This window comes from Pseudoalteromonas sp. TAB23, assembly GCF_000498075.1.
GTDB classification, from domain to species: domain Bacteria; phylum Pseudomonadota; class Gammaproteobacteria; order Enterobacterales; family Alteromonadaceae; genus Pseudoalteromonas; species Pseudoalteromonas arctica.
Map to the genome: position 1 here is coordinate 1 of NZ_AUTP01000174.1, position 47,982 is coordinate 47,982.

The following is a 47,982-nucleotide window of genomic DNA, read 5'->3' on the forward strand; positions in this document are numbered from 1 at the left end:
AAGCCGCGCTAACGATATAGTCAAAACAAATAGTGGTTACACTGTTGTAGGTAATATCTCTACAAGTATTCCTGATGACAGACAAGATAATATTGATGATAACTGTGATAATGAAGACGAACCAACGTCAGTGTGTATCAACTTATTAAATTCTAATATTTCACGAGGCTTATTTAATAAGCGTGCTGTTAAATGGGAACTTGATGAATCGTTAAATATTATTTCTGTTGAAGAGCTTGGTATGGCACTGACACCTGATGAAGGTGAAACAGAAGATGACGCATTTACGAGTACTGCTTTAGCAGTGAACAACAACGGTACAATTGTAGGTTCATCAAATACGCGTTATTACAAAAATGATGATACGATTCTTACAATGCCAGTTTATTTTAAAGACGGTGCAGTCACTGACTTTATTAATCAAGAAGACGATTGGCAGGCTGGTAAATCAATCGCTATTAATGATAATGATGTAATTACAGGTTATGCGACAAAGCGTATTGAAGGTACTCTTCGTAATAAATTCTTCTATCATGACATCGAAACAGGTAATACAGTTTTTCCAACTGATTATTTTTCAAGTTCAAGTTCTTATGGCAACGATATAAATAATCAAGGATATATTGTAGGCGAAGGGGAAGTGGGTGTTTCTGATAGTTCACGACTTAAAGAAGCCTTTATTTACAAAATTGGTGAAGACAAAATCACTAATTTGAATGATTTACTGCCTTGTTATGACACTGATGGCGAAACTGATTACGCCTATTCTATGGTTGAAGCAACAGCTATCAATGAAAATAATGAAATATTTGGTACTGCGACTAAGACAGTTGAAAAACTTGATTCTTTAGGCGGTGTTGTAACTGATATCAATGGTGAAATTGAATACGAGAGTATTGCTATTGCAGTTAAGTTAACGCCAATTGCAAATGGTGAAGTAGAAAACTGTGCTCCAGTAGAAGCAGAAGTGTATGAGCGTAACTCTGCTAGCTTTCCTTGGTATACATTATTGCTATTACCATTAGTTGGCTTAAGACGTATATTTCGCTTTTAAAGTTTACTAATATTGATTATAAAAAACCAACTTAATAAAGTTGGTTTTTTTTCGTCTATAATATTTTATAAGATTAGGATTGCCATGAATCTTATAGTTATTATTTAGCTTTAACGCTACTAATTATTTCGCGATAACCATGCTTTTTTAACAGAGCGGCGCCAAATAATATCAATACCAAAATAGCCGATAATTGATGCAATAGAAGCACATACTAACGAACCTAGTAAAAATGCAGGGCCAATAGTTTCTATGCTCTCTAGAAACCAAGACCAACTAGCTTCGAATACAAAGTGTTGCTCAGGCTGATTAAGTATTAATGTACCCACTAAGTATGAGCCATAAAAAATAGGTGGCATAGTTAGAGGGTTTGTAAGCCATACTAATGCTACTGAGATAGGTAAATTAACTCTAAATAATATAGCGCCGGCTGCTGCTAAAACCATTTGAAAAGGAACAGGGATGAAAGCAAAAAATAACCCGACTGCAAATGCACCTCGAGCAGAACGTCTATTTAAATGCCAAAGATTTGCATCTTGTAAAAGGCGTCCAAATATTCTTAGTGATTTATGATGTCTAATTTTATTTGGATCAGGTAAAAATCTTTGGATCGTTTTTTTAGCCATTTAAAGCAACCATTTACATCAGTGTGGATAAGTCTTGGGTTTGTAATTGGCTGTATAGCAACCGTATTTTATTATCAAACTCTCGAATTTACAGTATTCACAATTTTCATTGTTATAGTGAGCGCTTATTTTAAGCCGTTTTTAAATGTATTGTTAGGCTTTATTTGTGCAATTTGCTTCGTTGGTCTGCATTTTTACGTTTTTTATAGTTTTGAAATACCAAAACCGGATGAAAAGTATGCACTTGATTCTACATTAATTGTTGAAGAGGTTATTTCTGACAAAAAACCTCAATATATTAAAGTTAAAATAGTGGCATTAGAAGGGAGTAATTTTTCGGATTTTAGAGCACCCAAAGCAATGCTCAGTGTTAATTCTGCACAGCCTTTAATAGTAGGTGATGAATTTTCTGCTTTAATTCATTTAAAACATTTTCGTAGTAATAAAAATTTTAATGTATTTGATAATGAACGTTATGCTTTTATAAGTAGAATATTATTTAAAGGTAAAGTGCTTAATAAAAATCTTAATATTATAAATAGCGACAAACAAAGCATAATTTTAGATTATCAGCACTTCCTTAAAAACACTTATACGGATACAAAATTACAGTGGCTCTATTATGCATTGCTTAGCGGTGAAAAATCTTTGATGAGCTACGCTGACAAACAATTAATGCAATCTCTTGGGCTAAGTCATTTACTTGCTATATCGGGGTTACATATTGGTTTGATTTTTAGCTTCGGTTATCTATTTACTCGATTCATTTTTGCAAAAATTAATTCTTCGATTGGGCAATCATTCAACCTGACTCTTTATTACAGTTCATGCGGATTTTTAGTAGCCTTGGTTTATGTGTACTTAAGTGACTTTTTAGTATCGGCAACGCGAGCGCTTATCATGCTGGGTTGTTATTTATTATTGTATTTTCTTGCTAAGCAGCCGCTGCGTTGGCGGAGCATTTTATTTGCCTTGGTTATTGTTCTTATTGTTAACCCATTTAATTTACTCAATCCAGGTCTCTACTTTTCATTTTTAGCTGTTGCTATCATTTTTACAGTTATTAATAAATTACCAATATTAAACACTCGCATAAAAAACAAAGTTATTTCACTGTTTGTTATTCAAATAGCGTTATTTATTGGTTTATTGCCACTTTCACTCTATTTTTTTAATGGGGTAAGTATTGCGGGTTTGATAATAAACTTAATTGCTATACCGCTGCTTTCAATCATTATCTTACCTTTTTTAATTGTTTTTACATTACTGAGTATTTTCTTAGATATAAGTATTTTAATAAACCTGTTTGATACAGGCTTATATGCGCTATTTAAATTGCTTAATGAAATACCAGAATCGTTAAGGTGGATAACGACTGGCAGAATTGACTCAATATTTGTCGTTTTTACTTATATTATTATGTTGATGGTTTATTTTCTTCCTTATAAATGGCTCGCTTTTATTCCAGCAATAACGCTTTTATTAAATTATAGGCTAACAGAAAAGTCTAAGTGGCAACTACATGTATTTGATGTTGGGCATGGACTTATGGCATTAATTGAAAAAGATAATCAAGTGCTTATTTATGATTTTGGCCCCAGTTATTTCAATCGCTTTAGCCGTACGCGAAGTATTTTATTGCCTTATATTAAAGCAAATAATTTAACAGTGAAAACGGCGATTCTAAGTCATGAAGATAATGATCACGCTGGAGGATTACAACATTTCATAGATGCTGGCTTTGGTGAAACATTACAACAATTTCATCCTAAAAATACACATAATGTATGTGAAGTCATAAACATTGATTTTGCTGGATTAAAAGTACAAAGCTTTAGTACAAAAGGGTTTGGAAATGAAAATGATGATTCATGCGTTGTTAGGGTATCAGATAATACCCATAGTGTGTTACTTACCGGTGATATATCAAAGGCGCGTGAAGCATCGCTATTAGCGGATAATAAATCATTGAAAAGTACAGTAATGTTAAGCCCGCATCATGGCAGCGATACATCCTCAAGTGTTAATTTTATATATAACGTTGCTCCCCAAGTAGTCATTCATTCAAGTGCCTATAAAGGGCAATGGGAATTCCCCAAGCCTCTTGTCGTCGAACGTTATAACCAAATAAACGCTCAGCAATTTACGACAGGCGTTGAAGGGCAAATTAGTATTAAATTTTATGCAAAGAATTTGGCTATAGAAACAGCAAGAGGGCAGGAAAGTTACTGGTTTATCAAAGATTGACGTTTAGTTTTATCTCATCGGAGGATACAATACAGATTGTTACTGTATTTAGAGAGTGTTATGGATCAAAGTACTACACAAATTTATAAACGTCTTGTCTCGTATGTTGGCACTTACAAAAGCGTCGCATTTGTCGCAATTATTGGGATGATAGGCTATTCAGCAATGGATGCTTTATTTATTCAATTAATGAAGCCGTTTATTGATCAAGGTTTGAACCAGCGTAATACAGAAGTTTTAAAGTACGCACCTTTTGTCGTTATTGCGTTAGTTCTAGGGCGTGGTGTTTTTAACTTTATGTCTTCTTACTGCTTAAGTTATGTAGGCTCCCAAGTTGTACGTTCTTTACGCCAAGAGTTATTTGAGCACATATTGCACTTACCCGTTTCTTTTCATGACAAAAACTCAACGGGAGATTTAATTTCAAAAATCACATTTGATACAGAACAAGTTCAACAAGCAATAACCAAAGCGTTGCTAATCGTGGTTCGAGAAGGTGCATTTGTTGTATTTTTACTTGCGGTAATGTTCTATACCAGTTGGCAACTATCACTGATATTTTTAGTGATCATCCCACTTGTTGCTATTATTGTCGCCGTCGTCTCTAAACGTTTTCGCCACATTTCTAAAAACATTCAATCTGCCATGGGGCAAGTTACACGTAGCTCTGAACAAATGCTTAGCGGACATAAAGTTATTCATGGATTTGGCGGACAAGACCAAGAAATAAACCATTTCTCAAAGATTAATAACCACAACCGCCAACAACGCATCAAAATGGATGCAACAAAAGCATTAAGTGTATCAATTATTCAAATACTAGCTGCCAGTGCCATGGCTGTTATTTTGTGGGTGGTATCAATGCCCTCCATGATTGATACAATAAGCTCTGGTGATTTCATGGTATTAATTGCTTCAATGATGATGCTATTACGCCCACTCAAACAACTCGCCAATGTGAATAGTGATATGCAACGTGGTATCTCTGCCGCGCAAAGTATTTTTTTAGTGTTAGATGAAGAAATGGAAAAAGACACTGGCACCGTTTCAGTCGATAAAGTTAAAGGGTTAATTGAAGTTAAAAATGTAACCTTTAAGTACCCAACAAAAGATGAAGCTGTATTAAATGATTTGTCGCTAACGATTAAAGCGGGTGAAAGTATTGCCTTAGTAGGGCGCTCAGGCTCGGGTAAATCAACAATTTCTAATTTATTACCACGCTACTATGACTTAGAGCTCCCAAGTGAAATTTTGCTTGATGGTATTGCTCTGCAAGATTACAAATTAACAGATTTGCGTCGCCAATTTGCTTTAGTGTCTCAACAAGTCGTGTTATTTAACGATACGATTGCCAACAATATTTGTTATGGCATAAAGCACGATGTGTCTGTTGAAGAGTTAGAACAAGTTGCCAAACAAGCGCACGTGTGGGAATTTGTTAAAGACTTGCCAGAGCAATTAAACACCATGGTAGGCGAAAATGGGGTAATGCTCTCAGGTGGTCAACGCCAGCGAATAGCGATAGCGCGTGCAATATTAAAAGATGCACCTATTTTGATTTTAGATGAGGCAACGTCAGCGCTTGATACCGAATCAGAAAAGCTTATTCAGCAAGCGTTAGAAACGCTAATGAAAGATAAAACCTCTATTGTTATAGCACATCGCTTATCTACTATTGAAAACAGTGACCGAATTTATGTTATTGATAACGGTCGTGTGATAGAAAGTGGCGATCATAGTAGCTTATTAGCAAATGACGGTACTTATTCAGCACTTTGCAAAATGCAGTTTGGTGATCAGGCGTGAGCAAAATAGAGCAAAGCTGGTATAAACCATTTGGTCTAATTACTTTATTGTTATTACCATTAAGTGCTTTGTTTTGGGTTGTATCGGCATTTCGAAAACTCTTGTATAGCGCTAAAATACTTAAACCTTTTGAGTGCAAAACGCCTGTTATTGTAGTCGGCAATATAAGCGTAGGCGGCAATGGTAAAACACCTTTTGTTTTGTGGTTGTATGAGTATCTGACCGAGCAAGGTTTATCAGTGGGTATTATTAGTAGAGGTTATGGTGGGCAATCAGATAATTACCCGCTGTTAGTCACCTCAGTTGTTGACGCCCAACAGGCTGGAGATGAGCCTGTGCTTTTATACCATCGTTTAAAGTGCCCAATAGCTGTTGGCCCTAATAGACAACACAATATCGATTTATTAGAAAAAAATTATACGCTAGATGTCATTATTTCTGATGATGGGATGCAGCATTATAAAATGCCTCGTAGCATTGAGTGTTGTATTGTTGATAGTGAACGCCGCTTTGGTAATGGTTTTGTTATGCCCGCAGGGCCACTACGCGAAACAACTAAACGCTTACAAAGTGTTGATATAGTAATTGAAAATGGCGGTGAGGCTAATAATAGCTACGTGCTGCAAGTAAGTAACCTTCGCTTAGTTAATTCAAGTGATGATGCAAAAAGTAACGTAAGCGAGGCGCATGCAATAAGTGCAATTGGGAACCCAAAACGGTTTGAAAACTCATTAGAAGCACAAAATATTAAGCTATTGTCGACTCATCATTTTAGAGATCATTATGCTTATACAGCAGATGATTTTATTCAGTTTGGTGATGATTGCATTATAATGACCGAAAAAGACGCGGTTAAATGTAAGTCCTTTGCAAAACCTAATTGGTATTATTTACCTGTAGATGCAGAGCCCTCCGATAGCGTAATAAACACATTAAATTCATTATTAAAAGAAAAAGGAATACTCAATGGCCTTTGATACAAAATTACTCGAGATAATTGCCTGCCCAGTTTGTAAGGGTAAATTACGCTTTGATAGAGAAAACAACGAACTAATTAGTACTGCAGCTAAGCTTGCTTACCCCGTTCAAGATGATATTCCAGTATTGCTTGAAAACGAAGCACGTGAGTTATCTTTAGAAGAGGTTGAAAAGTGGAATTCGTAGTTGTAATTCCTGCACGTTTTGCATCAACCCGACTACCTGGTAAGCCGCTTGCTGATATTTGCGGTAAGCCAATGGTTCAACATGTTTACGAAAAAGCATGTTTATCAGGTGCAAGTAAAGTGGTTATAGCAACCGATCATCAAAAAGTGTTTGATGCAGTAAGTTTATTTACTAGTGATGTTGTAATGACTCGCGAAGATCACCAATCGGGTACTGAGCGTTTAGCCGAAGTAGTTGATTTACTTGATCTCGACAGCAATACAATTGTGGTTAATGTACAAGGCGATGAGCCCTTACTTGCGCCAGAAAATGTATCCCAAGTTGCTGCACTATTAAGTGATTCAACAGCACCAATGGCAACGTTAAGTGTTGCTATTGAAGAGCGTGATGAAGTATTTAATCCTAATGCCGTTAAAGTGGTTAGCGATATAAATAAAAATGCGCTGTATTTTTCTCGTGCAAGTATTCCGTTTGATAGAAGCACAATGATGAATGACAGCAGTGCTCTTAATTTAGCGCCATTTCAGCGCCACGTAGGTATTTATGCGTACAGAGCGGGTTTTATTAAACAATATATAGAATTGAGCGTATCGCCACTTGAGCTACTTGAATCGCTTGAGCAGTTACGTGTGTTGTATCATGGTTATAAAATCAAAATAGAACAAGCTCAAATAACCCCTCATGCAGGTGTCGATACGCCCGATGACTTAGCGAAGGTGATAGCGCATATTAAAAGTACAAACGCGTGAGTGAACAAGTAAGTAAAATATTAAAAATCATTTTTACACATAACGATTTTTATATTTTAGAAAAGCCAGCGGGTCTTAATTTTCATTCAGAAGATGGTCCCGGCTTTGTTGTGTTAGCCGAACAACAATTAACGCAAAAGCTTTATGCCGTTCATCGTTTAGATAAAGTGACATCAGGGCTGATCATTTTAGCTAGAAACAAAGCCGCTGCGGCCAGCTTTACTGTTATGTTTACCGAGCATGCTATCGCTAAATTTTATTTAGCGATTAGTGATGCTAAACCAAAAAAGAAGCAAGGTTGGATTAAAGGCGATATGGCTAAATCTCGCCGTGGCTCGTTTAAGTTACTAACGAGTAAGCTTAACCCTGCAATCACCCGATTTTATTCGCTAAGCTATAAGCCTGGGTTTAGAGGGTATATTTTAAAACCTTACTCAGGAAAGACGCATCAATTAAGAGTGGCACTAAAAAGTGTTGGCTCACCTATTTTAGGCGATGCAATGTATGCAGGTACGTCTTCAAATCGTACCTATTTACATGCATATGCGTTGAGCTTTTTATGGCAAGGTGAACAAATACAGCTAACTTTATTACCCGATAATGGTGATGAGTATTTGGCGTTAATTAAACATCAAGATTTTCAAGCATGGCAATCGCCATGGCAACTGGATTGGTAAATGAGCGAAAAAGTTACAGATATACGTTTTGGCGGAATTAAGCGTTTGTATGGTCATCAACAATTTGATTGGCTTCAAGAAGCACACTTTTGTGTAGTAGGTATTGGTGGTGTAGGAAGCTGGGCGGCTGAAGCACTTGCACGTACTGGTGTTGGTAAAATAACATTGATTGATTTGGATGATATTTGCGCGACTAACGTCAATAGACAAATTCATGCGTTAACGGGCACTATTGGTCAAGCTAAAGTAGATGCAATGAAAGCGCGCTGCGAGCTTATTAATCCACAGTGCCAAGTTAATGTAATAGATGACTTTATTACGCTTGATAATATTCAAGAGCATATTCAAGGTTTTGATTATGTGATTGATTGTATTGATGCAGTTAAAGAAAAGGCAGCATTAATAGCGCATTGCAAACGTAATAAACTTCCTATAATTACTACCGGTGGTGCTGGCGGGCAAACAGATCCTAGCCAAATAACTTTTGGTGATGTAGCTAAAACTACGCAAGACCCATTACTTGCAAAAGTACGTTATATTTTGCGTAAGCAGTATAATTTTAGTAATAATCCTAAACGTAAGTTTAATATTGATTGTGTTTACTCAACAGAGCAATTGGTTTACCCAGGAAGCGATGGCAGCGTATGTCATGCTAAGCAAAGTGCTGATGGCTCGATGAATATGGATTGTAATAATGGTTTTGGATCTGTGACTATGATCACAGGAAGCTTCGGCTTTTTTGTTGCGGCAAAAGCGGTGTGTAAATATCTAGATAAAAAACAACGCTCGCAAGCTTAGTTTTTGCTAACTAAGCTTTTGTTGTGCCATGGTTTGTATTTTATCAACCATGGCTTTAATACCATTACCACGTGATGCGCTTAAGTGGCTTATAAGGCCGAGCTTTTCAAATTCTTCATACGCATTTTTATTCACTACTTGCTCTGGTGTGAGGCCATTGTAAAGCGCTAAAATAATGGCTAATAATCCTTTTACTATACGTGTATCTGAGTCACCAATTACAACAAGTGTATTTTCTGTTAAATCAAATTCAACAAACATCCATACTTTGCTTTCACAGCCTGGTACAAGTGCATCATCAGTCTTCAAAACATCAGCTAAAACAGGTAAAGTTTTTCCTAAAAGCATTATCTCACGATATTTTTGCTGCCAAGCGGGCGCATTTTTTATAGATTCTGTGACTTTGTTAAACGTATTTGTCATGAGTTATCCTAATTAATTCTATTAAAGTGACGTTTAGTCCAGTAAAGCGATACATTTTTTAAGTGAATCAATGAATATATCTACATCTTCATAGGTATTATAAAAACAAAAGCTCGCTCTTAGCGTTCCATTAAGCCCTAAATGTGTCATTAATGGCTGTGTACAATGGTGTCCACTCCTTACTGCAACCCCGTACCCGTCAAGTAAAGTTGCCAAATCATAAGGATGTTCATCATTTAAGTTGAAGCAGAGTGTACCAATATTGTCAGATAGGTTGCTGTATATTGTAATACCATCAACCTTTACCAATTTTTGAGCTGCATAACTAAACAATTTTTGCTCATATTGCTGAATTTTTGCGTGATCTAATTCAGTTAAATAGTCTAATGCGGCACCAAAGCCTAAAACTCCAGAGATATTTGGTGTTCCAGTTTCAAATTTTGCAGGCGCAGGACGATAAGTACTGTGAGTTAAGTACACTTTATCGATCATTTCCCCACCTGATTGGTAAATATCAAGGGTATTTAATTGCTCATATCGACCATAAAGCACACCTAATCCTGTTGGGCCGAGCATTTTATGGCTTGAGCAGACATAAAAGTCACAGTTTAATTCACGTAAATCGGGTTTTAAATGCAGTGCACCTTGTGCTCCATCGACTAACACAAGAGAATTGACGTCTTTTGCAGCTCTAATTAGTGGTTTTAAATCGGTGATATTACCCAGTGTGTTAGATGCTTGTGTAATAGCTAATAGGGCTGGTTTTGTTTCTTTTATAAATTCACAGCATTCTTTGGTGTTCAGCATGCCATTTTTATTTAGTGGAAGCGCTATTAATTTAGCACCCGTTTGTTGACTCACTATTTGCCAAGGCACTATGTTTGCATGATGCTCAAGCGGAGATATCATTATGGTATGACTTTCATTTAAGCGCTTTTTTAATCCGTTAGCGACCAAGTTAATGGCTTCTGTAGCGCCTTTAGTCCATACAATCTCTTTACTAAATACATTGAAATACTCTGCAGTTTTATCCCGTACTTGTTCATATGAATAAGTTGCTTGCTCGCTAAGTGTATGGCGTCCACGGTGTACATTAGCGTTTTGAAACGTATAGAATTCAGTAATTGTATCTATAACTGATTGAGGCTTTTGTGAGGTTGCTGCTGAGTCTAAATAAACAAGCGGGCAGCCGTTTATTGTTTGATTTAATGTTGGGAAGTCATTTCTAATTTTATTTATATCAAACTTTAAAGCAAGCATGGCTCATCTACATAGTGTTTTTAAGGCAGGAATTGTAATCGGTTTATGATAATTCTCAAGTGTTGTTAATAAAAAAGGCCGCAAAATGCGGCCTTTTTAAACTAACCAACGTTAATTAACGCTTGTCAGTTGATACGTAGTCACGTTGAGTGTAACCAGTATAAAGTTGACGAGGACGGCTGATCTTATGACCAGGTTGAGATAGCATCTCATCCCAGTGCGTGATCCAACCAACAGTACGTGCCATTGCAAAGATTACAGTGAACATGCTTGTTGGAATACCAATCGCTTTTAAGATAATACCAGAGTAGAAATCTACATTAGGGTATAGTTTTTTCTCTACAAAGTACGGGTCTTCAAGCGCTATTTGCTCAAGCTTCATAGCAATATCAAGAAGTGGATCTTGGATATTCAGCTCAGCTAAAACTTCGTGACACGTTTGACGCATTACTGTAGCGCGTGGGTCAAAGTTTTTGTAAACACGGTGTCCAAAGCCCATAAGGCGGAACGGGTCAGCTTTATCTTTAGCTTTAGCTACGTATTCATCAATACGGTCAACAGAGCCAATCTCTTCTAACATGTTTAAACATGCTTCATTAGCGCCGCCGTGAGCAGGTCCCCATAAAGATGCAATACCAGCTGCAATACATGCATACGGGTTAGCACCAGATGAACCAGCAAGACGAACTGTTGAAGTTGATGCATTTTGTTCATGATCTGCATGAAGCATAAAGATTTTATCCATCGCTTTTGCAGTTACTGGATTAACTTTATATTCTTCAGCAGGTACAGAGAACATCATGTGTAAGAAGTTTTCTGCGTAGCTTAAATCGTTACGTGGGTATACAAACGGTTGGCCGATATTTGTTTTATAAGCCATTGCCGCGATTGTTGGTAACTTAGCAACAAGCTTAACTGCGCTTGTTTTACGTTGTTCAGCATCAGTAATATCAAGGTCTTCATGATAGAAAGATGATAATGCACCTACTACGCCACAAAGCATTGCCATTGGGTGAGCGTCAAAGCGGAAACCTTGGAAAAAGTTAGCAATCTTCTCGTCAAGCATAGTGCTTGTAGTGATTTCATTCTTAAAAACTTCATATTGTTCTTTAGAAGGTAACTCACCATTTAAAAGTAAGTAACAAAGTTCAATGTAATTTGAGTCTTCAGCTAATTGCTCAATTGGGTAACCACGGTGAAGTAGTACACCTTTACCACCATCAATATAGGTGATTGCAGATTCACAAGAACCAGTCGACATGAAACCTGGGTCATAAGTAAAGTGACCGTGTGAACCTAACGTACGTACGTCGATTACATCTTGGCCAGCAGTGCCTTGATAAATTGGAAGTTCGATTGGATCTAGTCCATCAATTTGGACTGTGGCTTTTTTATCTGCCATCGTTATGTATCTCCTATTAAGATATCTATTCTGATTTTTAGATTTTAAAGTTCTGAAATCTGTTTTAAGCACATCTTCTCATTTTAACGTGAAAGAGGGGGTTAAAGTCAATTTTTATAAACATTATGCATATATGTATAATAAATATTCGGTATTAATTAAATATAATACTATTGGCTAATTCGCAAACATCTCTAAATAAACAAGAATTGTAAAAAGCCTTGTGGGTATATATACTAACGGTGGTTTTAAACCGTATTGTATTTGGGTAAACATATTCTTAACAGCTTAAAATTTACAGGTTTGTGAACTTTAATTGTTTTGGTACGTTTATTTTGATAGTTCCATCAGTAATATTTGGTGGGTTTTTAGAAAAACAAGTAGATGAGCTCCACTGTGAGCAAAGATGGGCAAGTAACTGTGAAAAAGCAAAGACCTGTAAATCTAGATCTAACAACTATATCTATGCCGGCAACGGCTAAAGCTTCAATTTTTCACCGCGTCACCGGTGTTGCATTATTTTTTGCTTTAACGTTTGTCATTTGGGCTTGGTCTGAGTCTCTCTCTTCAGCTGAAAGTTTTGAATTCGTCAAGGGTCTGTTTAACGGATTCATTGCCAAATTTATAGCTTGGGGCACTGTTTCTGTATTAGGTTATCACCTTATTGGTGGTATCCGTCATATGATTATGGATATGGGACATTGGGAAGAACTTGAATCAGGTAACCTCAGCGCTAAAGTTTCAATGGCTCTTGGTGTTGTGTTTGCCGTATTGGCAGGGGTGTGGATATGGTTTTAAATCAAGCAACTCTAAAACGTGATGGTGTACAAGATTTCGTATCTTTACGTACCACGGCATTAATAATCAGCGCTTACGCGATTTTTATTATCGGCTATTTTTTAGCGACGCCAGAAGTCACTTTCGAAGCCTGGACAGGCCTCTTCTCTAACCTAGCAATGAAAGGGTTTACGCTAATTACCCTTGTTTGCATTATGGTTCATACCCGCATTGGCCTTTGGCAAGTTCTTACAGACTATGTTAAGTGCGCAAAGCTTCGTGCAGTTTTAGGTTTTGTATTAAACCTAATGGCCGTTGCTTACGTAGCTATTGGTCTAATCGTATTATGGGGTGTTTAAGTGAAATATTCTGTTCGTGAATTTGACGCCGTAGTAATTGGTGCAGGTGGTGCAGGTATGCGCGCTGCTTTAGCAATTACAGAATCTGGCAAAACGTGTGCATTAATATCTAAAGTATTTCCAACGCGCTCACACACTGTATCTGCTCAAGGCGGTATTACGGTTGCGCTTGGTAATTCACACGAAGATAACTGGGAATGGCATATGTACGATACCGTTAAAGGTTCCGATTTTATCGGTGACCAAGACGCTATTGAATACATGTGTCAAACTGGCCCAGAAGCTATTACCGAATTAGAAAACATGGGTTTACCATTTTCTCGTTTTGAAAATGGCCGTGTTTACCAACGTCCTTTCGGTGGTCAATCGAAAAACTTTGGTGGTGAACAAGCCGCACGTACTGCAGCAGCTGCTGACCGTACTGGTCATGCTTTATTACACCTTCTATATCAACAAAACGTTAAAAACAAAACAAATGTATTCTCTGAATGGTATGCACTTGATTTAGTTAAAAACGATAATGGTGATGTAGTAGGGTGTACTGCAATTGAGATTGAGACAGGTGAAGTTACCTTCTTCAAATCTAAAGCTGTTGTATTAGCTACTGGTGGTGCAGGTCGTATATTCGCATCAACCACTAATGCTCACATTAACACTGGTGACGGTGTTGGTATGGCAACACGTGCTGGTATTTCTATGCAAGACATGGAAATGTGGCAGTTCCACCCAACGGGTATCGCAGGTGCTGGTACGCTAGTAACTGAAGGTTGTCGTGGTGAAGGCGGTTATCTTTTAAATAAAGATGGCGAACGCTTCATGGAACGTTACGCACCAAACGCAAAAGACTTAGCGTCTCGCGACGTTGTTGCACGTTCAATGATGACTGAAATCCGTGAAGGTCGTGGTTGTGATGGTCCTTGGGGTCCACATCTTAAGTTAAAACTTGACCATTTGGGTGAAGAAACACTTAATTTACGTCTTCCAGGCGTATGTGACCTTGCTAAAACATTTGCTCATGTTGACCCTGCAAAAGAGCCAATTCCAGTAATTCCAACTTGTCATTATATGATGGGTGGTGTTCCTACTAATGTAAATGGACAAGCGCTACAAATCGATGCTCAAGGCAACGAAACAGTAGTTCAAGGTTTATTTGCAGTAGGTGAGATTGCCTGTGTATCTGTACACGGTGCAAACCGCTTAGGTGGTAACTCATTACTTGATTTAGTTGTGTTTGGTCGTGCTGCGGGTAACTTCTTAGGTAAGTACCTAAATGACGTTGAAATATCTAAAGCTGCTTCAGAATCAGACTTAGAAGCGTCTCTTGCACGTTACAATCGTTGGGAAAATTCAACGGCTGGCCAAGGTGAAGATCCAGTTCAAATCAAAAAAGACCTACAACAATGTATGCAGCTTAACTTCTCGGTATTCCGTGAAGGTGACTCAATGGCTGCAGGTCTTCAAGAACTTAAAGAAATTCGCGAACGTCTGCAACATGCTCGTCTTGATGATAAATCATCAGACTTCAATACGCAGCGTATCGAATGTCTTGAACTAGACAACTTAATGGAAACAGCTTACTCGACTGCAGTAGCTGCAAACTTCCGTACAGAAAGCCGTGGTGCACATTCTCGCTTTGACTACCCAGATCGTGATGACGAAAACTGGTTATGTCACTCAGTATTCAATCCTGTAACGGATGAAATGAGTAAGCGTGATGTAAACTATGCGCCTAAAACGCGTGAAGCTTTCCCACCTAAAGCACGTGTTTACTAGGAGATAGACGATGGCACAAGTACAATTTTCAGTTTATCGTTATAATCCAGATGTTGACAACGCTCCTCGTATGCAAGAATACACCTTGCAAACAGAGGAAGGTCACGACATGATGGTGTTGGATGCACTTATTCTTCTAAAAGAACAAGATCCTACATTATCTTTCCGTCGTTCATGCCGTGAAGGTGTGTGTGGATCTGATGGTGTTAACATGAATGGTAAAAATGGTTTAGCATGTATTACTCCTTTATCTACGCTACAAAAAAATGGCAAAGGTAAAATCGTAGTACGTCCATTACCAGGTTTACCTGTGGTTCGTGACCTTGTTATTGACATGAGTCAGTTCTACACTCAGTACGAAAAAGTTAAACCTTATTTAATTAATGATCAGCCTGCAGCAGGCGAACGTCTTCAAACTATTGAAGAACGTGATAAATTAGATGGGCTTTATGAGTGTATTTTGTGTGCATGTTGTTCAACATCGTGTCCTTCGTTCTGGTGGAATCCAGACAAGTTCATTGGTCCAGCAGGCCTTCTTCATGCTTATCGTTTCTTGGCTGATAGCCGAGATACAGCAACTGAAGAACGTTTAGCGGATTTAGACGATGCGTTCAGTGTGTTCCGTTGTCACAGTATCATGAACTGTGTTAGCGTTTGTCCTAAGGGTCTTAATCCGACCAAAGCAATTGGACAAATCAAATCTATGTTACTAAACCGAGCGGTTTGATAGCTTAGTAAAGGTAAGATGGCTAATATTAAATTATATTAGCCATCTTGTTATAATAACTATTAATTTCTGCGCTAAAAAAAAGGGCTTATAAATGCACGAAGGTGTGATGAAGGCATGGCTAGAATCTTCACATTTAAACGGCGGCAACGTTGCTTATGTAGAAGAGCTTTATGAAGCGTATTTAGACGATGCGACTTCTGTGCCAGACGAATGGCGAGAAGTGTTTGAACAATTACCTAAAGTTGATGGTGTGGATGTTGAAGTAAAACATTCAGAGGTTCGAGCACAGTTTGCACAGCTTGCAAAAAACAAGCATAGAGAAGTAGTGGTAGCAGAGGGTAGTGGCGGTGACCTTAAACAGGTTAAAGTTCTACAACTTATTAATGCTTTCCGTTTTCGTGGGCACCAAAATGCAAACCTAGATCCATTAGGTATTTGGCAACGAGAGCGTGTACGAGATTTAGAGCTAGAGTACCACGACCTATCTTCAAGTGATTTTGACCGCGAGTTTAACGTAGGATCGTTTGCCGTAGGGCGCGATACTATGCCTTTAGGTGAACTATACCAAGCACTAAAAACTACATATTGTGGTTCAATTGGCGCTGAGTATATGCACATCACATCAACAGAGGAAAAACGTTGGTTACAACAACGTCTAGAATCTGTCCAGTCTAGGCCTAAATTCTCAAAAGATGAAAAGCTACGTATCCTTAAAGGGCTTACTGCAGCAGATGGTCTAGAAAAATATTTAGGGTCTAAGTTCCCTGGTGCTAAGCGCTTTTCACTTGAAGGTGGCGATGCGTTAGTTCCAATGCTTAAAGAGCTTATTCACCGCGCTGGTGAAAGCGGCCAACAAGAAGCTGTTATTGGTATGGCTCACCGTGGTCGTTTAAACGTTTTAGTTAATGTACTTGGTAAAAACCCATCAGAATTATTTGATGAATTTGCTGGTATACATAAAGAAACGTTAGGTTCTGGTGATGTTAAATATCACATGGGTTATTCGTCTGACTTTGCTACCAAAGGTGGCAATGTACACATGGCGCTTGCGTTTAACCCATCTCACCTAGAAATCGTAAACCCTGTTGTAATGGGCTCTGTGCGTGGTCGTCTCGACCGTTTAGGTGATAAGTCAGGCATTAAAGCACTTCCTATTACCATCCATGGTGATTCTGCTATTGCTGGACAAGGTGTTGTTCAAGAAACGTTTAACATGTCACAAACTAATGCGTTTAGTTGTGGTGGTAGTATTCGTATTGTTGTCAACAACCAAGTAGGTTTTACAACCTCTAAGCAAGATGACGTTCGCTCAACGCCATACTGTACTGACATTGCTAAAATGGTTCAGTCTCCAATATTCCATGTTAATTCTGATGATCCTGAAGCCGTTGCATTTGTTACTCAACTTGCTCTTGATTTTAGAAATCAGTTTAAGCGTGACGTAGTAATTGATTTAGTTTGTTACCGTCGCCATGGTCACAATGAAGCTGATGAGCCTAATGCAACTCAGCCTGTCATGTACCAAAAAATTAAAAAGCATCCAGTGCCGCGTTTAATCTATGCAGACCAACTTATTGCTGAAGGCTCTTTTTCTGAACAAGAAGTTAAAGCCTTAGCCGATGAGTACCGTGATGCACTAGATGAAGGCAGCTGTGTTGTTTCAGAAATACAGCCAGAGACGTCGCATTCTTCTGAGTGGGCCAAATATATTGGTCATGAATGGAATGTTGACTACGATGCTAGCGTATCTGTAGAGAAGCTTAAAGCTCTTGGTGAGAAAGTAGCTTCTTACCCAGAACAACATAAAGCTCAATCTCGCGTTAAAAAGATTTATGACGATCGTAAGCTAATGGCCACAGGTGAAAAACCACTTGATTGGGGTATGGCAGAGACTCTTGCCTATGCAACAATTGCGTCTGAAGGTACTGACATTCGTTTAACAGGACAAGACACAGGTCGAGGAACATTCTTTCATCGTCATGCTGTTGTTCATGGTCAATCTGATGGTACAACTTACACTCCTTTAGAGCATTTAAGTGAAGATCAAGGCACATTTGAAGTCTTTGATTCTGTTTTATCTGAGGAAGCTGTCGTTGCGTTCGAATATGGATATGCTACCGCTGAACCTAAGTCTCTCGTAATATGGGAAGCGCAATTTGGTGACTTCGCCAATGGTGCACAAGTTGTATTTGACCAGTTCTTAAGTTCTGGTGAGCAAAAGTGGGGCCGTTTATGTGGGCTTACAATTTTGTTACCTCATGGCTACGAAGGTCAAGGTCCTGAACATAGTTCAGCGCGCTTAGAGCGTTTCTTGCAACTATGCGCTGATCACAACATGCAAGTATGTGTTCCTTCAACGCCAGCGCAAGTTTACGCTATGCTTCGTCGTCAATCAGTTCGACCACTTCGTCGTCCTCTGATTGTTATGACGCCTAAGTCGCTACTTCGTCACCCGCTTGCAACTTCATCACTTGAAGAGCTTTCACACGGTGTTTACCATAATATGATCGACGAAGTTGATGATATTAACCCTGAGAAAGTAGAGCGCGTTGTATTTTGTAGCGGTAAAGTTTACTACGAGTTACTACAAGAGCGTCGTAAGCTTGAGCAAGATAATATTGCAATTGTACGTGTTGAACAGTTATACCCGTTCCCACACGATGAAATGCAAACAATTATAGAGCGCTACCAACACGTAACTGATTTTGTATGGTGTCAAGAAGAGCCACAAAACCAAGGTGCATGGTACTGTTCACAACATCACTTTATTGATGCAATCCCACAAGGTGCTAAATTAAAATATGCAGGACGTAAAGCGTCTGCATCACCAGCGTGTGGTTACATGTCAGTACATACTAAAGAACAACAAGCGCTCGTTGCCGACGCGCTTACTATAGAAAATAAAGGATAAGCAATGAGCACAGAAATTAAAGTTCCTGTTCTTCCTGAGTCGGTTGCAGATGCTACCGTTGCTACATGGCATGTAAGTGTTGGCGACAAAGTAACTCGCGATCAAAACTTAGTAGACATTGAAACAGATAAAGTGGTTTTAGAAGTTGTTGCACAGCATGACGGTGTAATAACAGAAATATCACAAGAAGAAGGTGCAACCGTACTTGGCGACCAAGTTATGGGTTTACTTGGTGATGCTGATGCAGCGCCAGCAAGTGAAGATTCAACTAAAGAAGAATCAGCACCAGCTAAATCAGAAGACGCGCCAGTGGCGCAATCAGCACCAGCATCAGAAGGTAAAGAAGTGGATATTAAAGTACCTGTACTTCCAGAATCAGTTGCAGACGCAACAATTGCTACATGGCATGTACAACCAGGTGACGCGGTAACACGCGACCAAAACTTGGTAGATATTGAAACAGATAAAGTTGTTCTTGAAGTAGTAGCTCAAGAAGATGGCATCATGGGTGATATCATTCACGGCGAAGGCGATACTGTACTAGGCGAGCAAGTAATTGGTTCGGTTAAAGCAGGCGGNCCAGCTGCAAAAGCAGACGCAGCGCCAGCAGCAGATTCAAGCGAAAGTTCAGATGTGTTAACACCATCAGTTCGTCGTTTAATTGCTGAGAAAGGCCTAGACGCTTCTAAAATTAAAGGCACGGGTAAAAATGGTCGTGTAACTAAAGAAGACGTTGATACTTTCTTAAAAGCACCAGCGCCAGCGGCTAAAAAAGCAGAAGCTTCTGCTCCTGCAGCACCAATGGGCGATCGTACTCAAAAACGTGTACCTATGACTCGTTTACGTAAAACGATTGCGACACGCCTTCTTGAAGCTAAAAACTCAACTGCAATGTTAACTACATTCAACGAAGTGAACATGGGACCAATCATGAGCCTTCGTAAGCAGTACCAAGAAACGTTTGAAAAGCGTCACGGCATTCGTTTAGGTTTCATGTCTTTCTATGTGAAAGCGGTAACTGAAGCTCTTAAGCGTTTCCCAGATGTAAATGCATCAATTGATGGTGACGATATTGTTTACCATAACTATTTCGATATCAGCATTGCAGTATCTACTCCACGTGGCTTAGTTACTCCAGTACTTAAAGATTGTGACAAACTATCTGTTGCTGAAATCGAAAAAGGTATTCGTGAGCTAGCACTTAAAGGTCGTGATGGTAAGCTTACGCTTGCTGATATGACGGGTGGTAATTTCACTATTACTAATGGTGGCGTATTTGGTTCATTGCTATCTACACCTATCATTAACTTGCCACAGTCTTCAATCTTGGGTATGCATAAAATCCAAGACCGTCCGATGGCTGTAAATGGTAAAGTTGAAATACTACCTATGATGTATTTAGCACTTTCTTATGACCACCGTATCATTGATGGTAAAGAATCTGTTGGTTTCTTAGTGACTATTAAAGAGTTACTTGAAGATCCAACTCGCTTATTGCTAGATGTTTAATCTAGTTGTATGAAATGTAAGCTGTGAATGAACATTCACAGCTTTTTTTTTGCGCCTTTGGTCGTACTGGGGTTTTCATGTTAAGCCTTGGGATCTATACTAGGTGCGCAATTTGGGATAGTTGTTTATTTGAAAAAATATTCAGCTCTTTTAGTATAAAAAATTGGATAAAGCATCATGAATTTGCATGAGTATCAGGCAAAACAACTTTTTGCCGAATATGGTTTACCCGTTTCTACAGGTTACGCTTGCGATACACCTGAAGAAGCTGCTGCAGNCTGAAAAAATTGGCGGCGATATGTGGGTTGTTAAAACTCAGGTTCACGCAGGTGGACGTGGTAAAGCTGGCGGTGTAAAGCTAGTAAAAACTATCGAAGAAGTAAAAGCGTTTGCAGCTAACTGGTTAGGTAAAAACCTAGTTACTTACCAAACAGACGAGAAAGGACAGCCTGTAGCTAAAATTTTAGTAGAAAGCTGTACTGACATTGCTAACGAATTGTACCTAGGTGCAGTAGTTGACCGTGCATCTCGTAAAGTCGTTTTCATGGCGTCTACTGAAGGCGGCGTTGAAATTGAAACTGTTGCTGAAGAAACACCAGAGCTTATCCACAAAGCAGAGATCGACCCGTTAGTAGGTCCTCAAGCTTACCAAGCACGTGAACTAGGTTTCAAATTGGGTCTTAACCCAGTACAAATGAAACAGTTTGTTAAGATCTTTATGGGTCTTGGTAAAATGTTCACTGATTTTGATTTCGCACTACTTGAAATCAACCCGTTAGTAATTACAGATGAAGGCAACCTTCACTGTCTTGACGGCAAAATCGGTATTGATGGTAATGCACTTTACCGTCAACCTAAAATCCGTGAATTCCACGATCCATCTCAAGAAGATGCTCGTGAAGCACACGCAGCAAGCTTCGAGCTTAACTACGTTGCTCTAGACGGTAATGTTGGTTGTATGGTTAACGGTGCAGGCCTAGCAATGGGTACTATGGACATCGTAAACCTACACGGCGGCAAGCCGGCTAACTTCTTGGATGTTGGTGGCGGTGCTACTAAAGAACGTGTTTCTGAAGCATTCAAAATCATTCTTTCTGACGACAATGTTAAAGCTGTTTTAGTAAACATCTTTGGCGGCATCGTTCGTTGTGACATGATTGCTGAAGGCATCATTGGCGCAGTTAAAGAAGTTGGCGTAACCGTACCAGTAGTTGTACGTTTAGAAGGTACTAATGCTGAATTAGGTCGTGAAGTTCTTAAGAACTCAGGTCTAGATATCATTGCTGCTGAATCACTAACAGACGCTGCTGAAAAAGTTGTTGCTGCTGCGGAGGGCAAATAATGTCTGTATTAATCAATAAAGATACAAAAGTTATCTGTCAAGGTTTCACTGGTGGCCAAGGTACTTTCCACTCAGAGCAAGCGCTTGAGTACGGTACACAAATGGTTGGTGGTGTTAGCCCAGGTAAAGGCGGTCAAACGCACCTTGGTCTTCCTGTATTCAACACAGTTCGTGATGCTGTAAAAGAAACTGGCGCAACTGCTTCAGTTATCTACGTACCAGCTCCTTTCTGTAAAGATGCAATCTTAGAAGCTATCGATGCTGGCATCGAGCTAATAGTTTGTATTACTGAAGGTATCCCTACACTTGATATGGTTGATGTTAAAATCAAACTAGATCAAACAGGTACTCGTATGATCGGTCCTAACTGCCCAGGTGTTATTACTCCTGGTCAAACTAAGATTGGTATCATGCCTGGTCATATCCACAAACCTGGTAAAGTAGGTATTGTTTCTCGCTCTGGTACTTTAACGTACGAAGCAGTTAAGCAAACTACTGATGCTGGTTTTGGTCAGTCTACGTGTGTTGGTATTGGTGGTGATCCAATTCCAGGTACTAACTTTATCGACGTTCTAGAAATGTTCGAAAAAGATCCACAAACTGAAGCAATCGTAATGATTGGTGAAATTGGTGGTACTGCAGAAGAAGAAGCTGCAGAGTACATCAAAGCTCACGTAACTAAACCTGTAGTATCTTACATTGCTGGTGTTACTGCACCAGAAGGTAAGCGTATGGGTCACGCTGGCGCAATCATTGCCGGCGGTAAAGGTACTGCTGATGAGAAATTTGCTGCATTAGAAGCTGCGGGCGTAAAAACTGTACGTTCACTTGCTGATATCGGTAAAGCACTTAAAGAGAAAACAGGCTGGTAATCGCTTGTTTCCTTTAAAAAGGCCCGCATATGCGGGCCTTTTTGTTATTAGATGAAAATTTAGAACGGGTAACTAATATGCTGGAAAAAACGTACAGATAAGTCTTGGCGTTGTTTATTTATAGCCAGCTCATTACACAGAGTATAGATTGTTTTTTCTACTTGGTTCATAAATCGACCGTAGCCCATTTCATGTTTATCCTGCTGCGTTGCTACTACTACAAAATGCAGCGTTTCTACTAATTTATTTGCTTCATAAAAGTGCTTAATTTGATTTTCATTAGATTCAATATCAAAACTTAACTTTTGAAGTTCATCATTGCCTTCACTCTTATCTATTTTACTATTGCGTATAATAGGCGTTGCGCCGTTAGCAACCATAGCGCCATGGTTTAAGTTGTTATTTTGACACGCACGTATAAATGCATATGCAAAGTAGTCATAAAATTTAGCATAGTCGTTTGTGTTCATTAGTGTTTGAAACTGCGTTTTAATTGCGCGCGAAACCGGTATAGTAAAAGTGGCGTAAGTCATCTCAGCATAATCATTGGGTATGCTGCATTGTCTTGACTGGTAGCGAGGGTAGAGACTTCTTAATTTGTAACCATAGCTTTCCTTGTTGCCTTTTTCTTTAGCAAATAGGTCATACGTTAAGTGTTGATGGTCGCGTAGTTTAAACTGGGGTTGATTTATTAAGAGTTGTTCTTGTAAAGTGTCTAACACTTTTTGAACTTTATTATGAAATTCTGCAGAGTTGGCTCGTAAATCATCGCCTGTTGCTAAAAATAGAATGCGTATTTTTTTACTCGGTGTACCTTCAGTGTAATAAATCTTATGCGCTTCGTGATAACGAGGATTATAAAAAAAGAGCATTTGTTTATCTGTTTCTAATTGATAAGACTCATCATTAAATCTTACAACGGGTAGTTTATCATTCGCTAATAAGTGCACATTATAAAGCTCATACTCATCACAAGAAGCGAACAGCTGGCGTGCAATACGTTCATAGCAGCAATTTATATCACTAAAGCTTTTATAAAAATCGTGATTAGGGGTTATTTCAGCTAAAAGATAGTGGTTAGCGCGTGCATTAGTTGGAATATATACACGATGTTGATTAAGTGTCGCCATCTTCGAATCCTTATAATGTAGGTTATTTACCTACTATAAACTGTTTAGATGACTTAAATATTGCGTTAAAACAAATTTTATTCATAAACAATGGTTCAGCTGAATTAAAGTTAAGCAATATCAAAAATAAACCTTAATCTAGTGCTGTATGTTAGTGTATGTTTTTGTAATAATGCATTAGTTTTGTTATTACGTAATATTTAGAGGACTGCACTCCTATGGCGGAAATTGAGAATCGCCCAAGTAACTTTATTAGAACCCGAATTGATGAAGACTTAGCAAGTAAAAAGCATGCAACAACGCATACACGTTTTCCACCTGAACCTAATGGCTTTTTGCATATTGGTCATGCCAAATCAATTTGTTTAAATTTTGGCATCGCAAAAGATTATAACGGTTTATGTAACTTACGTTTTGACGATACAAACCCAGAAAAAGAAGACATTAACTACGTTAATTCTATAAAAGAAGACGTACAGTGGTTAGGTTTTAACTGGGATGGCGATATAAAGTATTCTTCTAACTATTTTGATACTTTATATGGTTACGCTGTTGAGCTTATAAATAAAGGCTTAGCGTACGTTTGCTTTTTAACAGCAGACGAAGCACGCCAATACCGTGGTACATTGAAAGAGCCAGGTAAAAATAGCCCGTACAGAGATACATCAGTTGAAGCAAACCTAGCGTTATTTGAAAAAATGCGTGCTGGCGAATTCAAAGAAGGTGAATGTGTCCTACGTGCTAAAATTGATATGGCTAGTTCATTTATGGTGCTTCGCGATCCAATTATTTATCGCGTACGTTTTGCTCATCATCATCAAACAGCAGACAAGTGGTGCATTTACCCAATGTATGACTTCACGCACTGTATTTCTGATGCACTCGAAGGTATTACACATTCATTATGCACACTCGAGTTTCAAGATAACCGTCGTTTGTACGACTGGGTACTTGATAACATTAGTTTAGAGTGTCACCCACAGCAAATTGAGTTTTCACGTTTAAATCTTGAATACACAATTATGTCTAAGCGTAAGCTAAGTGATTTAGTGGTAAATAACCATGTAGAAGGGTGGGATGACCCACGCATGCCTACAATTGCAGGTCTACGTCGCCGTGGTTATACACCAGGTTCAATCCGTGAGTTTTGTTTGCGTATTGGTGTAACAAAACAAGAGAATATGGTTGAAATGGGTATGCTTGAAGCATGTATCCGTGAGGATCTAAACGAAAATGCACCACGTGCAATGGCCGTACTCGATCCTGTTAAAGTTGTTATTGAAAACTACGATGCAGATAAAGTTGAAACTTTATCAGTGGCTAACCACCCAAATAAAGAAGAAATGGGTCGTCGTGATGTACCATTTACTCGTGAAATCTATATTGAACGAGAAGACTTTAAAGAAGAAGCGAATAACAAGTTTAAACGTTTAGTGCTTGATAAAGAAGTACGCTTACGTGGTGCGTATGTTATTAAAGCACAGCGTGTTGAAAAAGACGAAAATGGTGAAATCACAACTATCTTCTGTACATACGACAGCGAAACACTTGGTAAAAACCCAAGTGATGGTCGTAAAGTAAAAGGTGTTATTCACTGGGTTTCAGCACCAGAGTCTATTACGGCAGAAGTTCGTTTATACGATCGTTTGTTTAGTGTTCCAAACCCAGCAGCCGCTGATGAGTTTGAAACAACATTAAATCCTGAGTCACTGGTTGTTTTATCAAACGCTAAATTAGAGCCATCGCTTGCTAATTCACAAGCAGAGCAGGGCTTTCAGTTTGAGCGTACAGGTTATTTCTCTCGTGATTCTAAATCAGAGAACGTTGTATTTAACCAAACAGTGGGTCTTCGTGATTCATGGTCTAAAACTCAATAAGTAATATCTAAAAAACCTGAACTCTGGATAATAAATCTATCTCGAGCAGCTATTTTCAGCGCTAACTGCGTTGAATTTACTTGCAATAGGCCAGCTATTGACGCGTGAATTCGCCTTGTTTTCACTTAAAATCTCTGGCTAGAGAAAATAAATTTAAATATCACCATGATTCAATACGTTGGTAAATCTCTTAACCAGAGTTCAGGTTTAATATCCCCAGTTTTTACTGGGTATATTCATTACAAGCGTATTTTAGACACAAAAAAACCTGCACTTAGCAGGTTTTTTATTGCTTTTTAAAAGCGGTATTAGCTGTTAGCGTCGCTAAATTCTTTACACGCTGCTTTATCATTACACTCACCGTATAAATATAAAGAATGGTTTGTAAGTGTAATACCATTTTCTTCAGAAATTTCAAGTTGACGACGTTCAATCATCTCATCTTCAAACTCTACAACTTTGCCACACTTCAAACATACTAAATGATCGTGGTGTGTGCTTCCTGAAAGTTCAAATACTGATTTGCCACCTTCAAAGTGATGACGGCTTACAATACCCGCATCATCAAATTGGTTAAGTACGCGGTATACAGTTGCAAGACCAATTTCTTCACCTAGATCCAAAAGAATTTTGTAAACATCTTCAGCACTGATGTGTTGGTTATCTGGAGATTGTAAAATCTCTAATATTTTAATACGCGGTAAAGTTACTTTTAAACCGGCTTTTTTAAGTTCCAAGTTATGATCAGTCATTAAATCTGTCTCAATTTTATTTGGTTATACTAGACATCTTGCAAAGATGTACACGACACATTAGCAACAAACAGGATAACGTGCCTAAGCGTTAAGTGCAAAGAACAATTGATTTATATTGCCACTAAAGCTTAAAACGCTAACTGTTTGATAATTATTTAAACAGCTAGCGATATATGCAGTAAATTAGTCAGCTAATTCACTTAAACACATTTCTTCATATACTTGAGCAGACCATGCTTTAACACGTTGTTCTGTAAGCTCTGGTTGACGGTCTTCGTCGATGCCCAAACCTACAAAATGCTTATCATCAGCCATGCCTTTAGATGCTTCAAAGTCATAGCTTTCGCTCGGCCAATGACCAACAACAATAGCGCCACGTTCAGTAACGATATCGTTGATCATGCCCATCGCATCTAAAAAGTACTCAGCGTAATCTTCTTGGTCTCCACAACCAAAAATAGCAACAAGTTTACCTTCAAAGTCAACTTCTTCAAGTTCTGGAAAAAAGTCATCCCAGTCACATTGTGCTTCGCCGTAGTACCAAGTAGGGATACCGAATAAGATCAAATCAAATTCAGCAATCTCTTCTTTAGAGCTTTTTGCAATATCATGAACAGCCACTAGCTTTTTACCCAATTCTTTTTGGATCATTTTTGCTACGTGTTCTGTGTTACCTGTGTCACTTCCGAAAAAAATGCCTACACTTGCCATGGATTTAAAACCTTTTATGTATCAATAGCCAATCTTTCTTGTAAAATCGTTTCAATCAGCGCACTGCGGCTAATATTTTGTGCATCTGCCATATCACTCAATGCTTGATATAACTGCGATGAAACTTTAAATTCAACACGCTTTAAGCCACGTGCTTTATCTCTTTTTATTTGATTACGTTTATTTACCTTTAACTGCATATCCCGTGAAAGGGGATTGGTTTTAGGTCTGCCTGGGCGTTTTTCGTATTCAAATAAATCGAGTGTAGTTCTATCTGTTTCTGACTTCGCCATGCTTAACCTACACCTGCGCCTTGCCAAAATACTTGAATAAGACCTTTAGCAATAAAGCCTGAACAACCTAAAAAGAGCACGCCCCAGACAATGTATTGTCCGAACTTAGGCACATTGCCACTTTTTAGTACGTCTTTAATTGCCATGCCGATGAATATGAAAATACCGGCTAAGCCAAAATACAACCCTAGGGTATCAAATTCGTTAATTAACTGACTGACCATCAACGTATAACCTTTAAATTAAACGGCGCGTACTATAGCATATAATTATTCATATATTTAGTGCGCAAAATCAAAAACACGCGATTAAAATTGCTTTAAACCGCAGTTAAAAAGTCGTTTATCGCTTTATTTACAGCAAGTGGCTTTTGAGCATGAAGCCAATGGCCTGCGCCATGAATTATTTTAGCCTTGGTATTTTTAAAGCGAGCTTTAATTGCAGTACGATGCTCGGGCAAAATATAGTCAGAATCATTACCTTTAATGAAAAGAGTATCGCACAAACAAGAATTATTTTCATTAACATTGGATGTGATAGTAGAATATTTTTCGTCAAGCACATTTAAGTTAAATCGCCATGCAAAATGATCTTCCTCATTTTTAGCGAGGCTTTTAAGTAGAAACTGTCGAACTCCCAGTTCTTCTATGTAAGGCTGCATAATTATATCAGCTTGTTTTCTATCGTCTATTGATTGTGCTGAAACCGCTTTTAATGCCTGTAATATTTTTGTGTGCCGAGCAGGGTAACTAACAGGTGCTATATCAAGTACAACAAGCTTATTTACAAGTTCAGGATGTGTAAGTGCTAATTCCATTGCTACTTTACCACCCATAGAATGCCCAACTAAATGTGCTTTATCTATGTTCAAATGTGCTAATAACTCAACAATATCTTGTGCCATTGCCGGGTAGTTCATTTCGTTGCTATGCGGAGAAAGCCCGTGGTTACGTAAATCGACGTTAATAACATTAAAGTGTTCACTTAATGGTTTTGCTATTACATTTAGGTTTTCTAATGATCCAAAAAGCCCATGTATCAAAATAACATTAGGACCTTGCCCTTGTTGCTTGTAATTTAACTGCATACCCGCCTCCTGAAAATTTCGCCATAGTTTGCCGAGCATTGCTCTAAAAAGCAAAAAATACAGCGACTATTTATTAAATTGTGCTTTTGTTTGTTAAATCAACAACAATGAGGTAAATATTAATATGTTTACCGGAGTGCTTGTTGTAACTCGCATTTCTGATTGGTTTGGGTATAATCACACGGGAGAAAAAAATGTGACCCGTAATGACAGGAAGAACATGAAACAAATCGACATAGACGACGAGTTATATCAATATATTGCAAGCAATACGCAAAGTATTGGTGAAAGTGCATCCACTATTTTACGTCGTTTATTAAATCTGAGCGGCGAAAAAATTCAAACCGCAAACGTAGAACTAACTCAAAATAATCAAACTGCGACTACGTCTACCGCCACATTAAAAAGCTCAGAGCCATCTGCTGCTGAGACTTCAAAAAAACAAACGCCTGTAGCTCACGCACCCGTGAAGCAAAAAAGCGATAATGTTTTTAATGTATTAAATAAAGAAGAGCTGGCAATGCAAAAAGGTGTTGTTGGACGCTTTTTGTTTATTTTAAGTGCATTTTACCGCACACATAAAACTGATTTTTCTGCGGTATTAGACATAAAAGGGCGTGACCGTGTTTACTTTGCTACTAGTAAAGAAGCTTTAGTAAATAGCGGTAGTAGTATGAATCCTAAAAACATAACCGATAGTGAATATTGGGTTATGACTAATTCTAATACAACGCGTAAAAAAATGATGCTTCATGAAGTTGCTCTTTGCCTTGGATATAGTGCAGAGCAAGCTGAAAAAATTCGCGATTACCTGTAAGGAAATATAATGGCTATTCACTCAGGCGCAGGCAAAACTGCTCCACAATCGGCACTGGTTAACGTACCTAAATTAGTATCTGCGTATTACTTAAATGAACCTGATCTTGAACAAAATCCAGAGCATTGTGTTGCCTTTGGTACCTCAGGGCACCGTGGTTGTTCTTACGATGTTAAATTTAACGAGTCACACATTTTAGCTATTACTCAGGCTATTTGTGATTACAGAAAACAAAATGACATATTTGGTCCGTTATTTTTAGGCAAAGACACACACGCATTGAGTGAAGCTGCATTTAACTCGGCTATTGAAGTATTAGTTGCTAACGAAGTGCAAGTGATAACGCAAGAAGACGGTGATTTTACACCAACGCCAGTTATCAGCCATGCCATAGTGAGCCACAATAAGCTACACCCAAATGAATTAGCAGACGGGATTGTTGTTACGCCTTCGCATAACCCTCCTGAAGATGGTGGCTTTAAATACAACCCACCTAATGGCGGGNGGGCCTGCTGATACCGACGTCACTAAATGGATTGAAGACAGAGCAAATCAACTTTTATTAGAAGATTTAGTTGAAGTTGAGTTATTTCCATTCGCTAAAGCTTCGCGTTCTGGCTTTATCCGCTACGAAGATTTAATGACTCCTTATATTGATGACTTAGCAAATATCGTTAATTTAAAAGCAATCAGCGATGCAGGTATTAAAATAGGTATCGATCCACTAGGTGGTTCAGGCATCAACTTTTGGCCAGTCATTGCAAAAAAATATAATTTAGATTTAACCGTAGTTAATGATGTTGTTGATCCACGTTTTGCTTTTATGCCACTTGATAAAGACGGCAAAATTCGTATGGATTGTTCATCACCTTATTCAATGGCAAATCTTATTGCACTAAAAGATGATTTTGATGTGTCTATTGGTAACGACCCTGACTACGATCGTCACGGTATTGTAACGCCAGATGGTTTAATGAATCCAAACCACTTTTTAGCAGTGGCAATCGATTACTTACTTAAACACCGTGATTGGAATGAAACCGTAGAAATTGGTAAAACATTGGTTTCTAGCTCTATGATCGACAAAGTAGCTGCTCGTAACAACCGTAAGGTTAAAGAAGTACCAGTAGGCTTTAAATGGTTTGTTGAAGGCTTAAGCAAAGGCAAGCTTGCCTTTGGTGGTGAAGAAAGCGCAGGTGCTGCATTCTTACGTTTTGATGGCTCTGTATGGTGTACAGATAAAGACGGCTTCATTATGGGTCTACTCGCTGCAGAAATACTAGCTGTGACAGGTAAAACGCCATCAGCGCTTTATAAAGAATTAGAACAAGAGTTTGGTTCTCCAATTTATAAACGCCTAGATGCACCAGCCACAAGCGGTCAAAAATCACGTTTAAAAGCATTGAGTGCTTCTGATGTTAAAGCAGATACACTTGCTGGCGAGCCTATTTTGCAAAAATTGACTCATGCACCCGGTAACGATNTGGCTGGTTTGCAGCGCGTCCATCAGGTACTGAAGATATTTATAAAATATACCTTGAATCATTTAAAGGTGAAGAGCATTTAGCGTTACTTGAAAAAGAAGCTAAAAAGCTTGTAGATTCCGTTATAAGCTAACTTAATCTAATAATTTTAAAACGGCTGATTTATTCAGCCGTTTTCGTTTCTATACCTTGTGTATTTATAAAAATATATGCATAAGAGTCTACTCTCACATTATTTTTAAAGGGCTTATTATATGTCAGCCAATCCATCTTACTTAAATGAATTAAAACAAACTGGCGATTTTTTAACGCTTAGTCGTGACAACGAATGGCATTTAGATGCAGGTGAGTTTGTTTTAGATAATGGGACTCTTGTAAATATACACGATACCGGAGTCATTGAGTTTCAACCTGCTGTTACAACGTCAAAAGATGTAGTTTATTCAAGCGCTGTACACGGTAACGAAACTGCGCCAATTGAAATTTGTGATGCACTTATTAAACAAATTATAAAAGGCGAGCTGATACTTAAGCAGCGCGCTTTGTTTATTTACGGTAATCCACAATCAATTAATATTGGCCTGCGTTTTGTAGAAGAAAACTTAAATAGATTATTTAATGGTCACCATACAGTTGAAGGTGTACCAATGAATAATGAGCGAAACCGCGCTGCAAAGCTTGAGCAATACGTAAGCGATTTTTATACACGTGGCGAGCAAGGCAGTACGCGATGTCATTACGACTTGCACACTGCAATTAGAGGCTCTAAAAACGAAAAATTTGCTGTGTATCCATTTTTACATGGTAAGCCATGGAAAAAGTCGCAGCTACAATTTTTATTGAGTTGTGGTGTAAATACCGTGCTTATGATGAAATCTCCTGCAACAACATTTAGCTATTATTCGTCATTTATACACGGTGCTGACTCTTTTACGGTAGAGCTGGGTCAAGTTAAGCCATTTGGTCAAAACGATATAGCTCGCTTTGAAAAAACAAAGCAAACCTTAACTGCATTAATTAGTCAAAATGAAGTTAAATACCCTGAATTTAATGCAAACGATTTTGAATTGTTTGCTGTCCATCGCACAATTAATAGAACGCAGAACGATTTTAGTTTTCCTTTTTCTGACGATGCCGAGAACTTTACTGGCTTTGCGAAAGGTGAACTACTTGCAACCGATGGTGATACAGCGATTTACGCTGACGTTGAAGGAGAGGCTATTATTTTTCCAAATGCGAGCGTAGCATTAGGGCAAAGAGCACTCCTTACTGTTATTCCAATGGATATTGATAGCAATTTCGTCTAATTTAACTCATCAGACCACTAATAGCTTGAAGTTAACTATATGATTACTATTAATTAAAGTAACCGTATCGTTAACTTGCCACTTATTTAACCAGTATTTGCTTTTGTTTCGTCCCAGATCTGTTGAATAACACTTTACGTTAACGTAAAGTGTTGGCAGCTTTAATTAAAGATAGTGCAGATGTTGCAAAGTTTAACCAGCAACAATCACCCACAATAATAATTTAAAGGGGCACTGTTTTACCGACAACAAAAGAAGGTAGGTTATGAGTAATCCAAATAACGTATCGCTGAATATTAACCACGAGCTTGAATTTATTGATGGTCAAGCGCTTAATATTCCAACCCTTAGTATTTTAACTGAGGACGGCGACATTCATCCTAGTGCAACCGCACCTGACATTTCAAAACATACCGCTATTAAGTTATATGAAACAATGCGTTTTATACGTTTGTTAGATGAACGTATGCAAGGCGCGCAGCGCCAAGGCCGTGTTAGTTTTTATATGCAATGCCTAGGCGAAGAAGCCGCAGTTACNCAGCCTCTGCTGCTGCACTTGATCAAGACGATATGATCATGGCTCAATATCGTGAACAGGCAGCCCTGCATTATCGTGGCTTTACGCTTGATCAATTTATGAACCAAATGTTTTCAAATGAATTGGATTTAGGCAAAGGTCGTCAAATGCCAATCCACTATGGTTCTAAAGCGCTAAACTACATGACGATCTCATCGCCATTGGGTACGCAAATACCACAGGCAACGGGTTATGCATATGGCCAAAAAATAAAGCACATCGACGCTAAAACAGGCGAGCTTGCCAGCACAATTGATAATGTGACTATTTGTTACTTTGGTGAAGGTGCTGCATCTGAAGGTGACTTTCATGCCGGTTTAAATATGGCCGCTGTTCACAGAGCGCCGGTTATATTTTTTGCACGTAATAACGGCTATGCAATATCAACCCCTGCTGATGAGCAATTTAAAGGCGATGGTATTGCCTCGCGTGGTGTGGGTTATGGCATTAAAACAATTCGTGTTGATGGCACAGATGCACTTGCTGTGTATGCGGCGACTAAAAAAGCACGCGAAATAGCCTCAACACAAGGTGAGCCTGTACTCATTGAATCGATTGCTTATCGTTTGGGTGCGCACTCTACGTCAGACGATCCAAGTGGTTATCGCTCTAAAGATGAAGAAGCTAATCATCAAACGTGCCCTATTGATAAATTTAGAAAATGGTTGGTCAAGCAAGACTGGTTAAACGAAGAAGACGATATAAAAGCAAAAGAGTCGATTCGTGAAGAAATTTTAGCAGCGCTTAAACGTGCTGAAGTTGTTGCAAAGCCCGCTTTAGAAGAACTGGTATCTGACGTTTACGATACACCAATTCCATTATTGCAACGCCAGTACGAGCAACTAAAAGAACATATCAAACAGCATCCAGATGCTTACCCAGTAACCGCAGGGAGAATTAAGTAATGGCTAAAATGAACATGCTCCACGCAATTAACTCTGCTCTCGATATTACGATGAATGAACACCCTCAAGCCTGTATTTTTGGTGAAGATGTTGGTTACTTCGGTGGTGTATTTAGAGCAACATCGGGCTTGCAAGAGAAGTACGGTAAACATCGTGTTTTTAATACGCCTTTAACCGAGCAAGGTATTTTAGGTTTTGCTAATGGTTTAGCAGCTTTTGGTGCGCCTGCATTGGCAGAAATTCAATTTGCTGATTATATTTTCCCAGCGTTTGATCAAATAGTAAATGAAGCCGCTAAATTTCGTTATCGCAGTGGTAATGAATTTAATGTGGGTAACTTAACTATTCGTACACCTTATGGTGGCGGTATTGCCGGTGGTTTATATCATTCACAATCACCCGAAGCGTATTTTGCGCACACACCGGGTTTGAAAGTAGTTGTACCGCGTAACCCTTATCAAGCTAAAGGTTTATTACGTGCATCAATTAAAGATGATAACCCGGTCATATTTTTTGAGCCTAAGCGTTTATATCGTGCATCAATTGGCGAAGTGCCAGAAGAAGATTATAGTATTGAATTAGGCACGGCTGAAGTAGTGCAAGAGGGTGCCGATATTACGCTCTTAGCGTGGGGTGCTCAAATGGAGATTATTGAAGATGCAGCAAAGCAAGCAAGTGAGCAAGGTATAAGCTGTGAAGTTATTGATCTTCGTAGTATTTTACCATGGGATGTTGAAACGATTGCTAAATCGGTTATTAAAACCGGCCGTTTAATCGTGAGTCATGAAGCGCCTATAACCAATGGCTTTGGTGCAGAGATAGCCGCAACAATACAACAAGAGTGTTTCTTGCATTTAGAGTCGCCAATTTTACGTGTATGTGGTCTAGATACGCCATACCCGCTGGCACTTGAAAAAGAATACGTACCGGATGCACTAAAAGTGTTGGCTGCAATTAAACAATCAATGGATTTTTAGGGGTTACCATGGCTAAAGATTTTATATTACCCGATATTGGTGAAGGCATTGTTGAATGCGAAGTAGTTGAATGGCTAGTACAAGAAGGCGATACCGTATCTGAGGATCAGCCAATTTGCGATGTTATGACAGACAAAGCATTAGTACAAATTCCGGCAGTGCATGATGGCGTTATTTCAAAGCTATATTATCTAAAAGGTGAGATTGCTAAAGTACATGCCCCTTTATTCGCTATGGATGTAGCAGGTGAAAACACTAACAATGAAGTAGTACAAGAGCCAGTACAAGCTGAAAATAAAACTAATGATGCAGCTGATGTGGTTGAGGACTTTATATTACCGGATATCGGTGAAGGTATTGTTGAGTGTGAGATTGTTGATTGGTTAGTTGCTGAAGGCGACGAAATAGAAGAAGACCAAGCGGTTTGTGACGTAATGACCGACAAAGCATTAGTACAAATTCCGGCAAAATATACAGGCACAGTAAAAAAACTATATTACCAGAAAGGTGAAATAGCAAAAGTACATAGCCCGTTGTTTCAAATGACAATTGCAGGCAGTGCAGCAAAACCAAGTGTTGATATAAACCAAGCGGTCGTAAAGGCTCAAGCTAATGCCGTCGCTGAAAAATTTGCCCCTGTTAAAACGCAGCAAGCTGCTAAAGTTATCAATCAAAAAGCGGTTGCATCTCCTGCGGTTCGTCGTAAAGCACGTGAGCTAGATGTTGATTTAACCTGTGTACCAGGTAGTGGTAAAAATGGACGTATTTACAAGCAAGATATTGAAGAGTTTGTAAAAGGCGAAGTGCCAAATACTATTGATACTTCACCGCTTAATAGCGATGCTTCTCAAAGTGCAGTACAAAACCAAACACAGAATCAAAGCGGTGGCGTACGAGTAGAGCAAATTAAAGGTATTAAAGCGGCCATGGCCAAGCAAATGGTAGCTTCGGTTTCAACTATTCCGCACTTTACGTTTAGTGATGAAATAGACTTAACACAGCTTATAGCTTTGCGTAGCTCTTTAAAAGAGCAGTACAAAGCACAAGGCGTTAAGCTCACCATGATGCCATTTTTTGTAAAAGCACTCTCGCTAGCAATGAAAGAGTACCCTGTACTTAATTCAAAAGTGAACGATGAATGCTCAGAGCTTACCTATTATAACGATCATAATATCGGTATAGCGGTTGATTCTAAAATTGGCTTGTTAGTGCCTAATATTAAATCGTGCCAGAGTAAGAGCATTGTTGATGTGGCAAATGATTTAACCCGTTTAACTCATTCAGCGCGAGAAGGCCGTGTTGCACCCGATGATTTAAAAGGTGGGACAATTAGCATCTCTAACATTGGAGCTATTGGCGGCACTATTGCGACCCCTATAATTAATAAACCAGAAGTGGCTATTGTTGCGCTAGGTAAACTGCAGCATCTACCGCGTTTTGATGAAAGTGGGCAGGTTGTGAGTAAAGCTATTATGCAAGTGAGCTGGTCTGGCGATCATCGTGTTATTGATGGGGGCACTATTGCTCGCTTTAATAACCTATGGAAATCGTACTTAGAAAACCCATCGGCAATGATGATGGCTATGAGTTAATAGCTAAATTGTTAATATGTAATAAAAACCAGCTTTTAGCTGGTTTTTTGTTTTAATGTCAGCTGTTTTTAATTAAGATACAAATGTTACTAAAAAGTAATTAGATTAACCCCGTTAGGGAATATAAAAAATAACACTAAGGAAATTTCATGGAACATTATATGAACGCGTTGCGTAGCTACGCAGATTTTTCAGGCCGTAATCGTCGTAAAGCATTTTGGATGTTTATGCTAATTAATATTATTTTTTCGCTTTTAACAAGTGTTATAGATGGTATTACAAACACAATGTTCGTAAGCTCTATTTATAGCTTAGCGCTATTTATTCCTGGCTTAAGTATTGGCGCTCGTCGTTTACATGACACAGGCCGTTCAGGCTGGTGGCAGTTGCTTTGGTTAATACCAATCATTGGCTGGATAGTTTTAATTGTTTTTCTTGCGCAAGATTCGCACGAAGGTGAAAACGATTTTGGTCCAAATCCTAAAGAATTAGCAGCAGAACCAGCAACTGTATAAGTAAGAATAACTTAACATGTTAAAAGCTCAGCAATTGCTGAGCTTTTGTGTTTTTTAAATCTCATTTTTTAAATTTCAACAAAAAAATACAACCCATAACCAACTATTAATGCGGGAATAGACGTATAAAGTGTAGCTATAACTGCAGCTTTGGGCGCCATTGCTATTGCTGGAAATAACGCATCACCATCGTTAGAAATTGCGTTTCCTGCTAAAGCACTAAAGGGAATAATGCCTTGAATATAAAGCGTTGTAACAATTATTTGCGGGCCACAGCCGGGTGAAAATCCAATAAGCACTGCAATTAATGGGGCTAAATAGGCGTAATGTACAAACCACGTTTTTAAATCAAGTCCTGTAATGTTAACCAAAATCTCAAATAGCATAAAAGAGGCTACAACCCATGCCGTTACAAAATGGGTATCTTGTAATACTTTTATTATTTTAGAAGGGGGGTTACATGCATCGTCTTCTGACGTTACTTCTTGATAGCTTTCACCTCTTGACGAAAGTGCCCAAATACTCACAATAAATAAAGCCATTAATGCACCAAATAGCGTAATTACAGTGCTTGTGCTTGAACCAAACTGTGAAAAATCAACATTAAACGCAATAAAAAAGGCAATTATAAGGCTTGGGATAATTGCTACCATCCAAACCGGTTTACTGATTTTAATAATGTTAGTTGAGAGTATTTTAATTTGGTGCTTTTGTTCTTGCGCTGTTGGGCGTAAAAAGTCTTTTTTGTGTATTTTATTAACCAGTAAACCACTGAATGTACCCACAACTAACCCTATCCCCATAATTAACAAGCCTTCAGTAGGGCGGGTAGCAAGTAATAAAAACGCTGCATCGCCCATTGTAGCTGTTAGCACAGCAACAATAGCACCAAAGCTTGCTTGGCCTTTTGTAAATTGAGTAACCACAATAATAGCCCCACCACAGCCAGGTAATGCACCTAAAAGCGCTGCAAAGCTAATTTCTAAAATAGGGGACTTGGCACTTAAATAACTAAGCTCTAATTGAGGTAAGTGTTCTATAGCGTAGTAATAAATTAAAAGGGTAGCAGCAACAAACACACTCACTTGAAAAAATGCATCACTTAGTGCGGTCATTGTTATTTCGCGTAATTGCGGTATTGCAAGGCAAGTTAGAATAAATAAAGGCAGCAGTAAGCGCTTATTTTGGCTCAAAAATCGTTTTGAGGCAGGAGTAATAAAACCAATGTGAGGGAGTGAAATCATACAATGCGACCTAATAAATTTACTAGGTCACACTGTATATTTCAATTAAATGATAATCAATATCATTTACATCTATTTAAATCGATTACTCTGTTTGAGTTTTTCGATAGCCAAATCTAAGTTAGTTTAAATTTGAATTAAAGGCTGTGATTAAATTGGGCTACTTACGCTGAAATTCAGAGTTTGTATTCCACGTTGGCCACTGTTCTGTTTCAGAAATATCGAAACCTACCTTATAAAATAATTGTAAGTCTTGAACAGCACCCGATAAATCCCATTCATCACGGTAACGGTCACATGGTTGATGGTAACAACCGCGAAGTACTAAGCTCATACGTTTACGGTAATTAGCCGTTTCTTCATCAGCAGCCNCCACCGCCTGCGTACATGGCTGGAATACCCATGTTAGCAAATGCAAAGTGATCAGAGCGGTAATAGCCACCAGATGACGGTTTAGGATCGCCTGATATTGTTCTGCCTTGCTCTTTAGCCGCAGTTTCTAAAAACTCATCCATTTGTGATTTACCAATACCAACCACATTCATGTCTTTTACTTTGCCTAATAAATTTAAGCTATCCATGTTTATGTTAGCGACTGTTTTATTCGCTGCAATCACTGGATTTGCCGCATAGTATTTAGACCCTAATAAGCCTTGCTCTTCAGCAGTTACCGCTAAAAATGTCATTGAGCGGCTAGGGTGCTTTGGTAATTTAGTAAAGGCTTCAGCTACTTCAATTAGCCCAGCGGTACCCGTTGCATTGTCGTGAGCACCGTTGTAAATTTGATCGCCTTTACGTGTTTTATCTGTACCTAAGTGATCCCAATGAGCTGAGTAAATAACATGCTCATCTGGTTTTTCACTACCAGGTAAAGTGGCGATAAAGTTATACGACACCGATTTTTTAATCGTGTTTTTAATAGTAACAGAAGCAGTTAAATCGCCCATATCAACATGGTAAGCACCTTTGGCAGCATTCGTTTTAACGGTATCAAAATCTAAACCTGCTTTAGTAAAAAGCTCTTTTGCTACGTCAGTTGTAACCCAGCCTTCAACAGCTACACGGTCCATGTTGTTGTTTTCTTTTTGAAAACCAAACTGCTCACCGCTCCATGAGTTTTCAACTACTGACCACGGGTAAGATGCAGGTGCTGTTTCATGAATAATAATTGCACCTGCAGCACCACGGCGACTCGCTTCTTCGTATTTGTATGTCCAACGCCCATAATAGGTCATTGCGTCGCCAGTAAATAAAGCAGGGTCTTTTGTTGCAAAACCCGGATCGTTAACCAGCATTACAACCGTTTTGCCCTTAACGTCTAAACCTTCGTAATCATTCCAATTGTATTCAGGTGCGTTAACGCCGTAGCCCACAAATACAAGTTCAGAATTTTCTATGCCTTCTTGTGCGCTTATGCGGCTGCTACCCATAACCATGTCTTTTTTGTATTGGTAGTCTTTACCACCAATACTAAGCACCATATTCGAATCTGCTTCTAAAGAAACTAATGGCACTTCTTGTAAGTAACTGTCGCCATTACCTGGTTTTAAACCTAAAGCTTTAAACTGCGCAGTTAAATAGTCAAGCGTTAGCTTTTCGCCAGGTGATGAAGGAGCACGACCACCAAATTCGTCCGATGCGAGTACTTTTACATGTTTAGCCAGTTCATCAGCTTGAATACTGTTGTAACCATTTGTTACATCAGTAGGTGTAATACTTGTTGTTGCGCAACCTGCTAAAACAGCAGTGGCGAGGAGTGTGAGAGAGAAATAATGTTTCATGTCAGCTCTTTTTTTGTTTTAAGTTGTGATTAGTATATTAACTTCTATTAAGTAGAACCAGTTTTTGCGGTAAACTTCTCGTAAATTATAGGCATAAATAGTTAAAGGTTTAAATGAAGCGTTTTACTCCCCCCGAGCAGTGGCAAATCAGTAGTTTAGAAACAGGTGCATTTGCGCATTTACGTGAGCTGTTTAAAGTTAACGAACTAACAGATTGGCCGGCGCCGCAGTGGTTTTCTCCATTTTTAACCGCTATTAATGCGAATAATATTCCTATTACTTTTAAAGATGATGCAAAGGTAGACTTTGGCGATCGTTATTACGAACAAGTTATTTTTGAAACGGGTGTTGTACCTACACGCAGTGAGAATTGGCATGACTTATTTGGTGGCTTTATTTGGTGTTTATTTCCTAAAACCAAAGCACTTATTAACCAGCGTCATGTGCAAGATATAGCTGAACATGGATTACAACAGCGTACTAAGCATCGTAATGCGCTAACGCTCTTTGATGAATGTGGTGTTGTATTAGCTATAAGTGATAGTAAATGGCAGCAGTGGCTTTGCGATCATCAATGGAAAACAGCATTTGTTGAACACAAACATGAGTGGGGTAAAACAATAAAACCTTTTATGTTTGGTCATGCAAATTACGAAATGCTTACTAAACCTTATATAGGCTTAACAGGTAAAGCGTTATTTGTTTGTGTACCTAATGAAATATTTTGTAAAGATTTAGTAACTCAATACCAGTACCTTGACCAAGCCCTTTATGAGATGATTAATACAGATAACTGCTTAGCTGATAACAAACAGCTTTCACCACTGCCTTTATTAGGTGTTCCAGGCTGGCATGACGAAAACAAAGACGACTCTTTTTACAACAATACAGATTATTTTAGAGCGAAACGAAGGATACGAACATGATAGAAGTTGCTGGGCTTAAAAAGAAATTTAAGCTAACTAAAGATCACAAAAAAAATAAAATAGACGACATCGACCCTCGTGAAGATAAAGATTACTTTCACTCAGTACGAGATGTGAGTTTTAGCTGCGCAAAGGGTGAAGTACTTGGGTTGCTAGGCCCAAATGGTGCGGGTAAAACGACTACACTTAGAATGATTTCAACCGCGTTAAAGCCCGATGAAGGCTCAATAACAATTGCCGGAAACGACATTGTAAAAAAACCGCTACTGGGACGTAAGTCTATCGGTTTTTTATCGGGCTCTACCGGTTTGTATGGCCGCTTAACTGTAAAAGAAAACATAGAGTATTTTGCAAAGCTCCACGGTATGAGCAAAAGCGATATTGCATCGCGTTGTGATGAGCTATTTACATTGCTTGATATGCATAAGTTTGTAGATAAACGCGCAGAAAACCTATCAACAGGTATGAAGCAAAAAGCAAATATAGCGCGTGCTGTTGTGCATCGCCCAGCAGTTGTTGTGCTTGATGAGCCAACAACGGGTCTCGATATAATGACCACGCAAACCGTTATTCAATTTATTAAAGGCTTAAAGGCGCAAGGTACACCTGTTATTTTTTCGACCCATCATTTAGATGAAGTTGCACTTTTATGTGACCGAGTCGCTGTAATTAACGAAGGTATTAGCTGCTTCGACGGAACAGTAGATGAATTTAAACAAGCAGGTAATAGTGATGAGCTTAATCAAGCGTTTATGAACATATTAACGGAGAAACATGATGTTTGAGGTATTTAAAAAGGAATTAAGAGAGTTATTACGCGACAAAAAAACGCTATTATTTGTTGTTGCGCTCCCTGTCGCTATATTTCCGTTATTGTTTGCCGTAATGGCATTTATAAGCTCACAAGCAGCGATGGATGCAGAACAAAAAGTAAATACGTATGCCATTATCAATGGTGAATACGCACAAGAATTTACTGACAAAGTGTTTTATCACAAAAGTTTTGAGCTTTATAAAGGGGCTAAAACCTTCAATAACATTGAAGAGCTCAAAGCTGGCGTTATAGCTGGCGATATTGATATGGGTATTTATTTACCAAGCCATGCTGAGCAAACACTAGATAATGGTGAACAAAGTCAGTGGCAGGTTGTATTTAACGATTCAAAATCTATCAACTTTTTATTCGAACGCGTCAAAGAGCTCGCAAAAGAATACAGTGACGTGCTGCAAACTCAAAAGCTAATCAGTTTTGGTATTGAAGAGTCTGTTCAAAAATCCATTCTTAACCCAATTGAAGTCATTAAAGTAGATACAGCCGATAAACGTGAAAACCTTGGCGAAAAAATTGGCGGGTTTTTACCTTACTTACTTATACCATTAGTACTAATGGGGGCTACTTATCCCGCTATTGATTTAGGCGCTGGCGAAAAAGAACGCGGCACACTAGAAACACTCCTACTTACACCTATTACGCGTACAGAGCTGGTGCTTGGTAAATTTATAACTTTGTTAACTACATCCATTGCCTCCACAACCATAACGGTCTTGAGTATGGGCTGCTGGATAGCACTGGCGTTAGCATTTGCTGATCTTGATTTTATTAAAGCGGCATTTAGTACATTAGCGGTAACCGATTTACTGATGATATTTGTACTGCTACTACCTGTGGCTGCTATATTCTCAGCCTTAGCTTTGGCTATATCTATTTATGCACGTACGTTTAAAGAAGCGCAAAACTACATGGCTCCGCTTAGCATGGGTGTATTTTTCCCTATTATTATTTCAATAATGCCAAATATGGAGCTTACTGCTAAAACAGCATTCATTCCTGTTACAAACGTGGCTTTAGCGATTAAAGAAATAGTAAAAGGGACTGTTGATTACACATTTGTGGGCTTAATATTTTTAGCTACTGCAATCATTGCGGCTGGTCTACTGGCATTTTGCGTTAAATGGTTTAACAGAGAAGATGTACTATTTAGATAATATAGATTTAGCACTCTAAAAATATAAAAGGTAGCATTGGCTACCTTTTATATTTTAAAGGGATAATCGGTTGAAACAACTACTTTATAAGCTGCGTGAGTCAATACGGGAACGCGCATTCATTTATAATTCATATAGAGAGTGCGCTCTAAATAAAACTAATGATTTAGTCTTTTTATTATAAAAATTATAACGATAACTGATTAGTTAGATGGTCCAATTCTTTCGTTAATGCTCTATACTAATAACAATAAAAATTTATGGTGAAGGTAAATGTTGAAAAAGAATAATTTTTTGAATGTGACAAAAAATAATAGACTAATGCTCGTTGCAACAATAATATTTGTTCTTATAGCTTTACCATCTCTGTATTTGTTTGACCAAAAAGTAAGAAGTGATGTTTATAATTCAGCCCAAATAGAATTAAAACGTGAGCTTGAAACAAAAAGCCTTTCACTAAAAAACCATCTTAAAGATAGTGTTACCGCTATTCGCTTTTTAGACGCAACGCCCCCGATTAAAGGCATTACTCGCGCCACTGAAAACAAGAAAATAGATCCCTTGTTAGGCACGCACATTGACGTTTGGGAAGAACGCTTAGCGAGTATTTTTAGTGGTTTTATGCGCACAGATGACAGCATACTTCAGGCTCGCTATATTATTCTCGCAGATGGTGGACAAGAAGTTGTCAGGGTTGATAGAAACCAACTCGGAGAAATTAATCGACTGCAAGGCCTGCAATTACAAAAGAAAGGCCAACGCGATTACATGATAAAAGCGAGTATGCTCGATAATAAAAGTGTTTATATTTCTCCTATTAACTACAACCGTGAAAATGGGCAGATACAAGAACCTTATATAAGTACTTTTCGTGTAGCTAAGCCTGTTTTTGATGAAAAAAATAAAATTTTTGCAATATTAGTCACTAACTACTTTGCTGATAAATTAATAAAAAGTTTAACGGTTGAATCTCCACAAGGAACACAAATTTACCTAATGAATAATGAAGGTGAATTTTTATATCATCCAAACCCTCAATTACGCTTCGGTTTTGAATTTAATAAAGCACAAACATGGACTGAAGAATTTTCTACTGCAACCACAATGGCAGAGCAAGGCACTTTACCGCTAAGTAGTTACCCAATTGCTTACACGTTAAAAAAGCGTATTTCGCTTGATGGTGATATTGCCATGTTACCTTTAGAGCTTGGTGTAAGTGTTGATACTAAAACGTTGTTTGCAAAGGTGAACGAAAGGCGTCAAAACTTTATTGCAATGCTAGTAGTATTTTTTAGCGTATTTTTAGTTATTGCCTTTTTATACCAACGTTTTATAAACCGTAAGTTGTTAATTAATTCTCTAAAAGAGCAAAACAATAAAGTAATAGAAAATTCTCTGGATGCTATTTTTACAATTGAGCAAAACGGCGAAATTGTTCACTTTAATAATACAGCTAAAGAAATTTTTGGTAATTCAATCTCAGGCACTAGCCCTGACTTTGTTTCTTTATTTAACTTAAATGAAGCCGATAATAACTGTATAGAAGAGACTATTTCAAACGGAGCAAAAATGCCTTTTGAAGCTATCTACACAGATGGTTATGGCAACAAACAATACTTTTCAATTACGCTCAGTAGTATTTTTGATGTCTACAATAACCGTTATCAGGTAGCGGCTATTTTAAGAAATATTAGCTCATTAAAAAATACTCAATCAGAGCTTGAAGGCTTAAACAGTACTTTAGAGCTAAAAGTATCACAAAGGACTGTTGAGCTAGAGCGCGCAATTGATCAAGCATTAGCAGCGAGCCAAGCAAAAAGTGACTTTGTAGCAAATATATCTCACGAAATACGCACACCGATGAATGGCGTTTTGGGTATGCTTGAAATGCTCAAAGAAGATGGCTTAAGTGAACAACAATACCATTACTTAAAATTAGCTAATAGCAGTGCTAACTCTCTGATGAATTTGATTAACGATATTCTCGATTTTTCTAAAATAGAAGCGGGTAAGCTTGATATTGATAATCATACATTTGATGTTGTTACAGTATGTAGCGATATGATTAGCTCTTTAGCGTTACAGGGCCAGCGCAAAGGTCTTGAAGTGTTTTTAGATACAAAAGATGTAGTAGATAGAATGGTTATTGGCGACAGCCATCGACTTAAACAAATTTTAATTAACTTAGTTAATAATGCATTTAAATTTACTCACCGAGGTGAAGTAAGTTTAACTGTCGGCTCTAAGTACATTACCGACTCAAAGTTATTAATGAGCTTTACAATAAAAGATACCGGAATTGGTATAGCGCCAGAGAACATAGACAAACTATTTGAAGTGTTTACACAAGAAGATTCAAGTACAACCCGTCATTTTGGTGGTACAGGCTTAGGCTTATCTATATGTAAAAAACTTGCTCAGTTAATGGGTGGTAATATTACGGTTATAAGTGAAAAGGGTGCTGGTAGTACCTTTACCGCAACAGTTGAGCTACATGTAGCACAAGAGAAAAAGCTAAACACAGGTATTGAACTTGCTACAAGTATTAACGTAGCGGCATTAATAGCGCGCGATAACGTTTATAAAAACGTGTGCGATTTATTGCTACTAACCTGTAAAGTAAATGCAGAAAACATTGTAAGACTCGACTACTTTAGTGAGCATAAAGAGTTTGAAGCTGACTTATTATTGATTGACGATGAGCATCCTCAAATTGATGCGTTAATTGATTACTGTAAGCAGTTTAATAAAAAGTACGTCTTAATTTTACGCGACATGGTGACCGATAAACCGACTAAAATGATATTACCTGAGGGTAGCCACATTCTAAATAAACCGCTTACCCAAGATCAATTTAGCTATAAGTTAGCCAGCTTATTTGGTGCCAGTAATGATTGTATTATAGCGCCACCAAAAGGCTTAACAGAAGAACAAGTAGAGCCTGACTTATCTGCTTATCATATATTATTAGTAGACGATAATATGATTAATATTGAAGTTGCTAAGGCGATTTTAAAACGCACTAAAGTAAAAATCACCTGTGCATCAGACGGTGTAGAAGCATTAGAAGCATTGAGAGAAAACACAGAGCAAGCTTTTGATGTTATTTTAATGGATTGCCAAATGCCTAATTTAAATGGCTACGATACAACAAGTGAAATCAGAAATAGTAAGGCCGGGGTAGACTACACTTACATACCTATTATTGCTATGACAGCAAGCGCGATGGAAGGTGATAGAGAACGTTGTTTAACTGCAGGCATGAACGACTATATTACTAAACCAATCAAGCCAAGAACGCTGAAAGATAAGTTAATCACCTGGCTAAGTTAATCGTGATTAAATGAGAATCAGCTGCTTATGCAGCTGATTCTTTTGGTTTAGCATCCGTTGATATATTTAACTTTGTTATGTCGGCGCTATCGAGTACGGTTTGTGTGTCTGACCAATGTAGTAATTCAATTTTTCCATCTTGCTGCTCTACCAGCGCCGTACAACTCTCAATCCAGTCTCCATCGTTACAATACATAATTCCGTCATCTACTTTTATTTTGGGATGATGAATGTGTCCACAAATAATACCGTCTACGTTTTGTTTTTTAGCTTCATGAATTGCGGCATCTTCGAAGGCTTTAATCGCTTCACGTGCTTTGTGTACGCGAGCTTTTATCCATGATGCAAGCGAGTAGTAATTACCACCAAATAGCTTTCGAATACGATTGGTCCAGCGGTTTAAAAATAATAAAAAGTCGTACCCTGCATCACCCGCGATACTAATAAGTTTGTTATAGCGTGTCGCGGAATCAAAATCATCACCGTGTACGAGTAAAAAACGTTTATTAGCTTTAGTGGTGTGAATAAACTGCTGGTGGATTTCAATACCAAATAACGTTTGATTTATATAGTTTCTAAACGTTTCGTCATGATTACCGGGAATATAAATGACGCGTGTACCGCTAGCTGCTTTTTTTTGTATAGAGTTTAATACTTGATAATGCGAAGGGTGCCAATAAAACTGACGTTTCATTGACCATAAATCAATAATATCACCCACTAAATAAAGTGTGTCGGATTCTACCGAGTTTAAAAAATCGAGTAAGTAATCTGCTTTACAGTCTTTGTAACCTAAATGAACATCAGATATCCAAATAGCAGGGTAGTGTTGCTTCTTAGTGTTTGCGCCATTACTCATTTTCATTCCCTAAAGTATCGAGTGTAATAGTTAAATAACCAGAACTTTGGTTAAGAGATTTACTAAGGTATTGAATCATGGTGATATTTAAATTTATTTTCTCTAGCCAGAGATTTTCAGTGAAAACAAGGCGAATTTACGCGTCAATAGCGAGCCTATTGCAAGTAAATTCAACGCAGTTAGCGCTGAAAATAGCTGCTCGAGATAGATTTATTATCCAGAGTTCAGGTTAAATACTTTAGGGAATAAAAATGACAATTATACGACAGTAATACTAAAGCCAAATAACACACATAAAATTTAGGTATAAAAAAACCGCTTTTAAAAAGCGGTTTTAAAATTACTTATAAGTATTTTTAGCTTAACCTTTAACGGCTGCTTTAATTGCATCAATTGCTGTATCGATATCAATCATTAGCTTTTCACCTGTACGGCGGTTTTTAAGCTCAACTTTGTTTTCGTCAAGGTTACGCTCACCAATTACTAGCGTAAATGGCACACCAATGAGTTCCATATCGTTAAACATAACACCAGGGCGCTCTTTACGGTCATCAAATAACACATCAAGACCAGCATCTTTTAAACCTTGGTAAAGGTTATTTGCAATATCAGGAATACGATGCGATTTGTGCATGTTCATTGGAACAATTGCTAAATCGAATGGCGCGATTGATTTTGGCCAAATGATCCCGTATTGATCGTTGTTCTGCTCAATAGCAGCAGCAACAATACGTGAAACACCAATACCGTAACAACCCATAGTCATGGTTTGGTTTTTACCACCTTCGTTTAATACACCCGCTTTCATCGCTTCTGAGTATTTAGTGCCAAGTTGGAAAATATGACCTACCTCAATACCACGTTTAATTTGTAAAACGCCTTGGCCACATGGGCTCATATCGCCTTCAACAATATTACGAATATCAGCAACTTCGTAATCAGTTACGTCACGATCCCAGTTAATACCGCTGTAATGCTCATCGTCTTTATTTGCACCGGCAACAAAATCAGCAAGTATGTTAGCTGCTCTATCAACAATAATAGGCATAGATAAGCCGACAGGGCCTAATGAGCCAGGTTTTGCGCCAATAGCAGCAACAATATCTGTCTCTGTTGCCATTTCAAGCGGAGAGTCTACTAATGGGTGCTTTTCAGCTTTTAGTTCATTTAATTCGTGATCGCCACGCAGTACTAAGGCTACTAAACCGCGTACTTCGTTTTCATCAGGCGTACCATAAACAATTAACGTTTTAACACCTCGATGTGGCTTAACACCGTAGTGTTTTTTAAGCTCGTTAATCGTTTTAGCGTCAGGAGTTGGAAACGCTTTAAGCTCTTTTGATGCTT

At 38.3% G+C, this 47,982-nt stretch carries 38 protein-coding genes and 4 pseudogenes; 28 read left to right on the plus strand and 14 right to left on the minus strand.

Annotation, left to right across the window (positions count from 1 at the left end):
* A partial coding sequence (locus tag L654_RS0108115; RefSeq protein WP_024607752.1) for a DUF3466 family protein occupies positions 1–1,054 on the plus strand: 1,054 nt, incomplete at its 5' end.
* 119 nt (positions 1,055–1,173) lie between these two features.
* Here L654_RS0108115 and L654_RS0108120 read toward each other — a convergent pair.
* Positions 1,174–1,680 (minus strand): DUF2062 domain-containing protein, encoded by a 507-nt coding sequence (locus L654_RS0108120; RefSeq protein ID WP_007586895.1) that lies wholly within the window; start codon positions 1,678–1,680, stop codon positions 1,174–1,176.
* Between L654_RS0108120 and L654_RS0108125 the strand changes: the two genes are divergently transcribed.
* The 7 genes from L654_RS0108125 to tcdA are packed head-to-tail and all read left to right on the plus strand — an operon-like array spanning position 1,660 to position 9,121.
* Complete coding sequence (locus tag L654_RS0108125) at positions 1,660–3,927, plus strand: DNA internalization-related competence protein ComEC/Rec2 (protein ID WP_024607753.1); 2,268 nt, start codon at positions 1,660–1,662, stop codon at positions 3,925–3,927. The genes L654_RS0108120 and L654_RS0108125 overlap by 21 nt on opposite strands.
* Positions 3,928–3,987: 60 nt before the next feature.
* Positions 3,988–5,733, plus strand: coding sequence for a lipid A export permease/ATP-binding protein MsbA (msbA, locus tag L654_RS0108130; RefSeq protein WP_024607754.1), 1,746 nt, complete (start codon positions 3,988–3,990; stop codon positions 5,731–5,733).
* Positions 5,730–6,710: a tetraacyldisaccharide 4'-kinase gene (gene lpxK, locus L654_RS0108135; protein ID WP_024607755.1), complete on the plus strand. Its 981-nt coding sequence runs from the start codon at positions 5,730–5,732 to the stop codon at positions 6,708–6,710. The genes msbA and lpxK overlap by 4 nt, the downstream gene beginning before the upstream one ends.
* Positions 6,700–6,897, plus strand: coding sequence for a Trm112 family protein (locus tag L654_RS0108140; protein WP_002961789.1), 198 nt, complete (start codon positions 6,700–6,702; stop codon positions 6,895–6,897). Before lpxK ends, L654_RS0108140 begins: the two co-directional genes overlap by 11 nt.
* Complete coding sequence (gene kdsB / locus L654_RS0108145; protein ID WP_024607756.1) at positions 6,885–7,646, plus strand: 3-deoxy-manno-octulosonate cytidylyltransferase; 762 nt, start codon at positions 6,885–6,887, stop codon at positions 7,644–7,646. Before L654_RS0108140 ends, kdsB begins: the two co-directional genes overlap by 13 nt.
* Positions 7,643–8,323 carry a TIGR01621 family pseudouridine synthase gene (locus L654_RS0108150; protein ID WP_024589198.1) on the plus strand — a complete coding sequence of 227 codons (681 nt, stop codon included), beginning with the start codon at positions 7,643–7,645 and terminating at the stop codon, positions 8,321–8,323. Before kdsB ends, L654_RS0108150 begins: the two co-directional genes overlap by 4 nt.
* Positions 8,324–9,121, plus strand: coding sequence for a tRNA cyclic N6-threonylcarbamoyladenosine(37) synthase TcdA (gene tcdA / locus L654_RS0108155; protein ID WP_024607757.1), 798 nt, complete (start codon positions 8,324–8,326; stop codon positions 9,119–9,121).
* Positions 9,122–9,127: 6 nt separating this feature from the next.
* Here the strand turns inward: tcdA and L654_RS0108160 are convergent, their stop codons facing one another.
* The 3 genes from L654_RS0108160 to L654_RS0108170 all read right to left on the minus strand — a co-directional run bounded on the left by L654_RS0108160 (position 9,128) and on the right by L654_RS0108170 (position 12,206).
* Complete coding sequence (locus L654_RS0108160; protein WP_007586879.1) at positions 9,128–9,544, minus strand: SufE family protein; 417 nt, start codon at positions 9,542–9,544, stop codon at positions 9,128–9,130.
* 33 nt (positions 9,545–9,577) lie between these two features.
* On the minus strand, positions 9,578–10,804 hold the full coding sequence (locus L654_RS0108165) for a SufS family cysteine desulfurase (RefSeq protein WP_024607758.1): 1,227 nt from the start codon (positions 10,802–10,804) through the stop codon (positions 9,578–9,580).
* Between the two features lie 115 nt (positions 10,805–10,919).
* Positions 10,920–12,206 carry a citrate synthase gene (locus L654_RS0108170; protein WP_007586875.1) on the minus strand — a complete coding sequence of 429 codons (1,287 nt, stop codon included), beginning with the start codon at positions 12,204–12,206 and terminating at the stop codon, positions 10,920–10,922.
* A gap of 420 nt (positions 12,207–12,626) precedes the next feature.
* On the opposite strand from L654_RS0108170, the gene sdhC reads away from it, so the two are divergent.
* The 8 genes and pseudogenes from sdhC (at position 12,627) to sucD (ending at position 22,479) form a co-directional block, all read left to right on the plus strand.
* Positions 12,627–13,004, plus strand: coding sequence for a succinate dehydrogenase, cytochrome b556 subunit (gene sdhC, locus L654_RS0108175; protein ID WP_076914908.1), 378 nt, complete (start codon positions 12,627–12,629; stop codon positions 13,002–13,004).
* Positions 12,995–13,342: a succinate dehydrogenase, hydrophobic membrane anchor protein gene (gene sdhD / locus L654_RS0108180; protein WP_007586873.1), complete on the plus strand. Its 348-nt coding sequence runs from the start codon at positions 12,995–12,997 to the stop codon at positions 13,340–13,342. Before sdhC ends, sdhD begins: the two co-directional genes overlap by 10 nt.
* Positions 13,343–15,115: a succinate dehydrogenase flavoprotein subunit gene (gene sdhA / locus L654_RS0108185; protein ID WP_007375750.1), complete on the plus strand. Its 1,773-nt coding sequence runs from the start codon at positions 13,343–13,345 to the stop codon at positions 15,113–15,115.
* A 10-nt stretch (positions 15,116–15,125) separates the two neighbouring features.
* Complete coding sequence (locus L654_RS0108190; RefSeq protein WP_007375751.1) at positions 15,126–15,842, plus strand: succinate dehydrogenase iron-sulfur subunit; 717 nt, start codon at positions 15,126–15,128, stop codon at positions 15,840–15,842.
* Between the two features lie 94 nt (positions 15,843–15,936).
* On the plus strand, positions 15,937–18,756 hold the full coding sequence (gene sucA, locus L654_RS0108195; protein WP_010552673.1) for a 2-oxoglutarate dehydrogenase E1 component: 2,820 nt from the start codon (positions 15,937–15,939) through the stop codon (positions 18,754–18,756).
* A gap of 3 nt (positions 18,757–18,759) precedes the next feature.
* Positions 18,760–20,265, plus strand: a complete 1,506-nt coding sequence (gene odhB, locus L654_RS0108200; RefSeq protein WP_024607759.1) for a 2-oxoglutarate dehydrogenase complex dihydrolipoyllysine-residue succinyltransferase — start codon at positions 18,760–18,762, stop codon at positions 20,263–20,265.
* Between the two features lie 177 nt (positions 20,266–20,442).
* Positions 20,443–21,607: pseudogene (gene sucC, locus L654_RS01000000125745) on the plus strand (ADP-forming succinate--CoA ligase subunit beta).
* The gene (gene sucD / locus L654_RS0108210) at positions 21,607–22,479 is read left to right on the plus strand and encodes a succinate--CoA ligase subunit alpha (protein ID WP_010552674.1); all 873 of its coding nucleotides are present in this window, start codon (positions 21,607–21,609) and stop codon (positions 22,477–22,479) included. The pseudogene sucC and the gene sucD overlap by 1 nt, the downstream one beginning before the upstream one ends.
* 59 nt (positions 22,480–22,538) lie before the next feature.
* On the opposite strand, the gene L654_RS0108215 is transcribed toward sucD, so the two are convergent.
* Positions 22,539–23,609 carry a DUF3083 family protein gene (locus L654_RS0108215; RefSeq protein WP_024589202.1) on the minus strand — a complete coding sequence of 357 codons (1,071 nt, stop codon included), beginning with the start codon at positions 23,607–23,609 and terminating at the stop codon, positions 22,539–22,541.
* A gap of 218 nt (positions 23,610–23,827) precedes the next feature.
* Between L654_RS0108215 and glnS the strand changes: the two genes are divergently transcribed.
* Entirely contained in the window at positions 23,828–25,486 is a 1,659-nt protein-coding gene (gene glnS / locus L654_RS0108220) for a glutamine--tRNA ligase (protein WP_024589203.1), read from the plus strand.
* A 308-nt stretch (positions 25,487–25,794) separates the two neighbouring features.
* Here the strand turns inward: glnS and fur are convergent, their stop codons facing one another.
* From fur to L654_RS0108245, 5 genes are all read right to left on the minus strand, one after another.
* Complete coding sequence (gene fur / locus L654_RS0108225) at positions 25,795–26,238, minus strand: ferric iron uptake transcriptional regulator (RefSeq protein WP_007586857.1); 444 nt, start codon at positions 26,236–26,238, stop codon at positions 25,795–25,797.
* Between the two features lie 186 nt (positions 26,239–26,424).
* Positions 26,425–26,952 carry a flavodoxin FldA gene (gene fldA / locus L654_RS0108230; protein WP_007586856.1) on the minus strand — a complete coding sequence of 176 codons (528 nt, stop codon included), beginning with the start codon at positions 26,950–26,952 and terminating at the stop codon, positions 26,425–26,427.
* Positions 26,953–26,966: 14 nt separating this feature from the next.
* Positions 26,967–27,245 carry a LexA regulated protein gene (ybfE, locus tag L654_RS0108235; RefSeq protein WP_002962928.1) on the minus strand — a complete coding sequence of 93 codons (279 nt, stop codon included), beginning with the start codon at positions 27,243–27,245 and terminating at the stop codon, positions 26,967–26,969.
* A 2-nt stretch (positions 27,246–27,247) separates the two neighbouring features.
* Positions 27,248–27,469 (minus strand): DUF2788 domain-containing protein, encoded by a 222-nt coding sequence (locus tag L654_RS0108240; protein WP_002962930.1) that lies wholly within the window; start codon positions 27,467–27,469, stop codon positions 27,248–27,250.
* A 95-nt stretch (positions 27,470–27,564) separates the two neighbouring features.
* Entirely contained in the window at positions 27,565–28,332 is a 768-nt protein-coding gene (locus tag L654_RS0108245; RefSeq protein ID WP_024607760.1) for an alpha/beta fold hydrolase, read from the minus strand.
* A gap of 220 nt (positions 28,333–28,552) precedes the next feature.
* Here L654_RS0108245 and seqA point away from each other — a divergent pair, with 220 nt between their 5' ends.
* The 7 genes and pseudogenes from seqA to L654_RS0108280 all read left to right on the plus strand — a co-directional run bounded on the left by seqA (position 28,553) and on the right by L654_RS0108280 (position 36,506).
* Positions 28,553–29,149 (plus strand): replication initiation negative regulator SeqA, encoded by a 597-nt coding sequence (gene seqA / locus L654_RS0108250; RefSeq protein WP_024589204.1) that lies wholly within the window; start codon positions 28,553–28,555, stop codon positions 29,147–29,149.
* A 9-nt stretch (positions 29,150–29,158) separates the two neighbouring features.
* A pseudogene (pgm, locus tag L654_RS01000000125750) lies at positions 29,159–30,766 on the plus strand (phosphoglucomutase (alpha-D-glucose-1,6-bisphosphate-dependent)).
* Positions 30,767–30,887: 121 nt separating this feature from the next.
* Positions 30,888–31,940: a succinylglutamate desuccinylase gene (astE, locus tag L654_RS0108260; protein ID WP_024607761.1), complete on the plus strand. Its 1,053-nt coding sequence runs from the start codon at positions 30,888–30,890 to the stop codon at positions 31,938–31,940.
* Between the two features lie 265 nt (positions 31,941–32,205).
* Positions 32,206–33,422: pseudogene (locus tag L654_RS01000000125755) on the plus strand (thiamine pyrophosphate-dependent dehydrogenase E1 component subunit alpha).
* Positions 33,422–34,399, plus strand: a complete 978-nt coding sequence (locus tag L654_RS0108270; RefSeq protein ID WP_008171214.1) for a transketolase C-terminal domain-containing protein — start codon at positions 33,422–33,424, stop codon at positions 34,397–34,399. The pseudogene L654_RS01000000125755 and the gene L654_RS0108270 overlap by 1 nt, the downstream one beginning before the upstream one ends.
* An 8-nt stretch (positions 34,400–34,407) precedes the next feature.
* Positions 34,408–35,991: a dihydrolipoyllysine-residue acetyltransferase gene (locus tag L654_RS0108275; RefSeq protein WP_024589207.1), complete on the plus strand. Its 1,584-nt coding sequence runs from the start codon at positions 34,408–34,410 to the stop codon at positions 35,989–35,991.
* Between the two features lie 149 nt (positions 35,992–36,140).
* A complete protein-coding gene (locus tag L654_RS0108280) occupies positions 36,141–36,506 on the plus strand; it encodes a DUF805 domain-containing protein (protein ID WP_024607762.1) in 366 nt (121 codons plus the stop codon).
* A 68-nt stretch (positions 36,507–36,574) separates the two neighbouring features.
* Here the strand turns inward: L654_RS0108280 and L654_RS0108285 are convergent, their stop codons facing one another.
* Together L654_RS0108285 and L654_RS01000000125760 are read right to left on the minus strand one after the other, a co-directional pair.
* Entirely contained in the window at positions 36,575–37,750 is a 1,176-nt protein-coding gene (locus L654_RS0108285) for a putative manganese transporter (protein ID WP_024607763.1), read from the minus strand.
* Between the two features lie 160 nt (positions 37,751–37,910).
* A pseudogene (locus tag L654_RS01000000125760) lies at positions 37,911–39,531 on the minus strand (M28 family metallopeptidase).
* A 113-nt stretch (positions 39,532–39,644) separates the two neighbouring features.
* On the opposite strand from L654_RS01000000125760, the gene L654_RS0108295 reads away from it, so the two are divergent.
* The 4 genes from L654_RS0108295 to L654_RS0108310 all read left to right on the plus strand — a co-directional run bounded on the left by L654_RS0108295 (position 39,645) and on the right by L654_RS0108310 (position 45,776).
* Complete coding sequence (locus tag L654_RS0108295; protein WP_024607764.1) at positions 39,645–40,457, plus strand: DUF3025 domain-containing protein; 813 nt, start codon at positions 39,645–39,647, stop codon at positions 40,455–40,457.
* Positions 40,454–41,242 (plus strand): ATP-binding cassette domain-containing protein, encoded by a 789-nt coding sequence (locus L654_RS0108300; protein ID WP_007586825.1) that lies wholly within the window; start codon positions 40,454–40,456, stop codon positions 41,240–41,242. Before L654_RS0108295 ends, L654_RS0108300 begins: the two co-directional genes overlap by 4 nt.
* Complete coding sequence (locus L654_RS0108305; protein WP_008171197.1) at positions 41,235–42,443, plus strand: ABC transporter permease; 1,209 nt, start codon at positions 41,235–41,237, stop codon at positions 42,441–42,443. Before L654_RS0108300 ends, L654_RS0108305 begins: the two co-directional genes overlap by 8 nt.
* A gap of 273 nt (positions 42,444–42,716) precedes the next feature.
* Positions 42,717–45,776 (plus strand): ATP-binding protein, encoded by a 3,060-nt coding sequence (locus L654_RS0108310; protein ID WP_024607765.1) that lies wholly within the window; start codon positions 42,717–42,719, stop codon positions 45,774–45,776.
* A 25-nt stretch (positions 45,777–45,801) separates the two neighbouring features.
* On the opposite strand, the gene L654_RS0108315 is transcribed toward L654_RS0108310, so the two are convergent.
* Both L654_RS0108315 and proS read right to left on the minus strand, forming a co-directional pair.
* Entirely contained in the window at positions 45,802–46,635 is an 834-nt protein-coding gene (locus tag L654_RS0108315; protein WP_024607766.1) for a UDP-2,3-diacylglucosamine diphosphatase, read from the minus strand.
* Positions 46,636–46,996: 361 nt separating this feature from the next.
* A partial coding sequence (proS, locus tag L654_RS0108320) for a proline--tRNA ligase (protein ID WP_024607767.1) occupies positions 46,997–47,982 on the minus strand: 986 nt, incomplete at its 5' end.

Coding starts and splice junctions, on each gene's coding strand:
- L654_RS0108120 (WP_007586895.1), bottom strand. CDS start 1,680: ATGGCTAAAAAAACGATCCAAAGATTTTTACCTGATCCAAATAAAATT.
- msbA (WP_024607754.1), top strand. CDS start 3,988: ATGGATCAAAGTACTACACAAATTTATAAACGTCTTGTCTCGTATGTT.
- L654_RS0108140 (WP_002961789.1), top strand. CDS start 6,700: ATGGCCTTTGATACAAAATTACTCGAGATAATTGCCTGCCCAGTTTGT.
- tcdA (WP_024607757.1), top strand. CDS start 8,324: ATGAGCGAAAAAGTTACAGATATACGTTTTGGCGGAATTAAGCGTTTG.
- L654_RS0108160 (WP_007586879.1), bottom strand. CDS start 9,544: ATGACAAATACGTTTAACAAAGTCACAGAATCTATAAAAAATGCGCCC.
- L654_RS0108165 (WP_024607758.1), bottom strand. CDS start 10,804: ATGCTTGCTTTAAAGTTTGATATAAATAAAATTAGAAATGACTTCCCA.
- L654_RS0108170 (WP_007586875.1), bottom strand. CDS start 12,206: ATGGCAGATAAAAAAGCCACAGTCCAAATTGATGGACTAGATCCAATC.
- sdhD (WP_007586873.1), top strand. CDS start 12,995: ATGGTTTTAAATCAAGCAACTCTAAAACGTGATGGTGTACAAGATTTC.
- L654_RS0108190 (WP_007375751.1), top strand. CDS start 15,126: ATGGCACAAGTACAATTTTCAGTTTATCGTTATAATCCAGATGTTGAC.
- sucA (WP_010552673.1), top strand. CDS start 15,937: ATGCACGAAGGTGTGATGAAGGCATGGCTAGAATCTTCACATTTAAAC.
- sucD (WP_010552674.1), top strand. CDS start 21,607: ATGTCTGTATTAATCAATAAAGATACAAAAGTTATCTGTCAAGGTTTC.
- L654_RS0108215 (WP_024589202.1), bottom strand. CDS start 23,609: ATGGCGACACTTAATCAACATCGTGTATATATTCCAACTAATGCACGC.
- glnS (WP_024589203.1), top strand. CDS start 23,828: ATGGCGGAAATTGAGAATCGCCCAAGTAACTTTATTAGAACCCGAATT.
- fur (WP_007586857.1), bottom strand. CDS start 26,238: ATGACTGATCATAACTTGGAACTTAAAAAAGCCGGTTTAAAAGTAACT.
- fldA (WP_007586856.1), bottom strand. CDS start 26,952: ATGGCAAGTGTAGGCATTTTTTTCGGAAGTGACACAGGTAACACAGAA.
- ybfE (WP_002962928.1), bottom strand. CDS start 27,245: ATGGCGAAGTCAGAAACAGATAGAACTACACTCGATTTATTTGAATAC.
- L654_RS0108240 (WP_002962930.1), bottom strand. CDS start 27,469: ATGGTCAGTCAGTTAATTAACGAATTTGATACCCTAGGGTTGTATTTT.
- L654_RS0108245 (WP_024607760.1), bottom strand. CDS start 28,332: ATGCAGTTAAATTACAAGCAACAAGGGCAAGGTCCTAATGTTATTTTG.
- seqA (WP_024589204.1), top strand. CDS start 28,553: ATGAAACAAATCGACATAGACGACGAGTTATATCAATATATTGCAAGC.
- astE (WP_024607761.1), top strand. CDS start 30,888: ATGTCAGCCAATCCATCTTACTTAAATGAATTAAAACAAACTGGCGAT.
- L654_RS0108270 (WP_008171214.1), top strand. CDS start 33,422: ATGGCTAAAATGAACATGCTCCACGCAATTAACTCTGCTCTCGATATT.
- L654_RS0108275 (WP_024589207.1), top strand. CDS start 34,408: ATGGCTAAAGATTTTATATTACCCGATATTGGTGAAGGCATTGTTGAA.
- L654_RS0108280 (WP_024607762.1), top strand. CDS start 36,141: ATGGAACATTATATGAACGCGTTGCGTAGCTACGCAGATTTTTCAGGC.
- L654_RS0108285 (WP_024607763.1), bottom strand. CDS start 37,750: ATGATTTCACTCCCTCACATTGGTTTTATTACTCCTGCCTCAAAACGA.
- L654_RS0108295 (WP_024607764.1), top strand. CDS start 39,645: ATGAAGCGTTTTACTCCCCCCGAGCAGTGGCAAATCAGTAGTTTAGAA.
- L654_RS0108300 (WP_007586825.1), top strand. CDS start 40,454: ATGATAGAAGTTGCTGGGCTTAAAAAGAAATTTAAGCTAACTAAAGAT.
- L654_RS0108305 (WP_008171197.1), top strand. CDS start 41,235: ATGTTTGAGGTATTTAAAAAGGAATTAAGAGAGTTATTACGCGACAAA.
- L654_RS0108310 (WP_024607765.1), top strand. CDS start 42,717: ATGTTGAAAAAGAATAATTTTTTGAATGTGACAAAAAATAATAGACTA.
- L654_RS0108315 (WP_024607766.1), bottom strand. CDS start 46,635: ATGAGTAATGGCGCAAACACTAAGAAGCAACACTACCCTGCTATTTGG.